Here is a 57,671-nt window from a genome sequence, read left to right as displayed (position 1 = left end):
AGGATGTCGTTCGCGAGATCGGGGTCGAAATCGAATTCTTGGTACGCAAGTAATCGCATGTCCAATGTCGAACTGTCCGTGATGCTAACCGACATGTCGACAAGAGCGACGTCCAGGCCATCAGCGGATGTGCCGGTCATGATGCCAGCGATGATCATGATCGTGCAGCCTTTCTGGCCATGGGAATCGCCAGTTCGGTGTGGATTTTGTACCGGTCGCCTCGATACACGGAACGGACGAATTCCACAGGATTGCCGTCGGATCCCCACGACACTCGTTCGAACAGAAGGGCCGGTAACTGCGGAGCTACTTCAAGTTTTGAAGCCTCGTTCTCCTGGAGAACAGTGGGTTCGATGGTCTGGGTGCTTCGAGTCATCGAGATGCCGCACCGGTCACTCAACAGCGCGTAGAACGAGTGGTTCTCGAGGTCTTGGGTCGTCAACTCGGGGATCAGGGTCCGAGGCACTGTGAGTTCTTCAAGCGCAATGGGTTCATCATCAGCCAGACGAAGCCTGGTGATGTGGAAAACTTCGGCCGATGCTGCGATGCCCAATCGCCGGGAAATCCTTGTCCCTGCTGGGACGATTTCGAAATCGACGGTGCGTGAACCTGGACGAAGTCCTCGAGCATTCATGTCTTCGGTGAATGAATTCGCGACGAGTGATTGATCGAGCTTCGGACTGAGCGCGAAAACTCCGGAACCATGGCGACGACGCACAACCCCTTGGGCCACCAGCTCGTCGATGGCGCGCCTGAGAGTCATTCGTGACACGCTCATTTCCCCAGCGAGTTCGCGCTCGGGCGGAAATGGTTCACCGGGGGACATGGACTCGAGTCGGTCCAAAAGGTGATCGCGTACCGCGTGGAATTTGGTCACATCTCCATTGAGACACAGAGCACATTCATAAACAAGACCAATGGTCTAGTTTTTGACAGCGCTTGGGGCATTCCGTTCACCACCCCGAGCAGTGGCACACTAGTCCCCATGCTGACTTTCGGTGATGACACAGTCTGGACCGCGGCCGAGGACCGCTACGACACCATGCCGTATCGGCGGGTGGGGAATTCGGGGCTGAAGTTGCCCGCGCTGTCCCTGGGGCTGTGGCACAACTTTGGCGATGACACCGCGCTGGCCAACATGCGCGCCACCCTGCGTAAGGCGTTCGACCTGGGCATCACGCACTTCGATCTGGCCAATAATTACGGTCCACCCGCGGGTTCAGCCGAGTTGAATTTCGGGCGCATCCTCCGCGAGGACTTCGCCCGGTACCGCCAGGAACTCATCATCTCCACCAAGGCCGGCTGGCAGATGTGGCCGGGCCCGTACGGGGGAGTGGGCGGCTCGCGGAAGTACCTGCTGGACTCCATCGACCAGTCCCTGGAACGCATGGGTCTGGACCGGGTGGACATCTTCTACCACCACCGCCCGGACGCCGACACTCCGCTCGAAGAGACCATGGGCGCCTTGGACCACATCGTGCGTTCTGGTCGGGCCACCTACGTGGGCATCTCGTCCTACAGCGCGGACCTCACGCTGGCGGCGCAGAAGATCATGAAGGAGCTGGGCACCCCGCTGCTCATCCACCAGCCCTCGTACTCCATGCTCAACCGCTGGATCGAACAGCCCAACGAGCACGCGGATGGCAAGAACCTGCTCGCCGCCCTCACCGAGGCAGGCATGGGGTCCATCAGCTTCTCCCCGTTGGCCCAGGGCATGCTCACCAATAAATATCTGGGCGGTGTCCCGGAAGAATCTCGCGCGGCTGCGGGCAAGTCCCTCAACCCGGAATGGTTGACCGACAACACCCTGGTGCAGGTCAAGGAACTGAACTCGATGGCCGAGGACCGCGGTCAGACGCTGGCTCAGATGGCCATTGCATGGGTTCTGCGCCCGCAGGCCGAAGGTCAGGTCACCACGGCGCTCGTGGGGGCGTCGTCCCCGGAACAGATCACTGATTCCGCGGCGGCCATTCAGAACCTGGACTTCTCTGACGCTGAACTCGAACGCATCGACTCTCTGGTCACGGATGCCGACATCAACATCTGGGGCGCGGCAACGGACTCCAAGCACGCATGAGCACCACACAGTACCTGGCCCTGCTCGGCCTGTGGATCGCGGGCATCGTCTCGCCCGGCCCGGACATTCTGGTCATCCTCCGCAACGCGTTCCTGTCATCGCGCGGCAAGGCCATGCTCACGGCACTAGGCGTGATGATCGGCAACATCATCTGGATCACCCTCTCGCTCACCGGCGTCACGGTGGTGATCAACCAGAACGAGGTCCTCAAGCTGACCATCCAGATCGCGGGTGCACTGTTCCTCGCGTGGATGGGCTACGGCTCCATTCGCTCGGCGCTCGCGGCCAAGGCGAATTCACGACGTCGTTCGGAGACTACCCACGCGAGCCCGACGGGCGGTGCCGTACCCGGCTCGAGTGAGGCGGCGCCGTCGCCGGCCACCGTGGAGGCCGCCGAGCAAATTCCCGAACCCGCGCCCAGCGCGCACGGCGGGGGGATCCTGGGTACCAAGAACCTGACCGGGTTCAGAGCGGTGGTGCAGGGCATCATCACGAATCTCTCCAATGCCAAGGCCATCGTGTTCTTCATCGCGTTGTTCGCCTCGGTGGTTCCGGCGAATGCGCTGTGGTGGGAATCAATGCTCGTGGCCGTGCTGTTGTTCGTGGTGGGGCTGGCGTGGTTCTGCGCCGTTGCGTGGTTCGGATCCGTGCCGGCACTGGCCGCAAGGTTCCAAGCCCACTCCGTGGGCGTGGAACTGATCGCCGGGGTGGTCTTCCTGGCCGTCTCCGTGCTGCTGCTCGTGGAGGCTGCGCTGTCCTGGTAAGCCCCAGGCATGACTGTCCGCAACGGTACGTTAACCGCTCCGTTGCTTGACTAGACTGTGGAGTTGGTTCTGTGCGGCGCGGCACTGCGGTGGTCAGCCATCCGTGTGTCGGCGCGGGTCTGCACAATGACCACTGACTACTTGATTCCCCGAGGAGAACCGTGTCCGAACACCCCATTCGCGTGGCCATTGCAGGTGTGGGCAACTGTGCCACATCGCTCATTCAGGGCGTGCACTTCTACCGCGACGCCGACCCCTCCGAGGCCGTCCCCGGCCTGATGCACGTGCAGTTCGGTGCTTACCACGTGCGTGATGTCGAATTCGTGGCGGCCTTCGACGTGGACGCGGCCAAGGTGGGCCGGGACCTCTCCGACGCGATCCTGGCATCCGAGAACAACACCATGAAGATCGCGGACGTCCCCAACCTGGGCGTGACCGTGCAGCGCGGCCCCACCCTGGATGGCCTGGGCGAGTACTACCGCGAAATGATCACCGAGTCGGATGCAGAACCGGTGGACGTCGCTCAGGCGCTGCGTGACGCCAAGGTGGACGTGCTCGTCTCCTACTTGCCCGTGGGCTCCGAGGACGCTGACCGGTACTACGCGCAGGCCGCCATCGACGCCGGCGTAGCCTTCGTCAACGCACTGCCCGTGTTCATTGCGGGCACCGAGGAGTGGGCACAGAAGTTCCGCGACGCCGGTGTTCCCATCGTGGGCGACGACATCAAGTCTCAGGTGGGCGCCACCATCACCCACCGCGTGCTGGCCAAATTGCTCGAGGACCGCGGCTACGTGCTGGACCGCACCTACCAGCTCAACGTGGGCGGCAACATGGACTTCAAGAACATGTTGGAGCGCTCCCGTTTGGAGTCCAAGAAGATCTCCAAGACCCAGGCCGTGACCTCCAACGTGCCGCACGAGATGCGCGCGAAAGACGTTCACATCGGCCCCTCGGACTACGTGGGCTGGCTGGACGACCGCAAGTTCGCGTTCGTGCGCCTCGAAGGTCACGGCTTCGGCAATGCACCCATCTCCTTGGAGTACAAGCTCGAGGTGTGGGACTCCCCGAACTCCGCCGGCGTGATCATCGACGCCATCCGCGCGGCCAAGATCGGCCTGGACCGCGGCATCGGCGGCCCGCTGACCTCGGCGTCCTCGTACTTCATGAAGTCCCCGCCCGAGCAGTTCGATGACGACACCGCTCGCGAGAACGTCGAGAAGTTCATCCGCGGCGAGATCGAGCGCTAAACACGTCTTTCAACCGACGGCGGCGCCCGGTACCGAAGCATTTCGGTACCGGGCGCCGCCGATTCAGTGGGTACCTGAGATCCGAAGCATCCCCGCGCCACTCTTACCCCAGCAGAATGCTCAGAATCTCAGGTTGCAGATCTATCGCCGGTCCTGCCCCGCCAAACCGGCGCGGGAAATGATGTAGTCGACCAGCGGATTGTAGAGGTGCGGGGCCACGTTGTCGTCCAGGGGAACGGTGACCTCCACGTCACCCTGGGCCTCGGCCACGAAGATACCGGGGTCGTTGCAGTCGCCCATGGCGATGGTGCGTAGTTTGGCCCGCGAACCCGCGTAACCGGCCATGCCGTGGTCGGAAACGACAAGGTCCGGCTGCTCGCGACCCTCTGCGGCCAACTGCTCCAGAACCAGTTTCATAGGCTCGGGGGAGTGTGTGTGTCGCAGACCGCCGTACTGCTCGACCATCACGACATCCTCTACCTGCCGCACGTCACCGTCCTCGAACGGGATGGCACCGTCCACCCGCAGCACACGGGCACCGGACTTGCGGGCAACTCGGGCGAGCCGGGCGTAGACGGGTGCGAGCCCGGCGGGGTGTGCCGTGGCGAACAACAAGCGTTTGCGGCCCTTGACGGCCTCACTGAAAACATCCGCGTACTTGTCGAGCGCGGCAATGCACAGGTTGGCGGAAATGGAGTCCTGGCCCTCCGTGTACTTGGGGTCCTCATTGATGCCTACGCGATCACGCATGAGCTTGAACACGGACTTGTAGGTCCAGTCCTTGGTCTGTTTGACGCCCATGTGCTGGTGCTGGTCGCCATCCAGGAAACCCTGGATGTTACGGAGGTTGGCTTCACGGGGGGTCGCTACGGCGCCGGTGATCCGGGATCGATCCAGATACCTGGCCAACGATTCACGGCTGAGATACGCGGTGGTCACACTCTCGAGTCTAGGTGTTAACGGGCTCGGCCGCGCAGCGTGTGTAAGCCACCTCATGTTGGGCGGCCACATGGTCCCATGTGAGTTCGCGCGCCCGCTCCGCCGCAGCCTGGGACATGGCCCGCCAGTGCTCAGGGTTCGACGCCGCTCGGTACAGCGCCTCCGCCCACGGTTCCGGGGTGCGCCCGGGCACCAACCATCCGGTGCGATGGTCCTCCACTGCGTAGCGCAGCCCGTCCACGTCGGTGGCCAGAACCGGCGTTCCGCATGCCTGGGCCTCCAGAGCCACCAGACCGAAGGTCTCGGACGAGGACGGCATGGCCACCGCATCCACGGAACGCATCAACTCGGCCAGTTCGGATGACGGCATGGAGCCTTGGAACTCGATGACGTCCGCCACGTCGTATTCGGCGACCAACCGATGCAACGCCGCCAGAAAATCTGGGGAGCCCACCCCCGCAAGGATCAGCCTGATCGCGCAGTCGGGGTGCTCGTGGCGCAACAGTCCCATGGCGGCCACCAGAATCTGCGGACCCTTGAGTGGCTGCATGCGACCCGCGCACAACACGGTGAACGGCCGCCCCGCCGCACGGGCAGAAGAAGACGGAGCAATCGAGGCGATCGACGTGACGGAAGGCTCACCGGAATCATCAGCGGAGGCGGTCTGCGCTCTTGGGTAGAAGATTTCCGGATCCACCCCCGGAGGAATCACACGAATCCGGTCCCGGGAGGCCCCGTAGAGCTCCACCATGTGATCGGCCTCGGCGGGTGTGTTGACCACCAGGGTGCAGGAGCTGGCCACGAGCTCCCGTTCGGCAAGCTCGCGGGACGCGGGTTCCGGATTCTCGCCCGGCCCGGCGCGCAGGTTCTTCACCTCCGCAGAGGTGTGCAGCGTGAGCATCTGGGGGATCTTGAGAGCCTCACAGATTTCACGGGCCGCCACCCCGGACAGCCAATAATGGGCGTGGACGAGGAGGGGAGCGTCGTCGTCGTCGTAAAAAGTGGCGAGCGCGCGGCCGAACTCGACCGCGAACTCGGGGAGCTGTTCCTTGGGTGCACTGGCCGCCCCGGGAAGCGCCACCGAGAGCAAGCGGAGACCATTGGACAGAGGAGCCACCGTGATGCCCGCGGGATGCAAAGGATCCCGGTCGAGAGTGGCCATGTCCACGTCCCAACCGCGCTGGGACAGCGAACGGGCCAGGTGCAGAACGTACACGTTCATGCCGCCGGCGTCGCCGGAGCCGGGCTGGTCCACGGGCGAGGTATGCATGCTCACGAGCAGCACGCGCGGCGGGGTCTGTTGGGGCACCAGACCAGCCTAGCGGGAAGCGCCGCGGCACAGTGCAGTAATGGTGGTCAGGCGCGCGGCGGCGCGCGGAACAGGCACAATGGAGGGCGTGAGCGTAACAACGTCGTGGCAGTCCGAAGAACCCAGCGAGCGCAGCGCGGTCATCGACCTCTCGGCCGTGTGGCACAACGTGGTCCGATTAACGCAGTTGGCGCGCGGACGAAAATTGATCGCCGTGGTCAAGGCGGACGCCTACGGCCATGGTGCCCCGGAGGTGGCCCGCACCGCGCTCTCAGCGGGAGCGGATCTGTTGGGCACCGCGCACGTGAGTGAGGCACTCGCGTTGCGCTACGCAGGGATCACCGCACCCGTGCTCTCGTGGCTGCACACCACGAGCACCGACTTTTTTGAGGCACTGGAACACAACGTGTCCCTGGGGATCAGCGGTTGGGAGCTCGACGCCGTGCTCACCGCCGCCCGTGAGACCGGCAAGACGGCCACACTGCACCTCAAGATCGACACCGGTCTGGGCCGCAATGGCTCCACCGCCGGGCAATGGCCGGGCCTGGTGGAACGCGTGATGGCCGCGCAAAATCAGGGCCTGGTTCACGTGGAAGGCATTTTCACGCACCTTTCGGTCGCCGATGAACCAGCCCGCGGCGACGAGACCATGGAGCAGCTCAACGCGTTGACGGACGCGGTGCGGATCGCGCGCAAGGCCGGCCTGAAACCCGCCATGATCCACGCCGCCAACACGCCCGCACTGTTGTCCGCGGATCAGCTCGAGGACCCCGACTACATCCTGCGTGACGCCGTGCGCATCGGCTTGGGCATCTACGGACTGAGTCCATTCGAAGACCGCCCGCCCAAGGATTTCGGTTTGATTCCCGCCATGACCCTGCGCACGCGCGTGGCCAACGTCAAGGCTGTTCCGGCCGGACACGGTGTGTCGTACGGACTCACCTACCGCACCGAGGGCCCCACGCACCTCGCGCTCATCCCGCTGGGCTATGCCGACGGCGTTCCGCGCGTTGCGACCGGAGCTCCCGTCTACATCGGGGGCCGGGTCTACCCCGTGGTCGGTCGCATTGCCATGGACCAGTGCGTGATCGACCTGGCGCAGGGCCAGACCGTGACACCCGAGGGCCTCCCCGCCGGAACCCCCGTGGTGGACGAAGCCGTGGATCCCATGGTGCACATCGGGGACGAGGCCGTGCTCTTCGGCGCCGGTGACTACCCGTCAGCGACCGAGTGGGCGGACGCTTCTGGAAGCATCAACTACGAGATCGTCACGCGGGTGTCCCCGCGCGTGCCCCGTGAGTACACGAGCCACAGCCATCTGACTCTGGGGGACGTGACGGTGTCTCGCAGTGCCAGCGCCTTGGCTGCCCACAGCCTGCCGCAGGACCCGCGGCCCACGCGTGATTCCTCCGGGGAGTCCTACACCCAGCCGAACTGGACACTGACCCGCTATCCGTCCTCCGCGGAAGAAACCCAGCTGATCGCGCAGAAACTAGCCACGCACCTGACGGCCGGGGACCTGCTCATGCTCAACGGCGAACTGGGCGCAGGCAAGACGACGTTCACACAGGGGCTCGGAGCGGGAATGGGTGTGCGCGAGGGCATCATTTCGCCCACGTTCGTGCTGTCCCGCAAGCACCCGAATCTGCCGGAGGGTCCCAACCCCGGTGGACCGGATCTCGTGCACGTGGATGCCTACCGTTTGGACACCTCAGCGGACATCGACAACATCGACCTCGAAGACACGGTGGAGTCCAGCGTGACCGTGGTCGAGTGGGGTACCGGCAAGGTGGAGCACCTGAACGAATCGCGCCTGGTCATCGACATCGTGCGACCCCGGGGAGCGGTGGGAGCGCCGTCGGCGGCCTTTTCCCTGAACTACGAGATCAACCAGAGCGCGGGCGAGACGGAACAGTCCGGCGCTGGTGCCCAGGGACCGGGCGAGAGCTCCGCGGCGGCCGAGGAGTCCCAGTCCCTCGCGAGCGCTCTCGATGCCCTCAACGAGGAATGGGATGAGGACGAGGAAGACACGGATGAGCCGCGCACCATCATCATGCGCGGCTACGGTCCCCGCTGGTTCGAGCGTCTGGACCTCTGATCGCCGGGCTTAGACTGTTCAGGTGCTTGTGCTGAGTCTGGATTCGTCGTCCATTGCGTCCGCGGCGCTGACCCGTAACGGGGAGGTGCTCGCGGAGTTCGCCACCCAGGACACACGTTCCCATGCCGAGGCCCTGGCCCCGGCCATCTACAACCTGCTGGGTCAGGCGGATGTAGAACCGTCACAGCTGAAGGCCATTCTGGTGGGGACCGGACCCGGCCCCTTCACGGGTCTGCGCGCGGGATTGGTGAGCGGCCGCACGTTTGGTTTCGCGTGGAATCTTCCCGTGTACGGCCTGTGCTCCCTGGACGCACTGGCCCATCGGGCGGCACAGGGCACCACGGAGCGAACCGAGTTCCTGGTCGCCACCGATGCCCGCCGCAAGGAGCTGTACTGGGGCCGTTACGAGGTCCACGAGGACGGCCACGGCCGTTTCGCGGTGTCCGTGGACGGTCCACAGGTCACCGCCCCCGAGGGTCTCCCGAAGCTGCCGGTCTACGGCTCCGGTGCCGGGCTGTATGCCGACCAACTTCCGCAGACCGTGGCGGACTCCACCGACTGGCAACCAACCGCCGCCGATCTCTCCCGCGCTGCCTGGGCGCTGCAGGAGCGGGGCACGGGCCTGAGCACGGACACGTCCCCGCTCTACCTGCGCGAGTCGGACGCCAAGGTGCCCGTGCAACGCAAGAAGGCACTGCGGTGACGGCACACGAAGCGGCCGGTGCGGCGGCGTCGTCGTTGCCGGAAGGCTACGCCCTGCGACCCATGCAACCCGCGGACCTGGACGAGGTCTACGCGCTGGAGACCGCGCTGTTCCCCGAGGACGCGTGGCCGCGCCACATGTTCGACGAGGAACTGGCCCACCCCACTCGACAGTATTGGGCGCTCACGCGAGAGCAGGAGATCGTCGGTTACGCGGGCATGATGTGCATCCCGCCGGTCGCGGACGTGCAGACCATCGCGGTGGCCACGGGGCACGAAGGCAAGGGCCTGGGCAGCGCGCTGTTGCGTGCGCTGCACGAGGCCGCACGCCACGCCCGCGGCACGGAGATTCTGCTGGAGGTGCGCTCGGACAACCACCGGGCGCAGCAGCTGTACCGGCGCTTCGGCTACGAACACATTCACACCCGCCCCGGCTACTACGGGGACGGTCATGACGCGCTGATCATGCGCTGCGAGCTGGTCCCGGCCGGGCCGCCGCAGCGCAGCGCGGACGGAAGGACCATTCATGGCAACCGCTGAACCGCTCGTGCTGGGCATCGAATCCTCGTGCGACGAAACGGGCGTGGGCCTCGTGCGCGGCACCGAACTGCTGACCAACACGGTGTCCTCGTCGATGGATGAACACGTGCGTTTCGGCGGCGTGATCCCCGAGATTGCCTCGCGCGCGCACCTGGAAGCCTTCGTGCCCACGTTGCAGGCCGCCCTCGACGACGCCGGCGTGACGCTCGATGAGATCGACGCCATTGCCGTGACCTCCGGACCCGGCCTGGCCGGCGCGCTCATGGTGGGCGTGGCCGCGGCCAAGGCGCTCGCGGTCGCCACGGGAAAACCGCTCTATGCCATCAATCACCTGGTCGCCCACGTGAGCGTGGGTTTGCTCGACGACAACGACGAGCTGCCCTCGAACCTGGGCGCGCTGCTCGTCTCCGGTGGCCACACCGAAATTCTTTCCGTCCCGGATATCACCGGCGACGTCCGCTTGCTGGGCGCGACAATCGACGACGCCGCCGGCGAAGCCTACGACAAGGTCGCCCGGTTGCTCGGGCTGGGTTATCCCGGGGGACCGGCCATCGACAAGGCCGCCCAGGACGGGGACCCCAACGCGTTCCGCTTCCCGCGCGGACTGACCGCTGGAAAGTACATGGGATCGGCCGAGAAGCCCGGATCGCACCGCTACGACATGTCCTTCTCGGGACTCAAGACCGCGGTGGCTCGAGTGGTGGAGACCTACGAAGCTTCCGGGCAGCCGGTTCCGGTCGCGGACGTTGCCGCGTCCTTCCAGGAATCCGTGGTGGACGTGATTTCCCGCAAGACCGTTCTGGCGTGCACCGAGAACTCGATCGACACGCTGCTCATGGGGGGCGGCGTGGCCGCGAACTCGCGGTTGCGGGCGTTGGTGACCGAGCGCTGCAATGCCCGGGGGATCGAGGTGATCGTTCCGTCGCTGAGCCTGTGCACGGACAACGGGGCCATGGTGGCCGCCCTCGGGGCGCGGTTGGCGGCGGAGGGTCGCGCCGCGACCGGGATCGTGTTCACCGCGGATCCGGGGCTTCCGGTGTCCACGGTGTCGATGGGGGCGGCGTAGCGCTTACCCGGCACCGGGCTGAACGGCGCGTTGGGCAGTGTGTCCCGAGCGCGACTGACGGTGCGGCCCGTGCGTTACGGACGGGTGCGGTTCAGCCCACCGAGTTGCGGTTGCGCTCCACGATGTCCAGGACCACGGCGCGCAGGTCGCCGTTGTGCTCCTTGGCCACGCGTTGCTGCCGCTGGTACCCGGCACCATTGCGGATGATGTCCTCCACGCGCGCGAGCTCGTCGCCACAGCTGAGGTCTGAGGCAATGGGCTCCAGCTTGTTGAGGAGCTCGGTGAGATCCTCGGTGATCAGGCGCTCGTCACTCTGTGCGTTCTGAATGATGATGGCGTCCAGACCGTAACGGGCCGCGCGCCACTTGTTCTCCTGGTGGTGCCACGGCGGCATGGTGTGAATGGTTCCGCCGTCGTTGAGGGTGCGGGAGAAGGACTCCACGAGGCACTGGGTCAGGGCGGTCAGCGCGCTCACGTCGTGCAGGGTGGAGGGCCCGTCGCACACGCGCATTTCCACGGTGCCGAAGCGAGGAACGGGTCGGATGTCCCAGCGGTTTTCGGAATCGTCCTCGATCACGCCGGTGGTCAGCAAGTCCTGAACGTAGGACTCGTATTCGTCCCAGCTCTTGAACTGGAACGGCAGTCCCGCGGTGGGCAGCTGCTGGAACACCTGGGAACGGTGTGACGCGTAGCCGGTGTCGTGGCCGCACCAGTACGGCGAGTTGGCGGAGAGCGCGAGCAAGTGCGGGTAGTAGTTCAGCAACCCTTCGAGAACCGGCAGGGCCTTGTTCTTGTGATCCACGCCCACGTGTACGTGCAGGCCGTAAATCACCATTTGGCGGCCCCAGTACTGCGCGCGGTCCACCACTTTGTAGTAGCGCTCCTTGTCCACGGCGGCCTGGTCCTGCCACTCCGAGAACGGATGGGTTCCGGCGGCGAAGATCTCCAACCCCTCGGGATCGGCGACCTTGCGGATCTCGTCCGACGTAAATTTCAACTGCGCGGTGGCCTCGGCTACGTCGTGGCACACTCCCGTGACCATTTCCACGGTGTTCTGCAGGAACTCACCGGTGACGCGAGGGTGGTCGCCGTCCTCGCCCATTTCGGGATTGGACGCGATGACCGCTTCGAGGACTTCCTGGCCGCGCGGTTCGAGCTCCCCGGTTTCACGATCAACCAGGGCGATCTCCCACTCGACGCCCAACGATGAGCGTTCGGAAGAGACGAAATCAATGTGCACGGCAGTGGTCCTCTCATGGGTGCACCGGGGATGTCCCGCAGTGCATGAGCGAGGCCGGGAATTCTTCACCGAATCTCGCACTGCTTAGCGGGTACTTCAGTGTACGGGGTCAACCACCAGCGCCGCGCGACGTTCTTTCCCGATTTCTTGCAAACGTGTCATCACCAGAGTGGCTTTTTCGGTGCCGCGAGGGGCCAGCTGTTTCCTGAGCTGTTCCGGAGTCACGTCCGTGCCGCGCTTCTTGATGGTCAGCGTGCCCACGTTGTGATCCCGCACCCACTTTTTGAGGGTCTTCACGTTGTGAGGCAGCACGTCGCGCACGCGGTACGCCGTGGCCAGCGGGGAGTCATGCAGCTCGTCCCCGGACAGATACGCGATGGTCGGGTGGATCAGGTGCGCGTCCAATTGCTGCGCCAGATCAGTGACCAATCCGGCGCGGATCACGGCGCCGTCGGGCTCGTAGAGGAACTCGCCCACTTCGCCCAGCAGGCCCCCTTCGGGCGCGGGGGAATCCCAAGTCTCGGAGGTCAGTTCCGCGGCGGTCGCGGAACCGTCCGCGCGCGAGCCCAGCACGAGCGCGGCACGGGCCACGTCCGGGCGGCGCACCGCGTTGAACCACAGCACCACCTCGACCACGTCGCCGTGATCGGAAACCCACTGTGCCTCTGCGTCGGCCGGCACCTGATCGTGAGGAATTCCGGGTCCCAGCTTGGCACCCACGGCCAAACCCTGATCGGCCAGCCCCGACACGAAGGAGAGGGGAGGCGAAAACGCCTCGGGGTCGAAAACGCGCTGGGTGCGCCCCGAACCGGTGACCCGACGCGCGGGATCCAGCCAGACGCCGTCGGGCGCGCCATTCTCGAGGTCCGAAAAATCAAGGGTTTCGACGTCGCCGCACACCACGTTCGCGTTGGGCCACCCGGTGAGGTTGACCGTGGCCACGGCGGCGGTCAGCTCGTCCTTCTCGACGGCGGTCACGGTGCGTTCGAGGGCGGCCAGGGCCAGGGAATCCGCACCGATTCCGCACCCGAGATCGGCCACGTGGGTGAGGTCCGCCTGGGCGTATCGGCGGGCGTGCAGCGCAGCCACGGACCAGCGCGTGGCCTGTTCCAGACCGTTGCGGGTGAAGACCATGTGCTGAGCAAACTCGCCGAATTTGGCCTTGGCCTGGGTGCGCAGCTTGGCCTGCGTGAGAGCCGCGGAAACCAACTCGGGGGAGTAGCCTTCCGCGCGCAGCGACTCGGACAACTTGAGCGAGCGCTCGGGATCGTAGGTTCCGATCGAATCCACCAGGTGCAGGCCCTGGGGCGTGAGGAGCTGGGCGAGGGCGTGCATCTCGGCATCGGCGGGGGAATTCACGGTTCCATCACATCACGAGCGCGCTCGCGGGTCACATGTAGTACATGCCCACGTGGTGGCCGTTGATGACCTCCACGCGGATATCCATGTCGTAGATGTCGCGCAGGATGTCCGGCTGCATGATCTCTTCGGGGGTGCCCTGACAGACGAGCGCGCCCTCCTTCATGGCCAGGATGCGATCCGAATAACACGAGGCGAAGTTGATGTCGTGAATCACCAGGATCACGGTCTTGCCGAGCTCGTGGGTCATGCGCCGCAGGAGCTTCATCATTTCCACGGAGTGCTTCATGTCCAGGTTGTTGAGCGGCTCGTCCAGGAGCACGTAGTCCGTGTCCTGGGCAATCACCATGGCAATGAACACGCGCTGCCGCTGACCGCCGGAGAGTTCGTCCACGTAGCGGTCTTCGAATTCGGTGAGGTTCAGGTAGTCCAGGGCGCGGTCGATGTGCTCGGTGTCCTCGGGCCGGAGTCGACCCTTCGAATGCGGGAATCTGCCGAAGCCCACCAGGTCGCGCACCGTGAGGCGAACCGTCAGGGTGTTCTCCTGGCGCAGAATGGACAGCTTCTTGGCCAACTGGTCCGAGGGGGTATTGAGCACGTCGTGGTCGTCCACGAACACGGAGCCGTCGTCCATAGTGACCAGGCGAGCAACCATGGACAGCGCGGTGGATTTGCCTGCCCCGTTGGCACCGATGATCGAAACCACCCCACCGGGTTCGATCTGTGCCGAGACATGATCCACCACGGTGGTCTCGCCATACTTCTTGGTGAGACCGGACAGCTCAATCACTTGATGGACCCTCTCAACAACAGGAACAAGAACAACAACCCACCGCAGAACTCAATCACAATGGACAGCGCCGTATCGAATGCGAAGACGCGCTCCAGGATCAATTGTCCGCCCACGAGCGCCACGATGCCGAGAAGCACGGAAATCGGCAGGATCCAGGCGTGGCGGAAGGTGCGGCACAGGGCATAGGCCAGGTTGGCCACGATCAGTCCGAAGAACGTAATGGGACCCACCAGCGCGGTGCAGACGCCCACGAAGATCGAGCAGACGATCAACACGGTGGTCACAGTGCGGGTGTGGTTGATCCCCAAGCTGATCGCGGTGTCACGGCCCAGGGACAGAACGTCGAAGCGGCGCCGCATCACGATCAGCGGAATGGTGGCGGCGGCAATGATGGCCACGGAGATTCGCAGCAGACCCAGGTCCACACCGGTGAACGAGGCGAACATGGAATCCTGCAGCACCATGAACTCGCTGGGGTCCAACAGGCGCTGCAGCAGCGAAGAAATACCGCGGAACAGCGTGCCGAACACGATGCCGATCAGCAGCACCAGGTGCAGTGAGAGCCCGGATCCCGTGAACAGCCAGCGGTACATGATGGCCGCGAAGAGCACCATGAGTCCGAGCTCCAGCATGAACAGGGGATAGGTCCCCAGCTGGGTGCGGCCCACGGTGCCGATCACGAAGATCAGCACGGTCTGGATCAGCATGAACAGGGAGTCGAAGCCCATGATGGAGGGCGTCAGGATCCTATTGGAGGTGACCGTCTGGAACAGCACGGTGGAGACACCCACGCAGAAGGCGACCAGGACCATGGTGAACACACGGTTGGCGCGGCGGGGGAGCACATAAGCGGCGTTGGCATCCAGGCCCAGGAACAAGTACAGGCCGATGCACACCAGGGCCAGCGCGCCGATGAGGGCGGTGACCATGGCCGGCGACACGGAGCGCACGACAAAGCGTTTGCGCTTCTGCTGGATCGCGTTGGGGACCGGCAGAGCGGCGGATTTGGGGGTCATCAGGAACGAGCTCGCTTCCGCAACAGCATGGCCAAGAAGATTGCAGCGCCCACCACGGCCACCACGGTTCCCACGGGAATCTCGAACGGGTAGCGGATCACACGACCCACGATGTCGCACACGAGCACGAAGCCCGCGCCGAAGACACCCACCCACGGAACCGACCGGCGCATGTTGTCACCGATCATGAGAGACACGATGTTGGGAACCACCAGGCCCAGGAACGGGATGGAGCCGATGGTCACGACCACCACGGCGGAAATGAGAGCCACGATGGTCATCCCCAGCGCCATAATGCGCTTGTAGTTCACGCCCAGGGTCGTGGAGACGTCCTGGCCCATACCGGCCACGGTGAAACGATCAGCGGCGATGTAACCAATCAGGGTGAGTGCTGCTACGAGCCACAGCAACTCGTAGCGGCCCTTGATGACGCCGGAGAAGTCACCGATCATCCACGTGTTGAGCGTCTGCAGCAGATTGAAGCGGTAGGCGAAGAACGTGGTGATCGCTGCGATCACGTTGCCCAGCATGATGCCGACCAAGGGAACGAGCAGCGCGTTGCGCAGCGGGATCTTCTGCAGCACGGCCAGGAACAGAGCGGTGCCGCCCACGGCGAAGACCGCCGCAACGCCCATCTTGCCGAGCAGTGGTGCGCTCGGAACCAGCACGGTGACGGCCAGCAGGCCCAATGAGGCAGATTCCACGGTGCCGACCGTGGAGGGTTCCACGAATTTGTTGCGCGCCATCTGCTGCATGATCAGACCGGCCACGGCCATGGCCATACCGGCAAGGATCACGGAGATGGTGCGCGGAAAACGGGAGACGGCCAGGAGATGAAAGGACTCTTGGAGTCCGGCGGTGTCCCCGCCGGCCACCTGACGCATCAGGGTGGCCGGCGTGACATCCGCGACGCCCACGAACGTTGAGATCACTGCCAGGACGAGCACCGCGAGAGCGGCGATCACCAGGGCACCGTTGGAGCGCAGCAGTCGCCTGAAGGGTCCGGGCCTTCCGGCCTGGTCCGAGCGATTACTTGCTCCGGGTTTTACAGCGGGTTGAGGTTCGGGAGCCGAACCGCCGCCGGTGTTCTCAGGTGCGTGAGCGATGGTGCTCACTTCAAGCTGTCCTGAACTTCAGTGATCATCTTGGGGAAGTTGTTCAGGCCGGGACCCACGATGTACCACGCGGAGGGATCCAGGTAGGTGATCTGGTCTTCCTTCGCGGCGGTGGTCTGGTTGACCAGGTCGTTGTCCAGAACCTGCTGAGCTGCCTGGCCGGATTCGCCCTGACCCACGGCCACGTCGCGGTCGATCACGAACAGGCGGTCCGGGTTGGCTTCGGAGATTGCCTCGAAGGACAGGGACTCACCGTGGGTGCCTTCTGACTGCACATCACCGGCGGGCTTCACGCCCAGGGTGTCGAAGATGATGTTGCCGAAGCGCGAGCCGGGGCCGTAGGCATTGATCTCACCGGCATTGGTCATCAGGAACATGGCGGAACCGGCATCAGTGGCGGCTTCCTTGGTGTCGGCGATCTGCTGGTCCACGCCCGAGAGTTTCTCCTCCACCTCGGATTCCTTGCCCAGGATCTGACCGATGGTCTCCGACTGCTTCTTGAAGGAGGCGACCGGGTCCTTCTGATCCATGGTCAAGTCCACGGTGGGGGCGATTTCCGAGAACTGGTCGTAGAAGTCCGCGGTACGGCCGGAAATGATGATCAGGTCCGGGTTGGCGGCCGAGATGGCCTCCATGTCCGGTTCCTTCATGCCGCCGGCGTTGACGTACTTCTCGTCCTGGTACTTCTCGAATTCGTCCGGCAAGGATGCGGGCTTGGGCAGGCCGTCGACCTCTTCGCCCAGGGCCTCGAAGCTGTCGATGACCCCCAGGTCCATGGAGATCACGGTCTCAGGGTTCTTGGGGACCTCGGTGGTGCCCTGGACGTGCTCCACGGTCACGGTTTCGTTCGAGGCGCTTTCCTCGGAGGAGGACTCGCCAGCGGCTTCGGTGGAGCAACCGGTGAGAGCGAGAAGGCCACCTGCGGTGAGCAGTGCCATGGCCTTGGGGCTGATGCGGTTCATGTCGTTCCTCAAGTGTTCAGGGAAGGTGCGGGATCGTGCGGCCGCGCAAACCCGGCGGCAATGCCAGGTAGGTACGACGGCGCCGTCGAACCCTGACCTGTGAATGCATCGTCTTAGGTTTGCCTTACCTGACAAACTAGCGGGAGGAATTGGGTGTGCGCAAGCTAATAGCGAACGTGTTACTTACCTAATTGTTTTCATCGGCGAGTGAACGTCTGGCACTCGCCTTGACCGACTGCCAGGCCAACCCTAGAGTGACTATTGGCACTCTCCGGGTGAGGGTGCTAAGGGCCAGGCGCTCAATCGGCACCGCGACGACGGTTGGCACGCCAACTGGCTCGTAGCGCATCCGCGGTCACGGGACCCCGTGAACCACCGTGGGCGCTCACCGTCTCATACGCCTAAAGAAAGGGAGAGATCGTGTCGGTCTCCATCAAGCCCCTCGAGGACCGCATTGTGGTCCAGCCGCTGGCCGCCGAGCAGACCACTGCTTCCGGTCTGGTCATCCCCGATACCGCCAAGGAGAAGCCCCAGGAGGGCACCGTCCTGGCTGTGGGTCCGGGCCGCGTCGACGACAAGGGCAACCGCATCCCCGTGGACGTCAAGGAAGGTGACCTGGTCATCTTCTCCAAGTACGGCGGAACCGAGGTCAAGTACAACGGCGAAGAGTACCTCGTGCTCCCGGCACGTGACGTGCTGGCAGTCATCGAGAAGTAAGTCTTCAGAATCCTTTCTGCGCGGTGCCCGCTGCGCCTACTCGTGAGTGGGTGGCGCACGGGTACCGCGTTTTTCACCCTTAGTTTTCTCGCCCGATAAGGAGCACACATGCCCAAGCAGTTGGCGTTCAACGACGCCGCTCGCAAAGCCCTTGAGGCCGGTGTCAACCGGCTTGCCGACACCGTCAAGGTGACCCTCGGCCCGCGCGGGCGCAATGTCGTTCTCGACAAGAAGTGGGGCGCCCCCACAATCACCAACGACGGCGTCACCATTGCTCGCGAAGTAGAGCTGGACGGCCCGTACGAGAACCTCGGCGCTCAGCTCGCCAAGGAAGTTGCCACCAAGACCAACGATGTTGCCGGTGACGGCACCACCACCGCGACCGTGCTGGCGCAGGCCCTGGTCAAGGAGGGTCTGCGCAACGTGGCCGCCGGTGCGGCCCCCAGCGAGATCAAGCGCGGAATCGAAACAGCCGTGGAGGCCGTGTCCCAGCGTCTGCTGGACAACGCCCGCCCGGTCGAAGGTCAGGACGTGGCCCACGTGGCCGCGATCTCCGCTCAGTCCCCGGAAATCGGTGAGCTGATCGCTCGCGCTTTCGAGACCGTGGGGACCGACGGCGTCATCACCATCGAAGACGGCTCCTCGACCGAGGTCGAGCTGGACGTCACCGAAGGTATGCAGTTCGACAAGGGCTACCTCTCGCCGTCGTTCATCACCGACCAGGAGCGCCAGGAAGCCGTCCTCGAAGACAGCCTGATCCTGCTCTACCAGGGCAAGATCTCTTCCGTGCAGGACCTGATGCCGGTTCTGGAAAAGGTACTGCAGGCCAAGAAGCCGCTGACCATCATCGCGGAGGACGTCGAGGGCGAGGCCCTGTCCACCCTTGTGGTCAACAAGCTGCGTGGCACCCTGGACGTCGTCGCGCTGAAGGCTCCCGGTTTCGGTGACCGCCGCAAGGCGATCATGCAGGACCTGGCCGTGCTGACCAACGGCACCGTGATCACCCCCGAGTTGGGCATCTCGCTGGACAGCGTGGACATGTCCCAGCTCGGTACCGCGCGCCGCGTGACCGTGACCAAGGGCCAGACCACCGTGGTTGACGGCGGCGGCTCGGCCGAGCAGGTCGCGGACCGCGTGGCCGAGATCAAGGCCGAGGTGGAACGCACCGATTCCGAGTGGGATCGCGAAAAGCTCCAGGAACGCCTCGCTCGCCTGGCCGGCGGCATTTCCGTGATCAAGGTGGGCGCCGCCACCGAGGTCGAGCAGAAGGAACGCAAGCACCGCATCGAGGATGCCGTTTCCTCCACCCGCGCCGCTCTCGAAGAGGGCATCGTGGCCGGTGGCGGTTCCGCTCTGGTGCACGCGTCCAAGGCCCTCGACGGCGCCGAGCTCGGTCTCGAGGGCGACGCCGCCACGGCCGTCGGTATCGTGCGCCGCGCCCTGGTTCAGCCCCTGCGCTGGATCGCCGAGAACGCCGGGCAGGACGGCTACGTCGTGGCCTCCCGCGTGGCGGACCTGGAACCGGGCCACGGCTATAACGCCGCGACCGACGAGTACGAGAACTTGGTCTCGGCCGGCATCATCGATCCGGTCAAGGTCACGCGTTCCGCTCTGCAGAACGCAGCATCCATTGCCGCTCTGGTACTCACCACCGAAACTCTGGTGGCCGAGAAGAAGAACGACGATGAGGATCACCATCACCAGCACTGATCTGCTGTGATGAAATCCACGCTGACCGGCGGCTTTCCCCACATCACGGGGCGGGCCGCCGGTTTTTCTGTGCGGGCACTCCGTACCTGTCACCACATGCGATGACGATCCATCTCACACCGATTCCGCGCTGGAACGTGCGGGGGTTAAGGTGACAACCATGCCCGAAACCATTGCTCCGCGGCCGACCGCGACCGACGTTCGACCGGATGTCGTCTCGCGTTATTCCGGTTTCCGAAAAGAAGTCCAGGGTCTGCGCGCCGTCGCCGTGCTGCTCGTGGTGATCTACCACGTGTTCCTGGGCCGGGTTTCGGGTGGCGTGGACATCTTCCTGTTGATCTCCGCGTTCTTCATGACGCTCTCGTTCGTGCGCAAAATCGAAAGCGGCCGCCCCTTGGCGATCGGCCGGTACTGGCTGCACACGTTCAAGCGGCTGCTTCCCCTGGCCACCGTGGTGATCCTGGTGACCGTCGGGCTGCTCACGGAATTCCCCGAATCCTCGGTCGCCCAATTCCGCTGGGAAGCGCTGGCCTCCGTTTTCTACGTGGAGAACTGGGCGCTCGCGGCGTCGTCGGTGGATTATTACGCGGCGGATCATTCCACGGCCTCGCCGTTCCAGCACTTCTGGTCACTGTCCGTCCAGGGCCAGGTCTTCTTGCTGTGGCCGTTGATCTTCGGTTTCGCGTGGCTAGTACGACGCCGCACACGCATCAGCTCGGTGCCCATTCTGGCGGTGTGTTTCGGCCTGATTTTCGCCGCGTCCATGATGTACTCCGTCATCACGACCGAAACTCAGCAGGCCTTCGCCTACTTCGACACGCGTGCCCGGTTGTGGGAGTTCGCGCTGGGTTCACTGATTGCCCTGGCCATTCCTTACCTCAACCCGCCGCGGGTACTGCGCATCATCCTGGGGTGGGTGGGCATTGTGAGCATGGTGTCCGTGGGCATCCTGGTGGACGTTCAAGGTGCTTTTCCGGGCTGGATCGCTCTGTGGCCGCTGCTGTCCGCGGCCGCAATCATCGTGGCCGGTAACACCGAGTCCCGGGTGGGGTTCGACCGGTTTTTGTCCTGGCGGCCCGTGGTGAAGTTGGGCGACGCCGCCTACGCGTTGTACCTGGTGCATTGGCCTCTGCTGGTCACGTACCTGGTCATCATGGATCGTCCCTGGGCCGGACCGCGTTCGGGTGTTGCGCTGGTGCTGGTGTCGATTGTTCTGGCGCTGATGCTCACGGCGTTGATTGAAAACCCGCTCAAGGCGTGGACGTGGCCCGAGCAGTCCAAGCGCCGACTGGCACTCGTGATCATCGCGTGTTTAGCGGTGGTTTCCACTGCGGTACTGTCCTGGACCGCCGTGGACGCCCACCGCAGCGCGCAGTTGGAAGCGGAAGCCGCGCGCAACAACCCCGGGGCGGCGGCACTTGCGGTCGAGGATCCCAGCGGCACCGAGACGGATGCGCCGCTGGTGCCGATCATTCAAGGGGATTACCCGAAACCGTCCCTGGGAGAGCCCTGCCCGGAAGAAATGGGTTTGAGTGCCGCAAATCAGACATGGTGTGGAATCACCATCGATGATCCGCAGGCAAGCCAAACGATTCTCGTGGTGGGCAACAGCCACACGATCCAATGGCTTCCGGCCATTGAGGATCTGGCGCGCAGCCAAGGGTGGAACATGGTGAGTTACATTCGGGGAAACTGCATCCTGGGCAGCGCCGATGACCAAGTGAGGGATCAGGCGGAGTGCGCAGAATGGCTCAGTGAGATCGACAAGGTCATCGATGACGCAGATCCGGACTTGGTCGTCACGACAGGCACCCGCTCCTTGGAAGACGGGGGTGAAGACCTGAGCCCGGGAATGGTGGAGAAGTTGCAGGAGTTGTCGCAAAAGACCGGGCATCTCCTGGCTATCAGGGACAACCCTCGTTTCGTTGACGCCCCGGGTCTTTGCGTCCAGGACGACCGGCGAAGCGCGCAGGATTGCACCCCTCCCGCCACCGACATCACGACCTCTCCGAACCCCCTCGAATCCATCGCCGGCCAGAACGAGGGGATCTCCACGGTGGACATGGGGGATCTCATTTGTCCTGACGGAATGTGCGCACCCGTCATCGGCAACGTGATCGTGTACTGGGACAATAATCATCTCACGCAGAACTACGTTCGTTCCTTGTCCCCGTTCTTCGTGGAACGTGCGGAGAAGGCCCTCACCGAGAACGGTTTGCTCTAGGGCGGCAACCGAGCCGCAGCCGCATGACCGTAGAATGAAACGGAAACTACTTGGTGAAAGGGAGCTTTCGTGACCGATGCCGTGCCCACCGCACTCATGGACGACCCGTTCGGCTTGACCGGACTGACCTACGACGACGTTTTGTTGCTTCCCGGCAACACGGACGTGATTCCTTCCGAGGCATCGACCAAGACCCGGCTTTCGCGCCGGATCGACGTTGAGGCCCCCGTTCTCTCCGCGGCCATGGACACCGTGACCGAATCCGCCATGGCCATCTCGATGGCCCGACTGGGCGGCATGGGTGTGATCCACCGCAACCTGTCCATCCAGGATCAGGCCGATCACGTGGACCGCGTCAAGCGCAGCGAGTCCGGCATGATCACCAACCCGGTGACCGTGGGACCGGACGCCACCCTGGCCGAGCTGGACCACCTGTGCGGCTATTACAAGGTCTCCGGTCTGCCCGTGGTGGACGAGAACCAGAGGCTGCTGGGCATCATCACCAACCGCGACACCCGTTACCTGCCGGAGTCCGATTTCCAGACCCGTAAGGTGCGCGAGGTCATGACCCCCATGCCGCTGGTGACCGGCAACGTGGGGATGAGCAAGGACGAGGCCCACAAGCTGTTGGCCACGCACAAGATCGAGAAGCTACCCCTCGTAGATGAGCAGGACCGGCTCACCGGCCTGATTACCGTCAAAGACTTCACCAAGGCGGAGCAGTATCCGCTGGCCACCAAGGACGACGAAGGTCGTTTGCGCGTGGGCGCCGCCGTCGGTTTCTTCGGTGACGGTTTCGAACGCGCCATGACCCTGATCGATGCCGGTGTGGACGCACTGTTCATCGACACCGCTAACGGCCACTCGCAGGGTGTGCTGGACATGATCTCGCGCCTCAAGCACGAGTCAGCCGCGTCCCACGTGGACATCATCGGCGGTCAGGCGGCAACCCGCGCGGGCGCGCAGGCCATCGTGGACGCCGGTGCGGATGCCGTGAAGGTGGGCGTGGGGCCGGGCTCCATCTGCACCACCCGCGTCATCGCCGGCGTGGGCGTTCCCCAGATCACCGCGATCAACGAGGCCGCCAAGGCCACCATCCCGGCCGGGATCCCGATGATCGCGGACGGCGGCCTCCAGTTCTCCGGTGACATCGGCAAGGCCCTGGTGGCCGGTGCCGATTCCGTGATGCTCGGTTCACTGCTCGCCGGTTGTGACGAGTCCCCGGGAGAACTCGTGTTCGTGGCCGGTAAGCAGTACAAGGCCTATCGTGGCATGGGTTCGTTGGGTGCCATGCAGTCCCGCGGTAAGAACACCTCCTACTCCAAGGACCGCTACTTCCAGGCGGACGTCTCCGACGATGAGAAGCTGATCCCCGAGGGCATCGAAGGTCAGGTGCCCTACCGCGGCCCCTTGGCTTCCGTGTTGCACCAGCTGGACGGCGGTCTGCGCCAGACCATGTTCTACGTGGGCGCTCACAACGTGGAAGAGCTCAAGATGAAGGGCCGGTTCGTGCGCATCACCCCCGCGGGGCTCAAGGAATCGCACCCGCACGACATCACCATGACCGTGGAATCGCCCAACTACAAGCGCTGATTCACCCCTCCCGCTACTCGCGCACGGTTGCGCGGGGAAAGGATTACCCGTGAGCTACGACATTGAGCTGGGCCGCTCCAAGCGGGTCCGCCGCACGTTCAACCTGGACGAGATCGCCCTGGTCCCGTCGCGGCGTACCCGCGATCCGCAGGACGTGAGCACGCACTGGCAGATCGACGCCTACAAGTTCGACATCCCCGTGGTGGGCGCGCCCATGGACTCGGTCATGTCTCCGGCAACAGCCATTGCCCTGGGTCAGGCCGGTGGCCTGGGCGTGCTGGACCTGGAGGGTCTGTGGACTCGGTACGAGGATCCGCAGCCGGTGTTGGACGAGATCGCGGACTTGTCCACGGACAACGTGCCCGAGGCCACGCGCCGGATGCAGGAGCTCTACAGCGCTCCCATCCAGCCCGAGCTGATCAAGGCCCGCCTCGCCGAGATCCGCGAGGCCGGCGTGATCGTGTCCGGTTCGTTGTCGCCGCAGCGCGTGGTCGAGCACTACAAGACCGTGCTCGAGGCGGGCGTGGACCTGTTCGTCATCCGCGGCACCACGGTGTCCGCCGAGCACGTCTCGCAGAACCAGGAGCCCCTGGACCTCAAGAAGTTCATCTACGACCTGGACGTCCCGGTCATCGTGGGTGGCGCGGCCGGTTACACACCGGCGCTGCACCTCATGCGCACCGGTGCCGCGGGCGTGCTGGTGGGCTTCGGCGGCGGCGCTTCGCTGCGCACCGAGTCGATCCTGGGCATCCACGCGGCGATGGCCACGGCCATTTCCGACGTAGCCGCGGCACGTCGCGACTACCTGGATGAGTCCGGTGGCCGGTACGTTCACGTGATCGCCGACGGCGGTCTGGGCACCTCGGGTGACATCGTCAAGGCGATCGCCATGGGCGCGGATGCCGTCATGCTCGGTACCGTGCTCGCGCGCGCCGAGGAGGCGCCCGGGCAGGGTTGGCTGTGGGGCGCGGAGTCCCACCACCAGCATTCACCGCGCGGGGAACGCACCAGCGTAGGCACCGTGGGTTCCTTGGAAGAGGTGTTGAACGGTCCCGCACGTCACGTGGACGGATCCTCGAACATCATCGGTGCGCTGCGTCGAGCCATGGCCACGACCGGGTACTCGGACCTCAAGGAGTTCCAGCGGGCCGAGGTCGTGATCCGCGGCTGACCACCGTCGGTCGAGTCAGAGTGGGCCGTCCTGCGTGTCGACCGATCCCCGCGGGGGATTTGGGAAACGCACAGGGCGGCCCACTACTCTTGTGTGGTGCTCAAGATCGCTCTCAGCCCCCGGTCGCTCGCCTTTCTGACGGTGAGCTTGATCATTGCGGCACTCTTCGTGATCTTGAGCATGTGGCAGCTGAGCAGTTCCGATCAGGCCGCCACCGTTGCCGATCCGGACAAGGATCGTGTGAAGCCCCTGTCTGAAGTGATTCAACCCGGCGAGGTGGCCACCGCAACCACTGCCGATCACACCGTGGAGATCACCGGTAGGTACGTTCCCGATTCAACCGTGGTGATCCCCGGCCGCCTCTACGACGGCGCGGAGGGCTACTGGGTGGTCTCGGAACTCGTGATTCGTGACTCCGAAGAGTCGTGGGATGCCGCCAACGGTCCCATGTCCATGGCCGTGGCGCGCGGCTGGGTGGAATCCGCGGATCAGGTGCCCGCGGCGCCGTCGGACGCCGTGACCGTTGCGGGCCGTTTCCTGCCGCCCGAGGCGCCCCTGGGCGACCGCGAGCTTCCCGAGAAGGAACTGGCCTCACTGTCTCCCGCGCAGCTGACCAACGTGTGGAACGCCCCGTTGTACTCCGGGTACGTGGCGGCCGCCGCCGAGGTACCCGCGGGCGAGGAGCTGCCCGTGACCGAGCAGGGTGCCCTGGCAGAAAACGCGAGCGTGATGAGCGCTGAGCTGCGTGATCTGGACATCGATCAGCAGCCCACCGATACGTCCCTGAACATGCTGAATCTGTTCTACGCCCTGGAATGGATCGTGTTCGCGGGCTTCGCGGTGTTCCTGTGGTGGCGCTTCGTCCGCGACGAGTACCTGCGCCGTCAGGATCCTCAGAAGTACTTCTACCTGGAGGGGGACTACTTCTGGGATGAGGACGCCCAGTCCTTCTATTACTGGGACGAGCGCGATCAGTGCTACTACTACTTTGACGACCAACCGGCGGCGACCTCCTCATCCAATGGAGCCTCGACGCGCGAGAACCGCACCCACCCCGAGCACGGAGCCACGCATGAGTGAACCCACCCCTGATCCCCAGCACAACCCCAAGCCGGTTCGTCGCACGGACGGCGTGCGCGTGAACACTCCCGCGGACGCCACTCCGGAGCGCGCCACCGTGCCCGAGAACGTCAAGGCGCGTGCGGCGGCACTGCAGCCGCGACGTCGATTCGGCGGCACCGAGGCTCAGATCCGTGGTGCCCTGACGTTCTACAAGATCTGCGCCTGGGTTTCCGGTACGTTCCTGCTTTTACTCGTGGCCGAGATGATCACCCGCTACGGCCTGGGCTACGACCTGATCGCAGGCGGCACCGACAAGATCACCGGTGAGACCGTGGCGCTGGGCTGGCAGAACCTGGAACTGGAGAACCTGGCCGGGGGAGTGAACATCTCCACGTGGATTCTGATCATCCACGGCTGGTTCTACGTGGTGTACTTGGCGGCGTGTTTCCGCATCTGGTCGCTCATGCGTTGGCCGTTCCCGCAGCTGATTGTGATGGCTCTGGGCGGTGTAGTGCCGTTCCTGTCCTTCATCGTGGAGCGCAAGATCCACCGTTCCACCGAGGTGGAGCTGGCCTCGAACCCCAAGGCCGCCAAGCGATACTGAGCGTGGGATAAAGCGCGCGCTGGTGTTCTAGACTTGAGCCCGTGACTGAAACCCCTGACAACCTCACCGAACTCGAGGACCGCCCGGTTCTTGTGGTCGATTACGGCGCGCAGTACGCGCAGCTGATCGCCCGCAGGGTCCGCGAAGCGAACGTCTACTCGGAAATCGTTCCGCACACCTGGTCCACCGAAAAAATTCTGCAGCGCAATCCGGCGGCCATCATCCTGTCGGGTGGCCCGTCCTCCGTGTACGCACCCGGCGCACCGCAGCGTGACTCCGAGCTGTTCGAGGCCGGCGTGCCCGTGCTGGGCATTTGCTACGGCTTCCAGGTCATGGCCAGCGCACTGGGTGGCTCGGTGGAACGCACCGGAGCCCGCGAATACGGTGCCACCGTGGCCACCGCGTCCCAGGAGGTCACGGGAACCCTGTTGGAGGGCTCTCCGGACGTGCAGACCGTGTGGATGAGCCACGGTGATTCCGTGACCGCTGCGCCGGAAGGTTTCACCACCCTGGCTTCCAGTGACGGCGCCCCCGTGGCGGCCTTCGAGAATCCCGAACGCAAGCTCTACGGCGTGCAGTGGCACCCGGAGGTCAAGCACTCGGCCTACGGCCAGCAGGTGCTCGAGAACTTCCTGTTCAACGGTGCCCAGATCAGTCCGTCATGGTCCACCGGCAACATCATTGACGAGCAGGTCGCCCTGATCCGCGCCCAGGTGGGCGACGGCAAGGCCCTGTGCGGCCTGTCCGGCGGCGTGGACTCGGCTGTGGCCGCGGCTCTCGTGCAGCGCGCCATCGGCGACCGCCTGACCTGTGTGCTGGTCGATCACGGCCTGATGCGCCAGGACGAGGTGGAACAAGTCGAGAAGGATTACGTGGCCGCCACCGGTGTGAAGCTCCACGTGGCCCGCGAATCGGATCGCTTCCTCTCCGCACTGGCCGGCGTGAGCGATCCCGAGACCAAGCGCAAGACCATCGGCCGCGAGTTCATTCGTGCGTTCGAGGCCGCGGAGGAACAGGTGCTGCGCGCCGAGGCCGCTGACGGTAAGCCCGTCCAGTTCCTGGTCCAGGGCACCCTGTACCCGGACGTCGTGGAATCCGGCGGCGGTGAAGGTGCAGCCAACATCAAGAGCCACCACAACGTGGGCGGGCTGCCGGAAGACCTACAGTTCGAGTTGGTCGAGCCGCTGCGCCAGCTGTTCAAGGACGAGGTCCGCGCGGTGGGTCGCGAACTGGGGCTGCCGGAGAACATCGTGGGCCGCCAGCCCTTCCCCGGCCCCGGCCTGGGTATCCGCATCATCGGTGAGGTCACCGAGGAGCGACTGGACATCCTGCGCCGCGCGGATGCCATTGCCCGCGAGGAGCTGACCCGCGCCGGCCTGGACGACGACGTGTGGCAGATGCCCGTGGTCCTGCTCGCGGACGTCCGCTCGGTGGGCGTGCAGGGAGACGGCCGCACCTACGGTCACCCCATTGTGCTGCGCCCCGTCAGCAGCGAGGATGCCATGACCGCGGACTGGTCACGATTGCCCTCGGAGTTGCTGGCCAAGATTTCCAACCGCATCACCAACGAGGTCGAGGAAATCAACCGCGTGGTCCTGGACGTCACGTCCAAGCCGCCCGGAACCATCGAGTGGGAGTAATCCCACACTCGTTGTGATCGAACATCAGTGCCGGTGCGTCGGCCGCGTCACCCGGGAGCGGGTGGCGCGGTCGGCGCACTCGTGAGTAGGAGACTCATGTCTGCAGACGCGCCCCAAGAACGCCCCGAGAACACCACCGAGACCGGGACCGATTCCAGGGTGTCCTTGCGTGCCTGGACCCAGCAAATGGATGCCTATACCGGTCCGGACACACTGCTGGAATTCAACCGCGTGGATAACGTGTGCATCGACCTGGCGGAAGCCAATTCCTCGGGACAGGCGCAGTTGTTGATGGGCCGTCCCACCAGACTGTCCACGATGATTCATCATCAGGACCCCGCCTACGAACGTGCTGCCCGCTCCGCACGTGCGCTGCGTACCAAGATCCATGAACTCTCGGTCATGCACGGACTGGACGCCGCGTATTTAGCGGCTGGAACGGCGTCGTGGTTGACCAACCCGGCCGTGGACGGGCAGCGGCGATTCATCGCACCGGTGCTGCTGGCGCCGGTGACCGTGAAGCTACGACCGGACGGTAAGGATTTCGAACTGCAGATTGTGGCTCCGGCGCGGTTGAACCCGGCCCTGGTGCGCCGGTTGCGCGAGGATTACGACGTGGAGCTGGCCACGGGGGAGATGTCTCGCCTGGCGTACGGCACCCGCCGTCTGGATCCCGCGCCCGTGCTCGAGACCCTGCGGCAGCTGGCCGTGGACGTCCCGGGCATGCACGTGGATCACCAGCTGCTCGTGTCGACCTTCGCGGACCTGCACGAACGTCCCGCGGACGAGAACGTCGAGGCGCGCACCGCGTTCGTGCGTGACTTGGCGCGGCTGAAGAACCACGAAGTGGGCAAACTCCCGGTCGTCTCTCCCGTCGAGAACCGCGCCGAGCCTCTCGACCACCGCGATCCCGCGCAGGAACTGTCCCTGACCGATCTGGACCGCAGCCAGCAGGAGGTCGTGGACCTGGCCGAACAAGGCGAGAGCTTTGTGGTCAGCACACCGGTGGGCACTCCTGCCATCGACACCGTGGTGGCCACCGTGGGCTCACTCGTGTACCGCAACAAGAGTGTCCTGGTGCTGGGCGAGTCCCGCACCACGCTCTCCGCCTTCACCCGCGCCTGGAGCCGTTTGGGTCTGGAGTCGCTCGTGCTGCCGCTGGGCTCGCACCTCAACGACGATGACATCGCCGAGCGACTCGTGAACGCCATCGCCCGCAACGAGCGCACTGAAGAACCGGATCTCGAGCAGCTCCACAACACACTGCGAGTTACGCGGGGTCAGCTGCGTGTTCACGAAGAATCGCTGCATGCCGTGCGCCCGCGCTGGCAGGCCTCGCCCTATCAGGCGATGCAGGCCCTAGCGGAGCTGACGGCCCGCGAACCCGGCCCGCAGACGGCCGTGCGGTTCCGCCGATCGGTGCTCGACGCCGTGTCCCACCGTGCCGAGGTCGAGAAGCAACTGGAACGCGCCGCCCGATTGGGGGCCTTCGACGCCGAGACCCTCGCCGGGCCGTGGAACGGTGCTCGCTTGGTCAATGACGACGAGGCCCGCGAAGCCCACCAACTGGCCAAGTCCCTGCTGCTCGAACTGACCACCCTGAAGACCGGGATCCGCAGTGTCCTGGCAGTGTCCGGGCTGCGCCCCGGAAGCACCATCCAGGAGTGGGCGCAACAGCTGTCGCTGGTCATCGAGGTCGGCGACTCCCTCAAGCACTTCACCCCGGACATCTACGACCGACCGGTCACCGACCTGATTGCCGCGACCGCGTCATCGGGCTGGCGCCGGGATCACGGAATCGAGATGACCGGGCTGCAACGCTCACGATTGCGCAAGGCCGCCAAGGAGTACATGCGCCCGGGTGCACACATCTCGGACCTGCACGCGGCGTTGGTCAAGGTGCAGTCCGAGCGGGACCGCTGGCGCACATGGGCCACGTCCCTCGAGCAACCGGCCGTGTCCGATCGCGCTCGCGAGGTCCGGGACATCCAGCGTCGATTCAGTGAGGACCTCGAGGGACTCGCGATTGCCCTGGAAGGTTCACCCACCGCCGCCACACTGGAATCAGCGGACGTCGAGCAGCTGGAAACCACTCTCGACGATCTGATCAACGACGAGGCCCACCTGGCCACGCTGCCCGAACGCACCATGCTCTTGGACGACCTGCGTTCGCGCGGGTTGGGGGAGTTCCTGCAGGACATGCAGGACCGTCGCGTGCCCGCCCACGAGGTCCGGGGTGAGCTGGAACTGGCCTGGTGGCAATCCGTGCTCGAGGCCATGATCAGCGGCGACGACTTCGTGGCTATGCCCCACGGCAACGAACTGCGACGCACCGAATCCATTTTCCGTCGCGCCGATTCCGCACACGTGGCCTCGGCTCCCGGCCGTTTGATGCACGAACTCGCCATGCGCTGGAGGCACAGCATCCGACGCAGTCCCGTGGCCGCTCGGAACTTGCGGGACATGCTGCGCTCGGGGCGGGTGCGCCCGGACCAGTTGAGCGCGGAGGAAGGGCTCATCAAGCAGTTGGTGCCGGTGTGGACCGCGAGCCCGCTCGTGCTCTCGGCAACGCTGGCCGAGGACCAGCACATCGACACCGTGGTCATCCTGGACGCCGAATCCACGCCTCTCGCCGCGACCCTGCCGGCTCTGGTGCGTGCGGACCAGGTCATCGCCTTCGGCGATGCCCACGCCGGTAATCCCCACCCCTTCACGGTGGCACCGCAACAGAATTCCGGGGACGTCCCACAGCCGGTGGCCGAGCTCGAATCGGCCTTCGACGCGCTCAGCCGCGTGGTCGACCAGCGCGGTCTCACCTCGGTGCGTCGGGCCATGGACCCGCGCCTGTTCAACTACCTCAACTCCGCGTTCTACGACGGCGCTCTCGCTCGCCTCCCGCACGCATCCGAGCTGGTCAGCCCCACCTCGGGGATGTCCGCGGAGTACGTCGAGGACGGCGTGGGTGTCCTGACCGCCGGTACGGAAGGTGTGCAGGCGCCGTCGGCGGAGGTGCAGCGCACGGTGGATCTCGTGTTCGCCCACGCGATGCGTCACCCCGAGCGCTCGCTCGCCGTCGTGACCGCAAGTGCGATGCACGCGACCCGCGTCGCGCAGGCCGTGCAGCGCAGGCTGCGCGAAAACGGTGAGGCCGCAGATTTCTTCGCGCCGGGCCGTGAGTCCTTCCGCGTGGTTGAACTTCACCGCGCCGCCGGGATCGAACGCGACACCGTGATCTTCTCCCTGGGCTTCGGGCGCACCACGTCCGGCAGGTCGACACCCAACCTGGGCGCGCTGTCCGAGAAGGACGGGCGGCAGGCCTTCGTGCGCGGCATGACCCGCGCACGTCGCCACACGCACATCGTCACCTCCATCCACCCCAAGGACACCGAGGAACGTCGCCTGCAGTACGGCGCGCGGGACATGTACCGCATGCTCGAGTTGCTCTTCGGCGAATCTACGACATCCGAGAAGGCCCAGGCGCCGGCTTCGATCGCCGACGACGCCGCGGACGCCCTGGTCGCGGACCTCGCCGACCGCTTGGGTCGCGCGGGCGCCACGGTGCACACGGACTATGCGGACATCATTGACGTGGTGGCGTACGCGGATACCGAGTCCCTGTCTGCGGGTGCCGTGGTGCAGCCGACCGAGAACGGCGAAGCCCCGCGGATTCCCGTAGCCATCGAGTCCGACGGTTCCGATCGCAGCCGCGCCCTCAGTGTGCGTGAGCGCTCCCGCCTGATTCCGCAGCAACTCGAACGGGCGGGCTGGAACTACGTGAGCCTGTGGTCCGTTGAGGTCTTCACGGATCCGCAGACGGTGGCATCGCTGGTGCAGCGGTATCTGGGGCTGAACGCCAAGGCAAAGTCCTCGGCGACCGAGCCCCGTGAGCAGGAAGCTGCTGAGTGGCCGGAGCGATCCGAGGACTCGTCGGCTGACGCGGAGAACGGCTGAGCGGGCCCATGAACGAGGAAAACTCGGCCCCGAAGGCCGGATCCGACGAGCCCGTGGATTTCGTTCATGGTTCTGACTCCGGTCACGAAACCGGGTCACGTCAGGTGGCGGATTCGGATAGCAGCACTGCTTCCGGAAATGCTACCGAGCTTTCCAAACGCCGGCGCCGGGGGCATCGGCGGGTCACCGGTGGTCGTGCGCCGGATCCTAACTTGGCCGTGAACGATCCCGCCCTCTCCGCGCGGCCGAGTGACCCAGATCGTGCCGCGTCCGGGGCCTCGGATGCTATGTCCGACTGGGAACACGAGCTGTGGTTAAAGGAACAGCGTCCCCCGCACTGGGGCTGAAAAACTCTGCCCCCACACGGCACGTCCGAGTTATCCACCTAATCCGCCACCAGGATCAACGATGTTCGTCCGGAGCCGTCCAAGGAGGCCAGACCAGTCGCGGTATCACGCGGCGCGGCCAGTACGACCAGACCCAGGTCGGAATCGGTTCCCGAAGCCGACAACAGCGACGCATCTTGACCAGCATCCTCGGATGCGCTCCACAGCACGGTCACCGATTCCGCCATGGTTTTCCGTTGGTCGTGCCCGGCGCTGTCCGGTTGGTGGACCACATCCACACTGTCACCGGGACGGATGTGTCGCAGGACTGCGGGATCGCTGACACGAATACTGGCCGCAGTGGTGCCGTCTGGCTGGCCTTTGAGGAGTCCCGGACCAAGCACTGAGGATTCCGTCAGGAATTGCCCGGGGACCAGGGCAACCGTGGCAGGCTGTCCCGTTACGAGTGCGGGGTCCGTGAGTGCGTCCTGGGGAACCCAATCGATAGGGACGTCCTGGACGTTCATATCCGAACTGGTCAATGCCTGCCCCGCGGGTATTGGATTGACCACGGTCACCACGGGGGAGGACTGCGCGCTCGGGGGAGCGAACCGCAGGATCAGTAGTGTGAGCGCCACGGCACACAGGGCAGCGGCGACCAACCGGTGGCGGCGGTTCACCGCCGTTCGGAAACGCAGACTCAGCGGATATCGGGGGCGGGCTCGTGGGCTCATGCCCGAACGTTATGAGCATTCACGGGTCCGCGGCGGAGTCGCCAACTCGGTTGGGGATGCGCGCGCGACTTCACAGGCCGCGGTCGCACTGTGGAGTGCCTATGCCGCGGTCATCTCACGACGCGCCGCAGGGGACTGCCGTTCAGGACGAGGAAGCCCCAGATGTACCAGCGCTCGAGGCGGCCTTGTTGGAAGAGGACTTCTCGGAGGAGCCGGACGAAGACGACGTCGAATTCGACGACGATGAAGATGAGCTGGACGCCGAGGAATCCGAGCCGTTCGAAGCGGAGGACTTGGCATCCGAACGAGAATCGTTGCGGTAGAAACCGGAGCCCTTGAACACCACGCCCACGGTGTTGAACTTCTTACGCAGCTGGCCACCGCACTCGGGGCATTCGGTCAGGGCATCGTCCGTGAAGGACTGACGGATGTCGAAGGCATGGCCGCAGTCTTTGCAGCCGTAGGCGTAAACGGGCACGGATTTCCTCGCAAGTAGTTGGCACTGGTGTGGACCGAGTGCCAATCTTACTCCGCCCCGGACGGCTGCGAAGTGTGATTCTTACTGCTCCCCAAGCCGACCACACCGCGTTCGGTCAGTGCCTTGGTCATCACGGCGTCGTGTGGTTCTCGCGGGATACTCCCGGCGACCAGGATCTCGTCGTGGAACACACACGCAAGCATCTCGGGCAGGGGATGCGCGGCCGCGAGTTTTTCCAGGAAGCGGTCGTAGTAGCCGCCCCCGAAACCCAGCCGAACGCCGTCGGCGCCCACGGCAACGGCCGGGATGACCATCAGAGCGATGGTTCGGAAGACCTCGATGTCGTGCCGGGGACCGATCGGTTCGCGCAGACCCGGCAACGAGCCGGGGGCAAGCGCGATTCCCGGCCGCCATTGGCACCACCGCATCGCACGGTCGGTCTCCACCACGGGCACCCAGACCCGGTGACCGGCTTGGTCCGCTGCCTCGAGAGCAGCCAGCAGCGGAGGCTCCGTGTCCAGGGGCAGGAACGCGGCCAGATCCCCGGTCGAGGTCCTGGCCAACTCCCGCATTAGGTGCTCGGTCAACGCGTGCGCTGCTGCCTGGCGCACCTGGGGTGAACGACGACGCCGCTCGGTCAGTATGCGCCGCCTCAGGTCGGCTTTCGTGGTCCCGTTCGAGGAAATGGAGGTCATCACAGTTCCGTCCTTGGTGGATTCGAGCGGCGGTCATCGAGGAGAAACGTGCGAAAGCGGGGTGTCCCCTCATGAAGGGACGATGACAAACTCTGCATATTTTGCCTCAATCAGCCACACGGAAGGATCGTCCATTAACCTGAGTTTATGAGCCCTAATCAAACCAAGCGCGCGCACAAGGCGGTCATCCCCGCGGCAGGTCTGGGAACTCGTTTCCTGCCGGCCACCAAGGCCATGCCCAAGGAAATGTTGCCGGTCGTTGACCGTCCCGCCATTCAATATGTCGTTCAGGAAGCCGTGGACGCGGGCCTGGACGATGTCCTGATGATCACGGGGCGTTCCAAGCGCGCCCTGGAGGATCACTTCGACCGTGTGCCCGCACTCGAGGCATCCCTCAAGGAATCCGGCAAGGACAAGCTGCTCACTGAAGTTGAGCACGCCTCCGACCTGGGTGAGATTCACTACCTGCGTCAGCAGGATCCCAAGGGCCTGGGCCACGCAGTGTTGCGTGCCAAGACCCACGTGGGCAATGACCCCTTCGCCGTGCTGCTCGGTGACGACCTCATTGACGAGAGCGAAGACCTGCTCGAACGCATGATCGAGGTTCAGCAAGCCACCGGTGGTTCGGTCGTGGCTCTCATGGAGGTTCCGCAGGAGCAGATCAGTGCCTACGGCTGCGCGGACATCACCGCGGTCGATGGCCAAGAGTACGTCCAGGTCAACGGATTGGTGGAGAAGCCCGCTCCGGAAGATGCGCCGTCCAACCTGGCCATCATCGGCCGGTACGTGCTGCACCCCGAGATCTTCGAGATCCTCGAGAACACCCCTCCGGGCCGCGGTGGCGAAATCCAGCTGACGGACGCCATGCAGACCATTTCCGACAAGGGTGATCAGGCGCACGGTATGTACGGCGTGGTCTTCAAGGGCCGCCGCTTCGACACCGGTGACAAACTGTCCTACCTCAAGGCCAACATCGTGCTCGCGTGCGAACGTGGCGACCTGGGTCCGGACCTGCGCGAGTGGGTCAAGGATTTCGCAAAGGACCTGCAGGACTGATAGTCAGTGTTCCGTGAACACTGAAGTCGTGTGGCCGGTAAGTGTGCAATGGGCGCAGCTGACGCTGCGCCCATTGTCCATGCGTGACCGTGCTGAATGGGACAGCGTCCGGTACCGGAATCGTGAGTGGTTGGAGCCGTGGGAGGCCAGCAACCCGCTGCCCGGGGGAGAGCCGCCCACGTACCGCCAGTTCGTGAAGCTGATGCGCGATCAAGCCAAACAGGGCACCTCGTTACCGTGGCTGATCACGGAAGTGAATCCGGAGACCGGCCGAGACGAATTGGTGGGCCAGCTGAGTGTTTCCAGCATCACGGGTGGCTCGTTCAGATCGGCCACTCTGGGGTACTGGGTGGATGCCGCTCAAGCGGGCCGAGGGATTGCGCCCATGGCGGTCGCAATGGCCACCGATTACTGTTTCCAGCATTTGAATCTGCACCGGATGGAAATCAACATTCGCCCGGAGAACGTCAAATCTTTGCGAGTGGTGCAGAAACTTGGATTCCGTGACGAAGGTTTACGGAAAGACTTTTTGCACATTTCCGGGCACTGGCGGGATCACCGGAGCTTTGCCCTCACGTCACCGGAGGTTCCCCGCGGGTTGGTGCATCGCTTCACGGGATCCGATGAACTCGTGACCGTGCACCGGGGACGTTTCTGATGACCCCGGCAAGGGTATTCTGAGGAAAGCACCGTGTAGCACGCAACGAATTACACCGTTGTAAGCAACACGGTCCTGTGTGGCGCAGATTTCGTCCCCCGCTCCTTTAGGGTAGGGGTCGTGGGATTGACGTGGGTAAGCAGCTCGGCCGTTTTGGCCATCGTGTGCGTGTTGTGCGCGGTATGGCTGGCACCCCGAATTCTGCGACGTGAAGACACCCCCGTGCTGGCACAGGTGGATGCGCGCGACCTCCGGTTCGATGCACCCCGCAATGGCCCACAGCACACTACAGTGAGTCTTGCGCCCAAGACATCAACCTACGAACGGGAGAGCACCATGGAGACGCCGGCAACGGAACCGTCCACCGCGGCATCTGCGCGCCGCCCCATGGCCGGCCTGCACATTCGGTGGGACCGCACCCTGATCTTCTTGGCCGGTGCCATGCTGTTGTTCACCGCTCTGATCACGGGTGTCATGGCTCCTTTCACCGCGGTCACCTGGGCTGTGCCGACCGTCCTGACTCTGCTGGGCATCGGTTGTGTTGCCGGATTGCGTTACCTGGCCGTCGAGGAACAAAACGTTCGTCGTGCCCGCGGTTCCGTGAGCGCTCCGGTGGAGCAGCCGGAGCAGAAGCTCTTCGACAACGAGGACGAGAACCGCCAGGAAGAACAGGTCCGCGAACGCCGTGCCATGGCCGCGCTGGATCTGCCCGTGCAGGTGGAACAGCCTGAGCAGCAGGTTGCCGCGAAGACTCATGAACCCGCCTACACCGTGGATGAACTGCGCGCGGAAGCCCTCAAGGTCGCTCGCTCCACTGCCCCCAAGTTCGAGGGCAAGGCCACCTGGAAGCCGGTTCCGGTTCCCAAGCCGCTGTACACCCAGGCTCCGGTCGTTCCCCCGCGTGAACCCGAGCCCCTGCAGGTTCCGCAGCGCCCCGCAGCCAAGTCCACCACGCTGAAGGACGCCGCCGAGGCGGGTGCACGGGAATCCGCGGCCCTCAATCTGGACGACGTCCTCAAGCGCCGCCGGGCATAGCGCGTAGAACCACAACGATTTAGAGAAATATTTTGATTCCGCGCCGCGGCCGTACCCAGCAGGGATGGTCGCGGCGCGTTTCTTATCTAGGGAGTGTCATGGCTGAGCACCAATGGGAGATTGAGCGCAAGTACGATGTCTCGCCCAAACAGGCGGCCAAGATCAAGCTGCACAAGGTCAAAGGATTCACGGTGGGCGAGCCCGCAATCTACGACTTGACGGCCGCGTACTTCGACACCGACGATTACGCGCTGAGCGGTGCCAACGTGGCCGTGCGGCGTCGTGCGGGCGGCGGCGACGACGGTTGGCACGTGAAGTACAAGGCAGGCAAGGTGCGTGGGGAGCTGCATTACGAGCCGCTCAAGACCTCGACGCGCATGCCCGCAGCGTTGCGTAAAACGCTGGTCGGGATCACCCTGGACCAGCCGCTCACGCCCGTAGCGACCATCAATACCAAGCGCGCCGAGTACCCGATCACCGCCGAAGACGGTCAGCAGCACGCCGTGCTGTGCGTGGATTTCGTCTGCGCGCGTGATGAGCGAGCCGGGGTCGATCGTGAGTGGAGCGAGTGCGAAATCGAGCTGAGCTCCAATGAACTGTCCAAGAAGCAGTCCAAGGCGGTCTTCTCGGCAGTCGAGGACATTTTGTTCGAGGCGGGGGCAGTGGCTTCCACGTCGCCGGCCAAGATTGCTCGCGCGCTGGGCCAGGACGAAGGGCCGGCCAAGGAACTGGCCGCGGACGGCAAGGACAAGGATTCTTCCAAGGACTCTGCGAAAAAGGACAAGAAATCCAAGAAGTCCACGAAGGAAGCTGAGAAGAAGCAAGCATCCGAACCCGTCCAGGACGCACCGACCAGCGGCCAGGACGTTCTGGCGGCCATGTGTGAAACTCTCACACGCCAGCTGCAGCACTGGGATTTCGCGGTGCGGATCGACGCGGATGATTCCGTGCATCAGATGCGGGTGCGCAGCCGTGCCTTGCGTAGCGTGCTGCACGCCTCGCGCGATTTCATCCCCGAGCAGATCGGGGCTGATCTCGAGGAACGCCTCAAGACTCTGGCGCGGGCACTCAGCGATGCTCGTGACGAGGAAGTCGCGGCCGAGCAACTGCACGCTCGGTTGGACGACGAGTTCCAGGGCCAGATCACGACCGCGGCCCGGCAGGACTTGTTTGCCGCCTCGGAGGCAGCGTCTGCCGACGCCGCTCGGGCCGTTCGCCGCATGCTGGACAGTCCCGAGCACATCCAGTTGTTGACTGACCTGCGGGCACTGTTCCAGGACTCCACGTTCGGTGAGCAGGCCGCGGGGCTGTCCGCAAAGAAATTCGCCAAGGCCGTCATGACGACCGCTTTGACGGACGTGATCCAGAAGGCCACGGCCAAGCCGACCGTGGATTCTGAGACCGGTGAAACCGAAGTCAGCGAGCTCGGTGCCGAGCTGAGCGAACGGCTGGCGCAGGCTGACGAGGATCCCGTGGCGCTGGCCGTTTACTTCGATCACCTGCACGACGCCCGCAAGGCCATCAAGTCCGTCCGGTACGTCAGCGATGCCCTGGACCGCGCGAATGTCGAGCCGGGCAAGAAACGCTCCAAAGCGGCGTCGTACGCCAAGGAATACCAGGACGAACTCGGTTCCCTCACGGACTGCGCCGTCATGGAACACTGGCTGGCCCGTGTGGCCCGCAGCTTCCAGCGCACCGGCAAGGACCGCTACGCAGTGGGTCTGCTGCACGGCATCGAGATGGCGTCCCTGCGAGCCCGCCTGGATGATGCCCCGGAGCTGATCGGGGACCTGGTGGAGGACATCCAGCGGGAACTTCCGAGCGAGGACTAACCGCCCGGCTGTCTGAAGCCGTCTGACCGACGGTAGAACCCCGCCAGAGTGGATCTCCGTAAAACGATCGACGGTACGACCTGGAACTTTCGTTTTCTGGGTCGTACCGTCGATCGTTTTACCGCTGCGCGGGTCGCGCGCTAGTTCTCGCTGATGAGCTGAATCAGGTTTCCGCAGGTGTCATCCAGGACCACGATGCTCACCGGACCAGCGTTCGTGGGTTCCATGGTGAACTCCACACCCTTCTCGCGCAGCTCGTCGAACGCCTCCTGCACGTCGTCCACCTGGAACTGCGTGTAGGGAACCCCCGCGGACTTCAGCGTGGATTTGAACTCGGGAGCACCGAAATTGGCGTCCGGCTCGAGGGGGAGCTCCACGCCGTCGGGATCGCCGGGGGAGGTGAGGGTGAGCCAACGGGCCTCACCGGCGGGAACGTCGTGCTTGAGCTCGAAGCCGAGCTTGTCGGTGTAGAACGCCAGAGCCTTGGCCTGATCGTCCACCAGGACACTGGTGATGTTGATGCGAATGCGCACGGGATGCTCCTGCTCAGGGACGGGTCGAGACGGACCGTTGGTCCGATTCCGGCTTAACGGTAGCGGAGGAGGGATCGGAAACAGCCGGATCCGCACCGTGCAGCTTGGCGTCGGAGGCGGCGTCGGCGGCCGGTTCATCGTCTTTCGGGGCGTAAACCTCGCGGTCGATCTGCGTTGCCAGAGGCTTCTCCTCCACAAAGAAGAGCAGCACCAGGGCAATGATCGTCAACGGCACCATGAACAGGAAGATGGGCAAGAGCGCGTCGTTGTAGGAATCGATTACCGGGATGCGCAGGGCATCCGGCAAACCCTGGACTGCGCCGGGCGTCAGGGAGTTGGCGCTGACCGGGGCGTTCGCGGCGGCCGGTGGCATCCGCTCCGCCAGGAGGTCGTGCAAACGGGTCACGAACACCGAACCGACCACGGCTGAACCGACCGTGGCACCCACCTGACGAAAGAAGTTGCTCGACGCCGTGGCCGTGCCGACCACGCGGTTGGGGAAGGAATTCTGGACGATGAGCACCAGGATCTGCATGCTCAGGCCGATTCCCGCGCCGAAGATGGCGATGAACAGGCACAGCTTCCAGATGGGATCGGCCGCGGTCATGGTGGACGTGAGCCACAGTCCCAGTCCGGTGATGACCATGCCGACGAGTGGGAAGAACTTGTACCGACCCGTCTTGGAGACGATCTGACCCGAAATTACGGAGGTGACCAGGAGGCTGCCCATCATGGGCGTCATCAGCAGTCCGGCCGTGGTCGCATCCACGCCCTTGGCCATCTGGATGTAGGTCGGCATGTATCCGAGGGCACCGAACATCACGATGCCGACCATTAGGCCGGCCACAGTGGTCAGGGTGAAGTTCCGGTCTGCGAACAGCGACAGCGGGATCACCGGATCCTTGACCTTGGACTCGGTCACGACAAAGGCACCGGCGGCGAGAACGGTGAACAGTGCCAGGCCCAGGATTTGTGGGGAGAGCCAGTCGTACTGCTGGCCGCCCCACGTGCAAACCAGGATGAGCGTGGTGGTGGCCGACGCCAGAAGCACCATGCCCAGGTAATCAAGGTTCAAGGATTTGGCGCGTTCGGGCCGGGGGATCCGCAGGAACACGGCCACGGCGGTGAAGGCCAGAATTCCCAGGGGGATGTTGATGATAAACGCCCAGCGCCAACCGGGTCCTTCGGTCAACCAGCCACCGAGCAGCGGGCCGGCCACGGAGGCCACCGCGAAGACGGCACCCATGACGCCCATGTACTTGCCGCGCTCGCGGGCGGGCACCACATCCGCAATGGCGGCCTGGGAGAGGATCATCAGGCCACCGCCGCCCAGACCCTGTACCACGCGTGCCGCGATGAGCAGGCTCATGGACTGGGCCGCTGCACCGATCACGGATCCTGCAATGAACAGCACCACGGCGGCGAGCAGGATGGGCTTGCGTCCCAAGAGGTCGGAGATCCGCCCGTACACGGGCATCATGACGGTTGAAGCGAGGATGTATGCGGTGATGACCCAACTCATGTGATCTACTCCGCCGAGTTCTCCCACCATGGTGGGCAGCGCGGTGGACAGAATGGTTTGGGACAGCGCCGCGAGCAACATGACCATCATCAGTGCGCCGAACAGCAGGACCAGGCGTGGCGGGGGTGCTGACTCTTCCGTGCTCGAGGTCCGGCCCGAGGCCGGCGCCGTGGTGTGACTCATGAAATCTCCTTGAATGCGGATCGGAAGACGGACAGGGCCTGCTCCACGGCACGGTCGACGACGTCCGGGTCAGAATTGCTGGTCAGGTCTTCGTTGTTTCGGTAAACGTATTTGAGGACCGAGCCGGCCATCAGAACGTAGGCCTGCGACCTCTCGGATGCCCGCGTACTGGTCGATGCGGTGGAATGCCCGGCAACGGTCGAGGCCACCAAGGACTCCGCTGCCGTGATGTGGAGCCCGATCTTTCGCGAGAGGTCCGGGTTGGCCGCGAGCAACTCCTTGCGTTCTGTGCCGGTAGCGCTGAATCCGGCGGAGTGCCGGAGGACGGCCATGAAGAGACGCACGGTTCGGGAGAACTCATCACCGGTGGTGGGGTCCTCGTAGTTCTCCAGGGCTGCCTGCGGAATGTGAACCGGCTTCAGCCCCAGAACGGCATCTTCCTTGCACGCGAAGTAGTTGAAGAAGGTTCGACGGGAGACCCCCGCACGTTCGGCAATGGCCTCCACAGTGGTAGCACCGTACCCGTTTCGGCGGGACAGCTCCCATACGGCCTCGTGGATTTCGCGTGAGGTCTGGGCTCGATGACGCTCACGTAATGACACATTCACTTCTGACACCGGTACATATTATGCACTGGTGCAAACTTGCACAAGTGCAAGGACTGCTGATGTGGGCCCACACCCAAGGTTGTGTTCAGGTAACAATCAGGAGGTTCGGTGTGGGCACGCATACCTGGTTGTTACGGTAATAATGTTCTGGCCACGCATGATCCCGAGTGGCTGGACATCCGTAGAGACCGAGGACCCGCGCAGATCGTCAACAGGTTCCGGCGTCGGAGGTCGGTGTGTGAGTACCGGTCCCGTTCGCAGAAAGTGCAACCTGATATCCAGATTTCTATGATTGGCGATAGTCAAGAAGTGGGGGCCTAGCGTGAAGAACAAGAGCGCTCGAAAACTCTTGAAATTCGCCGTCTCACAGTTCACGTACCCGCGTGATCCGAAAGACTTCCTTCAGGTGTTCAACAACCTGACCAGTGCCCGGTACACCCGGGGAATCGTGTCACATGTGACCCGTGAAACACCGGACACCTCCACCATCTTCTTCAAGGCCGGGGACGGGTGGATTCCCCACGTGGCCGGTCAGTGGGCACGCATTGGAGTCTCACTCAACGGCAAGCGGGTGTGGCGCCCCTTTTCCATCAGCGCCGCAGAGGGCCACGATCCCTCCATCACGGTGAAAGCCAACGGTGAGGTGTCCACGTTCTTGGTGCACGACGCCGAACCCGGCACTCTCCTGTACCTGGAGGAACCCTCCGGCCAGTTCGTGTTGGAGGAAACTCCCGCGAGCATCCTGTTCATCGTGGCGGGTTCCGGCATCACCCCGGTGATGTCCATGCTCCGCACGCTCATGCCGAGGCGCCCCGACCACGATGTGGTGCTGCTGTACTCATCCAGATCCCGTGAGGACTGCATCTTCCACGACGAGATCCTTGAACTGGCGGACCAGTTCCCGGGATTGAAACCCATTTTCCGGTTCAGCCGCGAAGACGGTCGCATCGACTTCTCCGACACAGGGGACATCCCGCGATTGTGCCCCGACTACCAGGATCGCGAGATCTACTCGTCCGGCCCCGATTCCTTCGTGAGCCAGGTACAGGACATGGCCATCCTCTTCGGCGGCGAATCCCGGGTGGAGCGCTTCGACCTCACCCGGCGCACCAGCGCGAGTGGCAACGGTGAAGTGTATTTCTCCAAGTCCGGGGAAACGCTCGAGGTCACCGGGGCGGATTCCATCCTGGAAGCGGCCGAGAATTCGGGTCGGCAATTACCGCACGGCTGCCGCATCGGTATTTGCCGCAGTTGCCTGGTCCCCATGACGGACGGCCAAGTGTCCGACATCCGAACCGGCGAGGTGACACACGATCCGGGGCTGGTACAAACGTGCATCACCCGACCAGCACCCTGGGTGGAATTGGACGTCTAGCGGCCCTGCCGCATTCCCGCCCACCCCATAGATTCAGCCGACAGGCATTCACACCCCTCTGAAGGAGCAACGCATGACAGCAACATTGGAAGAGCAGACACCCACCTTTGAATTAGAGCGCTCGCGTCCAACGCCCAACCCCTTGAATCTCACTGAGGAACAACTCATTGAGCTCGAGGTCAAGTTCGACGCCATTCGCGATGACATCACGGCCAAGCGCGGCGATTCCGACGCGCGGTACATCAATCGGGTCATCAAGCTCCAGCGCAGCTTGGAAATGGTGGGACGCGCTTCCATGTTGTTCTCCAAGCACAAGCCTTTCTGGTTCTTGGGGGTGGGCTGCCTGGCGGGCGGCAAGATCCTGGAGAACATGGAGATAGGTCATAACGTTCTGCACGGTCAGTGGGACTGGATGAACGACATGGAAATCCACTCCACCACTTGGGAATGGGACTTCGTAGCGCCGGCATCGGGCTGGCAGCGAACCCACAATGAAACCCACCACACCTGGACCAACGTGGTCGGTAAGGACCGCGATGTGGGCTACAACGTGCTGCGCATGGATCCTTCGCAGCCGTGGCGCCCGGCCAACCTGCTCAACCCGGTGATCAACGCCGGCCTGGCACCCATGTTCGAGTGGGGCATCGCGATTTACGATGTCGAGTTCGACCAGTACTTGGAGGGCACCAAGCCCAAGGAGGCCATGCTCAAGGACCTCAAACGGGTCCTGAAGAAGTTCGGTCGGCAGAGCGCCAAGGATTTCGTCCTGTCGCCGCTGTTGGCCTCGCTGACCGGCTCGGCCAAGTCCTCGATCAAGGGTTACGTGGCCGCCAACGTGATCCGTAACCTGTGGGCCCACGCCGTGATCTTCTGCGGTCACTTCCCGGACGGTGCCGAAACCTTCACGGAAGAGGACATCGAGAACGAGTCCCGCGGTCACTGGTATTTGCGCCAGGCCATGGGCTCGGCGAACATCGACGGTTCCAAGTTCATGCACTTTATGACCGGCAACCTGTCGTTCCAGATCGAGCACCATTTGTTCCCGGATCTGCCGTCCAACCGCATGGCCGAGATCGCTCCGCGGGTCAAGGCGATCTGCGAGGAGTACGGCATTCCCTACACCTCTGGTCCGTTGCCCAAGCAGGTTTTCGAGGCGTGGCGTAAGGTCTTCCGGCTCGCTCTCCCGTGAGTCGCGGGGCAGGATCGACGGGGGTGGATGATGGGCGGTCCGGTAGAGTTTCACGGGTGAAAATAACCACCCTGGCTCTCGTCGGACCGTCACAACACGGGGTCAGAATGCACGCGAGTGCCCTGGCCCATCACACTCCGCACGCCGAGCGCATCGAGGGTGAGATCACCGAGATCCTGCCGCGCCTGCTGGCCAGCGAAGGGCCGGTGCACTTTCATTTCACGGACCGGATCTTCGGCCACAACGCGCACGACGCCTCTGGGACCGTCGAGCGGATCGCGGCTCACCGTCCCGTATCGGTCACCCTTCACGACATCCCGCAACCCTCCGACGGCCACGCCTTCACGGCCCGTTGTGCCGGTTACGCTCGCGTGGTCGAAGCAGCGTCCACGGTGATCGTGAGTAGCGAGTACGAACGTGACCTTCTGATCAGGCATTCGGGTCTGCCCACGGATACCCCCGTGCACGTCGACCCGTTGCCCATCGACCGTGCCCCCGCCCTCGAGGTAGTCAGCGATCCCCTCGGGTTCGTGAACACCCCCACCGTGGGACTTCTCGGGTTCATCTACCCGGGCAAGGGCCATGCGCGGGTGTTGTCCGCCTTGGCATCCAGTGATCACTCCGCCGACGTCGCCGCGCTGGGTCGGCCGTCGGACGGTCACCAGGACCTCGTGGCCGAGTTCGAGGAACGTGCGGGCGCGCAGGGTCGACGCTTCCATGTCACCGGCTTTCTGGCCGAGGAGCAGCTCACCGCGGCGGCACGCTCGGTCACGGTCCCAGTGGTCGCGCCGGAGCACGTCTCCGCATCGGGATCGGTGGGGCGCTGGATCGCCAGCGGCCGCCGGCCGATCGTCACCCGGCACCCGTTCTTCGAAGAGCTCCGTGATCGTGCACCCTGGGCGTTGACCCTCACCGATGACCTCCCTTCGGCCTTGAACGCCGCACTCGAGAATCCCGCTTCCACGTGGATCGACGCACGGGACTGGAACGATTCCGACGTCCCCTCCACCGCTCACGCCGCCCGTACCCAGTGGTCCCGACTGTCAGCTGCTGACCCGAACCTCCAGCCCCATGGACCGTCCAACGCGCGATCAACGACCTCCGCGGAAGTTCCACCGGCGAAGCCTGGGGCGCCCTCGGAATCGCCGGTGACACCGTGATCCCGGGTGCCCGCACCATCGACGCCTCGCACCAGGAGAACGCCCCGCGCGTCAGCGTGATCGTGCCCTACTACGAGAACCAACTCGGACTGGACCGGCTGCTTCGTGCGCTGGAACGACAAGATCTTCCGCCGCACGAGTTCGAGGTGATCGTCAGCGATGACGGGTCGGCCGAGGCACCCGCGACCCGAGCGACGTCGTACTCGATCACCGTCACCCGGCAGGAAAACCTGGGATTCCGTGCGGCCGCGGCGCGCAACAAGGGCGCGGCGCTCGCGCGGGCACCCCGGCTCGTATTCCTCGACGGGGACATGATGCCCGAACCCGGATTCCTCACCGCAATGCTCGCGGGTCTCGAACGCCACGATGACGGTCACGGCGTCCTGGCCGTGGGTGCCCGCCAGCACGTGGACGTCTCCGCATGCACGCCGGCCCAGATCGACCAGTGGCTGGCTCTCGGACATGCCGACGGCGCTCGTCGACTCACGGACCCTGCCTGGCTTTCGGACGGCTACGCCCGCACGAACGACCTGGCAGAGGCCGGAGTCGAGGATTTCCGACTCATCATCAGCGCGCTCATGGGCGTGGACCGTGAGCTCTTCGAACGAGTGGGCGGATTCGACGAAACACTGACCGGCTACGGGGGAGAGGACTGGGACCTCGCCTACCGGTGCTGGCAAGCGGGCGCGCGCTTCGCTCACGTTGCGGGGGCAGTCGCGTGGCACGATGGCCCTGACTTGGGTGAGCGGCCTGACACCCGGGATATCAAGGACGCCGAGACCATGGCACTGGCTCAGCGCATCCCGCTTGCGTCCACCCGCGGGCGGGGTCTGGTCGTCGGGCAATCGGCCGTGGTGGTTCGGGTGCGCGGTCACGAGAATGACGGTGAGGCGTTCCTGACGGCGATCCAGTTGCTCCGGGACACGGACGCCGGCGTCTGGTTCGTGGACCGCGACTCGGTACCGGTTGTCCTTGCACAGGATCCCAGGATCAGGGTGGGTGAGCCGAGATCGAAGATCGTTGATCGATCCCGCTACGTGGTGGATGTCCTGGCCCCGCTCACCCTGGACGAAGCGCTGGGTGCGTTGTGTGAACGCGGTGAACAAAGCGCCCCCGGGCTACTGGAGCTGCGGGAGACACGTAGGGTGAACCGTGGGGAATCGGACGCATCAGACGCGTGCCACGCGGCTCGTCCGGCAGACACGCACCAACGCATCGAAGGACGGGTGGCACATGGCTGAGGCATTGGGATTCGATCCGCACGACCCCGGTCGCCGAGCGCACTACGGTGAGTTTTACGGGCTCACCGAACTACCGGATGCCCCGATCTTCATGGTGCACGGCAATTGCCAGGCCGAGTCACTGCGCGTGCTCCTGCACGGGGCGGGGGAGGGTCGCTGGCACGGTGTGCGGGTTCCACCGGTTCACGAGTTGCTGGCCGAAGACCTACCGCATCTCACGCGATTACTGAACCGTTGCAGCTTTGTGGCGACCCAACCCGTCGCTTCCGGGTATCGCGGATTGCCCCTGGGATCGGATGAAATTCTCGCTCTGACCCCTGCGGATGCTAGCGCCGTGAAGTACCCCGTGATGCGGTGGACTGCGCTCATGCCCACGCTGGCGATCGTGCGGGCAGCCGGCGTCACGGACCCGCCCATCGCGCCCTACCACGACCTCCGAGTGCTGGTCGCAGCCGCTCAAGGACAGAAATCCGTGCGCCTGGAGCCTGTGTCCCCGGAGGCTGTTCGCGCTTCCCGGGACGAATCACTGCGCCAGTTGCGAACCCGGCAGGAGGCACACGGGACGGTGGACGCGGCGTCGTTGTTCGAAGCCGCTGGCCCCAACGCCGCGTACGTGATCAACCACCCGAGCAATCAGGTGCTGATGGGTGTGGCCCGGGCGATTCTCGACGACCTGGGCCGAGCGGGCGAGGTCAAGGACCCGGGGCGCGTATTGCTCGGCGGCATCCGCGCACCGATTTACGAGTCCACACTGGATGCGCTGGGGTATCGCCCCGAGGAGCTCGAGGGCGGTTCGCGCGAGCACTGGATCATCGGCGGCGAAAAGGTTTCAGAGGCCGACGTCGCCGCGGAGCACCTCGGCTGGTACGCGCGCTTCCCGCAGGTGGTTGCCGCTGGCATGAAACGCCACGAGCGGCTCATCCGCACCATGCAGCTGGTCGACTAGCGCGGAGGACATCCCCACATGATGAGCGAGAGCGGTACTGAACCGGGCGCAGCAATACCCAGAAGTCCCGAAACTGCCGAGACCACCGAGACGCCGGATCTCCGAGACCGGGCCGCCGCATCCATCCGTGATCTGCTGCGCCAACGCAACGGCAAAACGATCTGCCCTTCCGAGACCGCACGTGCGATTGGCGGGGACGACTGGCGGGACCTGATGCCGTTGGTGCGCGACGTTGCCGCGGGGCTCGTGGACCAGGGGCAGGTGATCGTGCAGCAAAAGGGCAAAACGGTAGACATCGCTGCTGCTCGCGGCCCCATTCGCTTGGCGCCGGGTCCCACGCTGAACGGGACCACGTCGAACGACTGACCACAATGTGACACAAACGCCACGCATAGCCTGCGTTCTCGTGGGAATGTTGTAGCCGTCTGAGTAATGACTGAAGCCCCGAGCGATCGAATCGCTCGGGGCTTCAGTCATTGTCGCCGGTTCATGGTCTACCGGTGGAAGCGGCTATCGCATCAGTGCCGGGGACCGACCTGACCGTTGGGCACCAGCTTGCGACCCGCGGCGCGGGAGGCCTTGGTGACGAACCGTTCCAGGGGGCCTGAACCCAACGCGTGCTGCCATGCCGTGGCCACCAGCGCGGCCACCGCGATCTGGACGATCAACCAGAACATCGGGGTTTCGCTGATGGGTACGAAGGCCAGAAACACCAGGTGCGCACTGTAGATGGTCAGGGTCATGGATCCCATGGCACCCAGGGGAGCCAAGAAACGACCGATCCACCGGCAGATCAACAGGAAGATTCCCAAGGCCACCATGGCCAATCCCGCGCTCACCGCGATGGCGAAGGGCGTGTTGGTGTGCGGACCGGAGATCAGCAACCAGCTCATCGTAGTGGTCGGAAGCTCGGGGTCTGGACCGTAATTCTGAATGGTCATGACCTCCTTGTTGGTCAGCCACGGGGTGGCCGCGACCAATGCTTCGCGTACATCGAAGCGAAGCAGCATCAACATGGACAGGCCCTTCGCCACGGCCGCGATCACCGCTCCGAAGATCACCATCAGAATCTGGGTCCGATCACGGGTCAGGGGCAACCGCCCCAGCGCCATGCCCAGGCAGATGAATGCCATCCACGGCAATGCGGGATAAGTTCCGGTGAGGAATAGCTCGGCCAGGACCGTCCCGGGCTCCGACACCAAGTCCACGAGGTTGGCGTTGTCGTGCACGTGTCCGGGCAGGACCGTCAGGGAGAACTGCATGAGCATCGGGGCGAAGATCATGAAGAGCGCGGCGCTCGTCAGTAGCCAGCGCACGGACATGATGGTGAAGGGAATGGCCAGCAGGAACATCAGGCCGTAGTAGATCAGGATGTTGTACGCCGGAAAGTCCAAGGTGTTGAGGAGTAACCCGAGGGCGAACAACATCAGTGCGCGCACAGCGATGCCCACGCGAGCGCGACGCGCGTCGATGCCCTTACGTGGGTTCCTGCCACCCGTGAGGAATGCCAGGCTCACGCCCGCCAAGACGGCGAACAAGGCGGCGGAATGGCCGCCGAACAGCACCCACGTCAACGAAGGCTGATCGGTGGTGCCCACGGAGGCGGGCAAGGTGTGGACCGCGATCATGCCGAGAAGCGCAAAGCCTCGAGCGACGTCGACCCCCATGATGCGTCGCTTGGTGCGTCGCCCGTCCGCGCTGGCCACGTTGCGTGTCGCCGCGGCTTGCCGAGGCGAGGGTGCGGTGGCGCGCGGCGGGGCAGTGACCACCGGAGCATTTTCGCGCCAGTGCTGGGCCTCGGTCGTGGACGTGCGGCCGTTGTCGGAGCCACCGGTCCACACCTCCCGCTGCGGGCGCTGTCCGGGGCGGGGCCGCTCGCCGGGAGCCAGGTACCCTTCGGGTATTTCCTCCACTGCTTGTTCGTTCATCGGGTGGCCTCCTCGGGGGCAGCCGCCGAGACGGCCTGTGGTGTCGTGATGGGTGCAGTGGACAGGATGGGAAGATCATGTCCCGCAACCGGCGGTCCGGGAACAACCTGGGCACTGATGGCCTGGTCCCCGGGTTCGAGATGTCGGATGGGGTTTCCGCCCCAGTTGCCGTCGGCGGGTACGGTTTCCTGGCGCATGACCAGCGAACCGGGACCAACCGTGGAGCGTTCCTCGATCGTGGCACCCGGCAGCACAAAGCTGTTGGGGCCCAACGTGGAACCGCGGCGCATTGAGACCGGCTCCAAGCGCATGATGCGGTCGTGGAACAAGTGGGTCTGCAACACGGTGCCGCGGTTGACGGACACACCCTCTTCCAGGGTGACCAGGTCGAACTCGGGCAGCCACCAGGTCTCGCACCAGACGCCGCGTTCCACACGAGCACCCATGAGGCGGGTCCAGGCATTGAACAACGGGGAGCCCACGCTGAGGCGGATCAGGGACGGCACGGCCAGGGACTCGGAGAACACGTCCGCCAACTCGTTACGCCACACGAACGAGCTGAACAGCGGGCGCTCGCCGGTGCGGAAGCGACCCATGAGGGCCCACTTGACGATCACGGGGACCAAGCACGCCAACGTGCTGGCGGCCAACAGGACCGCGCCGGACCACAGTGCGGTGTAGAGCAGACCCTGCATGCCCATGCCGTGGGCCATGTAGATGCTGGTCAGCGCGTACACGATCATCAGGTCGATCCACGCGGACACCATGGCCGGGACCATGCGGAACGCCTCCACGAATCCACGTGCCGCCTGAAGACGGCGGGGCGGACGGAAGGTTGCCGACTCGTCGGCTTCCGTGTGGGCGCGGGCAATGGGTTGAGCACGGCGGCCAAGCCACGACGAACCCACGGGGGCCTTGTGGGGAGCGGAACTCAACACAGCCACCAAGGCGTCTGCGGGAAGGTCACGGTCCGGTCCCACGATCGCTGAGTTACCCACGAACGTGCGTTCCCCGATCACGGAAGTACCCAGGTGCACCCAGCCGAATCCTGCCCGGTGCGAGGCAACGAGCGAGTGGTCGGCCAGGAAGGAACCGTCCTTGAGGGACGTGAGGTGCGGAATGGTCTCTGCTGTGGAGATTTCGACCGAGCGCCCCACGCGTGCGCCCAGCAAGCGCAGGAACAAGGGGGTGATGCAGGACGCGTAAATCGGGTAGGTCGAGATCAGCGTGCGCTGCATGAGGGTTTCGGTGAGCCAGGTGGCCCAGCCCACGGGACCGTTCTGTGGGAAGTAACCGGGGGTGATCATGCCCGCGACCAGGCGCACGCAACCCACCACGAGCAACAGCCACACTGCAGCGGTGATAATGACGAAGACCGGCACCCACAGCGCGAGGACCGGGAAAACCAGTTCATAGAACTCGATTCCGATCACCTGCGGCAGGATCAGGAGTGTGCCCGGGATGATTGCCAAGAACGGCAACAGGCCAATGATGGCCGCGCCCCCGGAGTAGGCCAGGTGAGACTTGACCCTGCCCCAGGTGGGAAGGCCAGATACGGCCTCCGGAGCGATGTCGGGCCAGGTCTGCGAGGCGGCACCGCGATGGTACATGGGGGAGCCGCCCCACAGCTCGTCGTTCGGAACCGTGCCGGTCACGTGCGAGCCCGGCAGTACCTCTGCCCCTTCGCCCACACGGGACCCGGGGTCCACGAGCGTGCGGGTACCCACTCGTGAATTCGCGCCGATCTCAATGGCGCCGACATGCAAGGTGTCGCCGTCGAGCCAATAGCCGGCCAGGTCCGCCTCGAATTCCACGGTGGCGTTGTCTCCGATGGAGACAAGACCGGTGACGGGCGGCATGTGGTGCAGGTGTGCACCGCGGCCCACCTTGTTGCCGAAGAGACGGTGGAGAGTCCGGGCCATGGGCGTGCCCAGAAGAACCTCGTACTTGTTGAACACCACGAGACGCTCGGCGGCCCAGACCCGCAAATGAGTCCACTTGCCACGCGGATAATGACCGGGTTTGAGCCCTGCAGTCAGCAGTCTCACGGCGGCGGAGCCCAGCAGCACGCGACCTGGCAGGGAGAACATCACGAGCCAGCCAATGACCAGCGGCAGCAACGGAGGAGTGGGTACCCAACCGGCGCCGACAACCACCGCGAGGATCCACACGACGATGAGTGAGCCCACCACGTAGCGCAAACCATTGACGATGTTCAGACCCACGAGGAAACCGCCCTGGACCCAGCCCGTCCATGCGGGCAAGGGCGCGGGTTCACGCTTGGAATCCTGGGACGCCTCGAGCGTCTCCAAGTAGTTGGCCATACCCCGCAGGGTGGGGTCCGCGTAAATGCGGGCGATTTCGGTGTCAGGGTGGGATTGGCGCAGTGCCGAAACGAGTCGGGCCACGCCCACCGAGCTACCGCCCATGGCGAAGAAGTCACTGTCCTCGGTGAAAGGCAGGGGACCGAGCTGGTCGGCCCACAGCTCCGCGAGCCATTCGAGGTCGCGGTCCAGTGAGGGCGTCTGATCGAGGTCATCGGTGGGCATTGGCCAGGGCAGTGCCTTGCGGTCCACCTTCCCCGAAGTCTTGAGCGGGAGTTCGTCCATGGTGCACAGCGCGGGCACCATTTGGCCCGGGAGTCGCTCCGAGAGCCAGGCGCGCACGGCGACCAGATCAACCGAGCCTTCGAACTCAGGGACCAGGTAACCGGCGATGATGTTGTCGCCGCCAGGGGTGGGATGCACGGCGCAGGCACCGACGCGAACGCCGGGGACCGAGCTCATGTAATCGTCGATCTCGCCGAGTTCCATGCGGCGTCCGGAGACCTTGACCTGGTCATCCACGCGGCCCGCGAAGACGAGACCTTCTTTGTCCGCCTTGACCATGTCGCCGGTGCGGTAGGCGCGTTCCCAGCCCAGAGAAGGCAGCGAGGCGTACTTTTCGGCATCCTTGGCGGGGTCCAGGTAGCGGCCCAGGCCGACGCCGCCGATGATCAGTTCGCCGGTCTCGCCCCAGGCCACGGGCTGGCCTTCGGTATCAACCACGGCCAACTGCCAGCCGGGCACGGGCAGCCCGATGCGAATTGGTGCGTCACCGGTCAGGATGGCACCCGAACCGATCACGGTGGCCTCGGTCGGGCCGTAGGTGTTCCAGACTTCACGTCCCGGGCGGACCAAGCGCTGAGTGAGTTCCAGCGGACATGCTTCACCGCCGAAGATCAACAGACGTACGGTGTCCAGGGCCTCACTCGGCCACAGCGATGCCAGGGTGGGCACCGTGGAGACCGCGGTGATGCGGTGGTTGATGATCCAGCGGCCAAGATCGGGACCGGACCGAACGACGTCGCGCGGGGCCGGTACCAGCGTGGCGCCGTAACGCCAGGCGAGCCACATTTCTTCGCAGGATGCGTCGAAGGCCACGGACAGGCCCGCCATGACACGGTCGCCCGGGCCCATGGGTCGCTTCTGCAGGTACATTTTCGCTTCAGCGTCCACAAGGGCTGCGGCGGAGCGGTGGGTGATCGCTACGCCCTTGGGCTTGCCGGTGGAACCGGAGGTGAAGATGATCCAGGCGTCGTCCTGGGTGCGAGGCTGCTCGGTATCACCCGTGGTTTCGATGCTCTCCATGCGGGTGAGTTCCAGGTTGCGACCGAAGATCGCGGCCACGCCGGCTTCTTCCCAAACGGTGTTGGCGCGCTCGTCCGGGTCGTCCCAATCGACCGGGACGTAAGCGGCCCCCGCGAACAGCGTGGCAAGGATGGCGACATAGAGGTCTGCGCCACCGGAAGGGACACGAATACCCACGCGGTCGCCGCGTCCCACGCCGATATCCCACAGGCGCTGGACGTGCGTTTCGATGCGGGCTTCCAGCTCGCCGTAGGGCACGCGCTCGTGCTCGTCTTCGAGAGCAATGGCATCCGGGTATTGGGCAACGGTGTCCAGCACGATGTCCACGAGTGTGCGTGGTTCCGGCGGTGTCTCGACAGGGTAAACAGCCCGGTCAGACGCTATTTCTACTATTTTTTCAGGTGTTTGTGACGAATCTTTTTTTAGAAGACGGTCCATCGAAAAGCTCCCCCATTTGCGAACCATGTAACGCAGGGGGCGCAGAACTGCGCACTGGAAAAGGCGGCAGTCTGGTGTCATGAAATTGCCCGATCAGGTCCCCCGACCGTACGGGCAGCGCGTCATGCTGTCGCGCAAATAGTGGATCTCCAGCGTCCCCCTGCTGGTTCATTTGTGTCTTAAACGTAACGGCCCTAATCGATGATTTGCAATCGGAATACCTAACGATTTGATTAAGGCCGGAGTGACAGTTGGGGAGTATTTCTGTCTCCGCTAGTCAGGCGGGAAATTACTAACGAGTAGACATGCCGATGAGCGAGTATGAGCCTGCTCACTACGTAACGGACCCGGCCCGGACGGTTACGCGGTGGTCACGAAGTGCCCCGAATGTCTGGCCATCAGGGACCGCGTTGTCCCCAACGTTGTGTGAAGTTCATCTGGGCGTTGCACTCGATTCCTAGACTGCAGCAGATTGTCTACGCGTGGATGAGTGAGGGATTGCTGCATGGGCTCAAGGAGTCATCGACCATCCGAGGATGCCGCCATGTCCTTGAAGGAAGGGCGAGCGCTAGGTGAGGACGGGGAATCGGGCGAGCTTGCTGGCGGCGTCGAAAATCCTGGCTCAGGAGACGGCGTCGAAGCGCATGACTTGTCGACGAGTGAAGTACTTCGTGCCGACGAGGAAGACCCCTCGGAACTGCAACCACCCGATGCAACACCAGCGCCCGTCAACGCACCCGTCAATTCAGTGCACGTGCCACGGTTCCTGGCCATCACGGTGGGGATTGCCGGGCTGCTGATCTTGTTGGCCGGGCTGCAGGGTGCGCAGGACATCGTTGCACCGATCTTCCTGGGGCTGAATCTCCTGATAGTGGTGTACCCGCTGCAGCGATGGCTCTCGGCGAGGATGCCGCGCATCGCGGCGGCCGCGATAGCCCTCATGGTGGTGCTCGGGGTGCTCACCTTATTCACCGCGATGGGTGCGTGGTCCGTGGCCGAGCTGGTCAACGAGCTGCCGCATTATCAGGACGAATTTGCCCGATTGATCGATGAGTCCATCGGTGCTTTGGCCTCCCTGGGCATTTCTACGGAGATGGTGGAATCCAGCCTTCAGGGTGTGACCGCCGGGAACATCATGAGCCTGATAACCCCGATCCTCAGTAACGTCTCCGCCATCATGGGGCTGCTGGCCACGCTGGTCATGGGCGTGTTCTTCTTGAGCATGGATTCCGCGACCACGGGGCGCCGGCTCACCCGGTTGGCCGAGGATCGACCGCACGTTGCCGGTGCCATGGTCGACTTCGCTCAAGGGGTTCGTCGTTACTGGGTGGTGACAACTGTGTTCGGCCTGATCGTGGCGCTCCTGGACGTGCTGGCGCTTCAGATCATTGGTGTGCAGCTCATCTGGGTCTGGGGGATCCTGGCCTTCATCACCAATTACATTCCGAACATCGGCCTGGTTCTGGGGATGATTCCGCCGGCCATCCTGGCCCTGCTCGACGACGGCTGGGTCGCGATGCTCGCCGTGGTCACCGCCTACAGCGTGCTGAATTTCACCGTGCAGTCGGTGATTCAACCCAAGTTCACTGGTGAGTCAGTGGGTGTCACGCCCACCATGTCCTTCTTGTCGCTGATGTTCTGGTACATGATTCTCGGCTGGCTCGGCGCCCTTGTGGCCCTGCCGGCCACGCTGTTCCTCAAGGCACTGCTCGTGGATGCGGATCCGAACGCACGGTGGATCAACGCGTTGATCTCATCCCGGAAGAAGGACTACCTGCCGCAGAAACCCGATCCTTCGGGGTCGACCCCCACAGACGATGCCGAGCCTGCCGCGGGCGGCGACCATGTCAGACAGCAGGCCTGAGGAGTTCTGCCACCGCTTTGACGCAGGCGGCCACCGCGTTCGTCAGCTGATCGATCGTCAGATTCGTCGAGGACGACGCCGCGTTCGGGTCCGTTTCACGGCCCACCGTGGCGGATCCTTGCGTTCGGACGGCCGGAACGTGGATGAACGTTCCGGGCAGGTTGGTCTCGTGTAGCAACGCCCGATATACCGCATTGCACAGGAAGGCCCCAGCATCGTCAGAAACCTCGGCGGGCACGCTCACGGATCTGATCGCTGCCACTAGTAATGCGGGGTCAATGCGGGTGTTGAGGAATTCGGGGCCCTGGTCCAGGGGCGCGGCAGGCCGCGGGGCGCCGTCGTTATCGGGAATGCGACCGTGACCAACGTTCCTGGCGCGACGCTCGGGTGTTACTGCGGCGCGGCCGCCGGCCTCACCAAGGGCGAGAACGGCGTTGGGGCGGTGCGTTTCGATAGCCCGCAGAAGGGCGGGGGCCGAACCGGACCAGGTGACCGGGAGGATGCTGGTGACGACCTCGAGCCCCGGGTCCCACTCGAAGCCACGCAGCCTCTCTACCACCGCGCCGCTGGCGTTCTCGGTGTCTTGGCCGAAGGGCTCGAACCCGGTCACGAGGATTTTCATGGGTCCACGGTAACGGCAGGCGCGTGGGCCTCTAGTGATGACGACACACCAGCGAGCCTGCACCAATGTGTTAGGCACCTCACAGGTGTTTAGACTATGGGGGATTGCGTAAGCCGCTCGATCCTGCGGCCCGGCACATCTTCCCCATCAAACACACGACAGCCGGGACAGCGCCGTTCGTGCGAATCAGGTCCCTGCAGAAGGGCTTGCTGAGATGAACTCCATAGTTCTGACACTGATCGGCTTAGCCATCATCCTTGCCGGGTACCTTTTGTACTCCAAGTTCATTGGCGGGAAGCTCTACCGCCTCAACGACGCCAATGTCACTCCCGCCCATGAGTTCCAGGACGGAGTGGACTTTGTCCCAACCAATAAGTACGTGTTGTGGGGTCACCACTTCACCTCCGTGGCCGGTGCGGCACCCATTGTCGGTCCGGCCGTGGCCGTGATCTGGGGCTGGGCTCCGGCCTTCCTCTGGGTCACGCTCGGCACCGTGTTTTTCGCGGGTATGCATGACCTGGGTGCCCTGTGGGCCTCCATCCGGAACAAGGGGCAGTCGATCGGCACGCTGTCCGGTCGCTACATCGGTAACCGTGGTCGCAACCTGTTCCTGGTCGTGATCTTCCTGCTCCTGCTGATGGTCAACGCGGCCTTCGCCACGGTGATCTCCAATCTGCTGGTAAGCCAGCCGACCTCCGTGATCCCGGTGTGGGGCGCCATTGTGGTGGCGCTGCTCATCGGTCAGGCGATCTACAAGTTCAAGTGGAACCTGGTGGTCGTTTCGATCGTGGGAGTCGTAGCGCTGTACGCACTGATCCTGGTGGGCGATCGTTTCCCCATCTCGCTGCCGGACACCATCATGGGCATGTCCGCCGGGGCGTTCTGGGTCCTGATTCTCTTCGTGTACGCGGGCATTGCGTCCCTGCTGCCGGTGTGGATGCTGCTGCAGCCGCGTGACTACATCAACGGTCTGCAGCTGTTCATCGGTCTGGGACTGCTCTACGGAGCGATCTTGCTGTCCAACCCCACCATCGTGGCGCCGGCTTACAACAACAACCTTCCGCCGGACACCCCGAGCATCGTTCCCCTGCTGTTCGTGACCATTGCCTGTGGTGCGATCTCCGGCTTCCACGGCATGGTCGCCTCGGGCACTTCCTCCAAGCAGTTGGACAAGGAAACCGACGCTCGATTCGTCGGCTACTTCGGTGCTGTGGGCGAAGGCTTGCTGGCACTCGGTACGATCATCGCCGTGACCGCCGGCTTCGAATCGCTCGCGAGCTGGGAGGAGACCTACTCCGCGTTCAACCAGGGCGGCGTCGTCGCCTTCGTGCAAGCCGGTGGTTCGATTCTAAACAGCGGAATCGGCCTGCCCGAGTCCCTCTCGGCAACCGTGCTCGCAACCATGGCCGTGCTGTTCGCCGCAACCACCATGGACACCGGCGTGCGTCTGCAGCGATACGTGGTCGAGGAAATCGGCGGCCTCATGAAGTTCAAGGTCAACACCGTGGTCGCCACGATCATCGTGCTGGTGTGCGGCATGGGCCTGGCGTTCGGCGCTGACATCACCGGTTCCGGTGCGGGCGGCATGGTGATCTGGCCGCTGTTCGGTACCACCAACCAGCTGATGGCCGCGCTCACCCTGGCCATCATCACCGTGATGCTTGTGCGCCTGCGCCGCACGATCCTCCCGGTGGTGATCCCGCTGGTCTTCGTGCTGGTC

General features: G+C 64.3%; 47 protein-coding genes (2 of these 47 cut by a window edge). 28 read left to right on the top strand and 19 right to left on the bottom strand.

The window, feature by feature from the left end; all coding sequences use genetic code 11:
• Positions 1 to 158: the 5' portion of an anhydro-N-acetylmuramic acid kinase gene (locus RF638_RS05580; RefSeq protein WP_095798812.1), read on the bottom strand. The gene continues 1,057 nt to the left of window position 1, outside the view; 158 of the gene's 1,215 nt are visible here — the first part of the coding sequence; it begins with the start codon at positions 156 to 158; its stop codon lies off the left edge, out of view.
• Positions 155 to 877 (bottom strand): GntR family transcriptional regulator, encoded by a 723-nt coding sequence (locus tag RF638_RS05575; RefSeq protein ID WP_259917287.1) that lies wholly within the window; start codon positions 875 to 877, stop codon positions 155 to 157. Before RF638_RS05575 ends, RF638_RS05580 begins: the two co-directional genes overlap by 4 nt.
• A gap of 108 nt (positions 878 to 985) precedes the next feature.
• On the opposite strand from RF638_RS05575, the gene mgrA reads away from it, so the two are divergent.
• From mgrA to RF638_RS05560, 3 genes are all read left to right on the top strand, one after another.
• Complete coding sequence (gene mgrA / locus RF638_RS05570) at positions 986 to 2,077, top strand: L-glyceraldehyde 3-phosphate reductase (RefSeq protein WP_368841572.1); 1,092 nt, start codon at positions 986 to 988, stop codon at positions 2,075 to 2,077.
• Positions 2,074 to 2,841 (top strand): LysE family translocator, encoded by a 768-nt coding sequence (locus RF638_RS05565; protein WP_129702130.1) that lies wholly within the window; start codon positions 2,074 to 2,076, stop codon positions 2,839 to 2,841. The genes mgrA and RF638_RS05565 overlap by 4 nt, the downstream gene beginning before the upstream one ends.
• Positions 2,842 to 3,002: 161 nt before the next feature.
• Entirely contained in the window at positions 3,003 to 4,088 is a 1,086-nt protein-coding gene (locus RF638_RS05560) for an inositol-3-phosphate synthase (RefSeq protein ID WP_129702132.1), read from the top strand.
• A 141-nt stretch (positions 4,089 to 4,229) separates the two neighbouring features.
• On the opposite strand, the gene RF638_RS05555 is transcribed toward RF638_RS05560, so the two are convergent.
• Together RF638_RS05555 and RF638_RS05550 are read right to left on the bottom strand one after the other, a co-directional pair.
• The gene (locus RF638_RS05555) at positions 4,230 to 5,027 is read right to left on the bottom strand and encodes a phosphatase (protein ID WP_368841571.1); all 798 of its coding nucleotides are present in this window, start codon (positions 5,025 to 5,027) and stop codon (positions 4,230 to 4,232) included.
• A gap of 10 nt (positions 5,028 to 5,037) precedes the next feature.
• The gene (locus RF638_RS05550; protein WP_368841570.1) at positions 5,038 to 6,336 is read right to left on the bottom strand and encodes a glycosyltransferase; all 1,299 of its coding nucleotides are present in this window, start codon (positions 6,334 to 6,336) and stop codon (positions 5,038 to 5,040) included.
• A gap of 88 nt (positions 6,337 to 6,424) precedes the next feature.
• Here RF638_RS05550 and alr point away from each other — a divergent pair, with 88 nt between their 5' ends.
• From alr to tsaD, 4 genes are all read left to right on the top strand, one after another.
• Complete coding sequence (gene alr, locus RF638_RS05545; protein ID WP_368841569.1) at positions 6,425 to 8,434, top strand: alanine racemase; 2,010 nt, start codon at positions 6,425 to 6,427, stop codon at positions 8,432 to 8,434.
• Positions 8,435 to 8,456: 22 nt separating this feature from the next.
• Positions 8,457 to 9,137, top strand: a complete 681-nt coding sequence (gene tsaB / locus RF638_RS05540) for a tRNA (adenosine(37)-N6)-threonylcarbamoyltransferase complex dimerization subunit type 1 TsaB (RefSeq protein ID WP_368841568.1) — start codon at positions 8,457 to 8,459, stop codon at positions 9,135 to 9,137.
• Positions 9,138 to 9,199: 62 nt separating this feature from the next.
• Entirely contained in the window at positions 9,200 to 9,676 is a 477-nt protein-coding gene (rimI, locus tag RF638_RS05535; protein WP_129702150.1) for a ribosomal protein S18-alanine N-acetyltransferase, read from the top strand.
• The gene (tsaD, locus tag RF638_RS05530) at positions 9,663 to 10,742 is read left to right on the top strand and encodes a tRNA (adenosine(37)-N6)-threonylcarbamoyltransferase complex transferase subunit TsaD (RefSeq protein ID WP_129702138.1); all 1,080 of its coding nucleotides are present in this window, start codon (positions 9,663 to 9,665) and stop codon (positions 10,740 to 10,742) included. Before rimI ends, tsaD begins: the two co-directional genes overlap by 14 nt.
• Before the next feature lie 91 nt (positions 10,743 to 10,833).
• Here the strand turns inward: tsaD and RF638_RS05525 are convergent, their stop codons facing one another.
• From RF638_RS05525 to RF638_RS05500, 6 genes are all read right to left on the bottom strand, one after another.
• Positions 10,834 to 11,982: a glutamate--cysteine ligase gene (locus RF638_RS05525; protein ID WP_368841567.1), complete on the bottom strand. Its 1,149-nt coding sequence runs from the start codon at positions 11,980 to 11,982 to the stop codon at positions 10,834 to 10,836.
• Positions 11,983 to 12,078: 96 nt separating this feature from the next.
• Positions 12,079 to 13,341: a class I SAM-dependent methyltransferase gene (locus tag RF638_RS05520; RefSeq protein WP_368629403.1), complete on the bottom strand. Its 1,263-nt coding sequence runs from the start codon at positions 13,339 to 13,341 to the stop codon at positions 12,079 to 12,081.
• Between the two features lie 31 nt (positions 13,342 to 13,372).
• Positions 13,373 to 14,131, bottom strand: a complete 759-nt coding sequence (locus RF638_RS05515; RefSeq protein ID WP_095798822.1) for an ABC transporter ATP-binding protein — start codon at positions 14,129 to 14,131, stop codon at positions 13,373 to 13,375.
• Positions 14,128 to 15,150 (bottom strand): iron chelate uptake ABC transporter family permease subunit, encoded by a 1,023-nt coding sequence (locus RF638_RS05510; RefSeq protein ID WP_095798823.1) that lies wholly within the window; start codon positions 15,148 to 15,150, stop codon positions 14,128 to 14,130. Before RF638_RS05510 ends, RF638_RS05515 begins: the two co-directional genes overlap by 4 nt.
• The gene (locus RF638_RS05505; protein WP_368630854.1) at positions 15,150 to 16,265 is read right to left on the bottom strand and encodes an ABC transporter permease; all 1,116 of its coding nucleotides are present in this window, start codon (positions 16,263 to 16,265) and stop codon (positions 15,150 to 15,152) included. Before RF638_RS05505 ends, RF638_RS05510 begins: the two co-directional genes overlap by 1 nt.
• Entirely contained in the window at positions 16,262 to 17,227 is a 966-nt protein-coding gene (locus RF638_RS05500) for a siderophore ABC transporter substrate-binding protein (RefSeq protein ID WP_095798824.1), read from the bottom strand. The genes RF638_RS05505 and RF638_RS05500 overlap by 4 nt, the downstream gene beginning before the upstream one ends.
• A gap of 420 nt (positions 17,228 to 17,647) precedes the next feature.
• Here RF638_RS05500 and groES point away from each other — a divergent pair, with 420 nt between their 5' ends.
• From groES to RF638_RS05455, 9 genes are all read left to right on the top strand, one after another.
• Positions 17,648 to 17,944, top strand: a complete 297-nt coding sequence (gene groES / locus RF638_RS05495) for a co-chaperone GroES (protein WP_095798825.1) — start codon at positions 17,648 to 17,650, stop codon at positions 17,942 to 17,944.
• Between the two features lie 108 nt (positions 17,945 to 18,052).
• Positions 18,053 to 19,654, top strand: coding sequence for a chaperonin GroEL (groL, locus tag RF638_RS05490; protein WP_315278196.1), 1,602 nt, complete (start codon positions 18,053 to 18,055; stop codon positions 19,652 to 19,654).
• A 160-nt stretch (positions 19,655 to 19,814) separates the two neighbouring features.
• Positions 19,815 to 21,878, top strand: a complete 2,064-nt coding sequence (locus tag RF638_RS05485; protein WP_315278193.1) for an acyltransferase family protein — start codon at positions 19,815 to 19,817, stop codon at positions 21,876 to 21,878.
• A 96-nt stretch (positions 21,879 to 21,974) separates the two neighbouring features.
• Positions 21,975 to 23,471 (top strand): IMP dehydrogenase, encoded by a 1,497-nt coding sequence (gene guaB / locus RF638_RS05480; protein WP_129702361.1) that lies wholly within the window; start codon positions 21,975 to 21,977, stop codon positions 23,469 to 23,471.
• 49 nt (positions 23,472 to 23,520) lie between these two features.
• On the top strand, positions 23,521 to 24,642 hold the full coding sequence (locus RF638_RS05475; protein ID WP_129702337.1) for a GuaB3 family IMP dehydrogenase-related protein: 1,122 nt from the start codon (positions 23,521 to 23,523) through the stop codon (positions 24,640 to 24,642).
• A 96-nt stretch (positions 24,643 to 24,738) separates the two neighbouring features.
• The gene (locus RF638_RS05470) at positions 24,739 to 25,722 is read left to right on the top strand and encodes an SURF1 family protein (RefSeq protein ID WP_129702338.1); all 984 of its coding nucleotides are present in this window, start codon (positions 24,739 to 24,741) and stop codon (positions 25,720 to 25,722) included.
• Positions 25,715 to 26,308: a DUF3817 domain-containing protein gene (locus RF638_RS05465; protein WP_095798829.1), complete on the top strand. Its 594-nt coding sequence runs from the start codon at positions 25,715 to 25,717 to the stop codon at positions 26,306 to 26,308. The genes RF638_RS05470 and RF638_RS05465 overlap by 8 nt, the downstream gene beginning before the upstream one ends.
• Before the next feature lie 41 nt (positions 26,309 to 26,349).
• On the top strand, positions 26,350 to 27,948 hold the full coding sequence (guaA, locus tag RF638_RS05460; RefSeq protein WP_095798830.1) for a glutamine-hydrolyzing GMP synthase: 1,599 nt from the start codon (positions 26,350 to 26,352) through the stop codon (positions 27,946 to 27,948).
• 96 nt (positions 27,949 to 28,044) lie between these two features.
• On the top strand, positions 28,045 to 31,899 hold the full coding sequence (locus RF638_RS05455) for a DUF4011 domain-containing protein (RefSeq protein ID WP_254049452.1): 3,855 nt from the start codon (positions 28,045 to 28,047) through the stop codon (positions 31,897 to 31,899).
• Between the two features lie 385 nt (positions 31,900 to 32,284).
• Here RF638_RS05455 and RF638_RS05450 read toward each other — a convergent pair whose 3' ends face one another.
• From RF638_RS05450 to RF638_RS05440, 3 genes are all read right to left on the bottom strand, one after another.
• Complete coding sequence (locus RF638_RS05450; protein WP_173674346.1) at positions 32,285 to 32,959, bottom strand: RcpC/CpaB family pilus assembly protein; 675 nt, start codon at positions 32,957 to 32,959, stop codon at positions 32,285 to 32,287.
• Between the two features lie 142 nt (positions 32,960 to 33,101).
• Positions 33,102 to 33,437: an FmdB family zinc ribbon protein gene (locus RF638_RS05445; protein WP_095798832.1), complete on the bottom strand. Its 336-nt coding sequence runs from the start codon at positions 33,435 to 33,437 to the stop codon at positions 33,102 to 33,104.
• A 47-nt stretch (positions 33,438 to 33,484) separates the two neighbouring features.
• Positions 33,485 to 34,132, bottom strand: coding sequence for a 5-formyltetrahydrofolate cyclo-ligase (locus RF638_RS05440; RefSeq protein ID WP_129702341.1), 648 nt, complete (start codon positions 34,130 to 34,132; stop codon positions 33,485 to 33,487).
• 147 nt (positions 34,133 to 34,279) lie between these two features.
• Between RF638_RS05440 and galU the strand changes: the two genes are divergently transcribed.
• From galU to RF638_RS05420, 4 genes are all read left to right on the top strand, one after another.
• Positions 34,280 to 35,188 carry a UTP--glucose-1-phosphate uridylyltransferase GalU gene (gene galU, locus RF638_RS05435; RefSeq protein ID WP_095798834.1) on the top strand — a complete coding sequence of 303 codons (909 nt, stop codon included), beginning with the start codon at positions 34,280 to 34,282 and terminating at the stop codon, positions 35,186 to 35,188.
• Between the two features lie 13 nt (positions 35,189 to 35,201).
• Positions 35,202 to 35,846 carry a GNAT family N-acetyltransferase gene (locus tag RF638_RS05430; protein ID WP_368841566.1) on the top strand — a complete coding sequence of 215 codons (645 nt, stop codon included), beginning with the start codon at positions 35,202 to 35,204 and terminating at the stop codon, positions 35,844 to 35,846.
• Positions 35,847 to 36,182: 336 nt separating this feature from the next.
• Positions 36,183 to 36,881, top strand: coding sequence for a hypothetical protein (locus RF638_RS05425; protein WP_095798836.1), 699 nt, complete (start codon positions 36,183 to 36,185; stop codon positions 36,879 to 36,881).
• A gap of 98 nt (positions 36,882 to 36,979) precedes the next feature.
• On the top strand, positions 36,980 to 38,713 hold the full coding sequence (locus tag RF638_RS05420; protein ID WP_129702342.1) for a CYTH and CHAD domain-containing protein: 1,734 nt from the start codon (positions 36,980 to 36,982) through the stop codon (positions 38,711 to 38,713).
• Between the two features lie 140 nt (positions 38,714 to 38,853).
• Here the strand turns inward: RF638_RS05420 and RF638_RS05415 are convergent, their stop codons facing one another.
• The 3 genes from RF638_RS05415 to RF638_RS05405 are packed head-to-tail and all read right to left on the bottom strand — an operon-like array spanning position 38,854 to position 41,568.
• Positions 38,854 to 39,246 carry a VOC family protein gene (locus RF638_RS05415; RefSeq protein WP_129702343.1) on the bottom strand — a complete coding sequence of 131 codons (393 nt, stop codon included), beginning with the start codon at positions 39,244 to 39,246 and terminating at the stop codon, positions 38,854 to 38,856.
• A gap of 13 nt (positions 39,247 to 39,259) precedes the next feature.
• Complete coding sequence (locus RF638_RS05410; protein ID WP_095798839.1) at positions 39,260 to 40,951, bottom strand: MDR family MFS transporter; 1,692 nt, start codon at positions 40,949 to 40,951, stop codon at positions 39,260 to 39,262.
• Positions 40,948 to 41,568 (bottom strand): TetR/AcrR family transcriptional regulator, encoded by a 621-nt coding sequence (locus RF638_RS05405; protein WP_259915337.1) that lies wholly within the window; start codon positions 41,566 to 41,568, stop codon positions 40,948 to 40,950. The genes RF638_RS05410 and RF638_RS05405 overlap by 4 nt, the downstream gene beginning before the upstream one ends.
• Positions 41,569 to 41,881: 313 nt before the next feature.
• On the opposite strand from RF638_RS05405, the gene RF638_RS05400 reads away from it, so the two are divergent.
• From RF638_RS05400 to RF638_RS05375, 6 genes are all read left to right on the top strand, one after another.
• On the top strand, positions 41,882 to 42,934 hold the full coding sequence (locus RF638_RS05400; protein WP_259915336.1) for a flavin reductase family protein: 1,053 nt from the start codon (positions 41,882 to 41,884) through the stop codon (positions 42,932 to 42,934).
• Between the two features lie 73 nt (positions 42,935 to 43,007).
• Complete coding sequence (locus RF638_RS05395; protein WP_259915335.1) at positions 43,008 to 44,123, top strand: acyl-CoA desaturase; 1,116 nt, start codon at positions 43,008 to 43,010, stop codon at positions 44,121 to 44,123.
• Positions 44,124 to 44,230: 107 nt separating this feature from the next.
• Complete coding sequence (locus tag RF638_RS05390; RefSeq protein ID WP_259915334.1) at positions 44,231 to 45,283, top strand: hypothetical protein; 1,053 nt, start codon at positions 44,231 to 44,233, stop codon at positions 45,281 to 45,283.
• Positions 45,280 to 46,524 carry a glycosyltransferase family 2 protein gene (locus tag RF638_RS05385; protein WP_259915333.1) on the top strand — a complete coding sequence of 415 codons (1,245 nt, stop codon included), beginning with the start codon at positions 45,280 to 45,282 and terminating at the stop codon, positions 46,522 to 46,524. Before RF638_RS05390 ends, RF638_RS05385 begins: the two co-directional genes overlap by 4 nt.
• Positions 46,517 to 47,470 carry a WcbI family polysaccharide biosynthesis putative acetyltransferase gene (locus RF638_RS05380; protein ID WP_368629423.1) on the top strand — a complete coding sequence of 318 codons (954 nt, stop codon included), beginning with the start codon at positions 46,517 to 46,519 and terminating at the stop codon, positions 47,468 to 47,470. The genes RF638_RS05385 and RF638_RS05380 overlap by 8 nt, the downstream gene beginning before the upstream one ends.
• Positions 47,471 to 47,488: 18 nt before the next feature.
• Entirely contained in the window at positions 47,489 to 47,836 is a 348-nt protein-coding gene (locus tag RF638_RS05375; RefSeq protein WP_259915330.1) for a DUF3253 domain-containing protein, read from the top strand.
• Positions 47,837 to 47,988: 152 nt separating this feature from the next.
• Here the strand turns inward: RF638_RS05375 and RF638_RS05370 are convergent, their stop codons facing one another.
• Both RF638_RS05370 and RF638_RS05365 read right to left on the bottom strand, forming a co-directional pair.
• Positions 47,989 to 49,398, bottom strand: a complete 1,410-nt coding sequence (locus RF638_RS05370; protein WP_259915329.1) for a DUF1624 domain-containing protein — start codon at positions 49,396 to 49,398, stop codon at positions 47,989 to 47,991.
• Positions 49,395 to 53,345, bottom strand: a complete 3,951-nt coding sequence (locus tag RF638_RS05365) for a Pls/PosA family non-ribosomal peptide synthetase (protein ID WP_368841565.1) — start codon at positions 53,343 to 53,345, stop codon at positions 49,395 to 49,397. The genes RF638_RS05370 and RF638_RS05365 overlap by 4 nt, the downstream gene beginning before the upstream one ends.
• A gap of 664 nt (positions 53,346 to 54,009) precedes the next feature.
• Here RF638_RS05365 and RF638_RS05360 point away from each other — a divergent pair.
• Entirely contained in the window at positions 54,010 to 55,329 is a 1,320-nt protein-coding gene (locus RF638_RS05360; RefSeq protein WP_368841564.1) for an AI-2E family transporter, read from the top strand.
• Here RF638_RS05360 and RF638_RS05355 read toward each other — a convergent pair.
• Positions 55,313 to 55,951, bottom strand: coding sequence for a pyroglutamyl-peptidase I (locus RF638_RS05355; protein WP_368841563.1), 639 nt, complete (start codon positions 55,949 to 55,951; stop codon positions 55,313 to 55,315). The genes RF638_RS05360 and RF638_RS05355 overlap by 17 nt on opposite strands.
• Before the next feature lie 214 nt (positions 55,952 to 56,165).
• Here RF638_RS05355 and RF638_RS05350 point away from each other — a divergent pair, with 214 nt between their 5' ends.
• Positions 56,166 to 57,671, top strand: partial view of a carbon starvation protein A gene (locus RF638_RS05350; protein WP_129702355.1) — the 5' portion only. It continues 210 nt past the right edge of the window; only the first 1,506 of its 1,716 coding nucleotides appear in the window; the start codon lies at positions 56,166 to 56,168; its stop codon lies off the right edge, out of view.

Origin of the sequence: Kocuria sp. CPCC 205235 (assembly GCF_040980905.1) — a bacterium.
GTDB lineage: Bacteria > Actinomycetota > Actinomycetes > Actinomycetales > Micrococcaceae > Kocuria > Kocuria carniphila.
This window is presented reverse-complemented; position numbering and strand designations above follow the sequence as displayed.

Excerpts from the sequence above, each read along its gene's own strand:
- mgrA (WP_368841572.1), top strand. The coding sequence starts at position 986 with ATGCTGACTTTCGGTGATGACACAGTCTGGACCGCGGCCGAGGACCGC.
- RF638_RS05565 (WP_129702130.1), top strand. The coding sequence starts at position 2,074 with ATGAGCACCACACAGTACCTGGCCCTGCTCGGCCTGTGGATCGCGGGC.
- rimI (WP_129702150.1), top strand. The coding sequence starts at position 9,200 with ATGCAACCCGCGGACCTGGACGAGGTCTACGCGCTGGAGACCGCGCTG.
- tsaD (WP_129702138.1), top strand. The coding sequence starts at position 9,663 with ATGGCAACCGCTGAACCGCTCGTGCTGGGCATCGAATCCTCGTGCGAC.
- RF638_RS05510 (WP_095798823.1), bottom strand. The coding sequence starts at position 15,150 with ATGACCCCCAAATCCGCCGCTCTGCCGGTCCCCAACGCGATCCAGCAG.
- RF638_RS05500 (WP_095798824.1), bottom strand. The coding sequence starts at position 17,227 with ATGAACCGCATCAGCCCCAAGGCCATGGCACTGCTCACCGCAGGTGGC.
- groL (WP_315278196.1), top strand. The coding sequence starts at position 18,053 with ATGCCCAAGCAGTTGGCGTTCAACGACGCCGCTCGCAAAGCCCTTGAG.
- RF638_RS05485 (WP_315278193.1), top strand. The coding sequence starts at position 19,815 with ATGCCCGAAACCATTGCTCCGCGGCCGACCGCGACCGACGTTCGACCG.
- guaB (WP_129702361.1), top strand. The coding sequence starts at position 21,975 with ATGGACGACCCGTTCGGCTTGACCGGACTGACCTACGACGACGTTTTG.
- RF638_RS05465 (WP_095798829.1), top strand. The coding sequence starts at position 25,715 with ATGAGTGAACCCACCCCTGATCCCCAGCACAACCCCAAGCCGGTTCGT.
- RF638_RS05455 (WP_254049452.1), top strand. The coding sequence starts at position 28,045 with ATGTCTGCAGACGCGCCCCAAGAACGCCCCGAGAACACCACCGAGACC.
- RF638_RS05450 (WP_173674346.1), bottom strand. The coding sequence starts at position 32,959 with ATGAGCCCACGAGCCCGCCCCCGATATCCGCTGAGTCTGCGTTTCCGA.
- RF638_RS05440 (WP_129702341.1), bottom strand. The coding sequence starts at position 34,132 with ATGACCTCCATTTCCTCGAACGGGACCACGAAAGCCGACCTGAGGCGG.
- galU (WP_095798834.1), top strand. The coding sequence starts at position 34,280 with ATGAGCCCTAATCAAACCAAGCGCGCGCACAAGGCGGTCATCCCCGCG.
- RF638_RS05425 (WP_095798836.1), top strand. The coding sequence starts at position 36,183 with ATGGAGACGCCGGCAACGGAACCGTCCACCGCGGCATCTGCGCGCCGC.
- RF638_RS05420 (WP_129702342.1), top strand. The coding sequence starts at position 36,980 with ATGGCTGAGCACCAATGGGAGATTGAGCGCAAGTACGATGTCTCGCCC.
- RF638_RS05410 (WP_095798839.1), bottom strand. The coding sequence starts at position 40,951 with ATGAGTCACACCACGGCGCCGGCCTCGGGCCGGACCTCGAGCACGGAA.
- RF638_RS05395 (WP_259915335.1), top strand. The coding sequence starts at position 43,008 with ATGACAGCAACATTGGAAGAGCAGACACCCACCTTTGAATTAGAGCGC.
- RF638_RS05390 (WP_259915334.1), top strand. The coding sequence starts at position 44,231 with ATGCACGCGAGTGCCCTGGCCCATCACACTCCGCACGCCGAGCGCATC.
- RF638_RS05380 (WP_368629423.1), top strand. The coding sequence starts at position 46,517 with ATGGCTGAGGCATTGGGATTCGATCCGCACGACCCCGGTCGCCGAGCG.
- RF638_RS05375 (WP_259915330.1), top strand. The coding sequence starts at position 47,489 with ATGATGAGCGAGAGCGGTACTGAACCGGGCGCAGCAATACCCAGAAGT.
- RF638_RS05370 (WP_259915329.1), bottom strand. The coding sequence starts at position 49,398 with ATGAACGAACAAGCAGTGGAGGAAATACCCGAAGGGTACCTGGCTCCC.
- RF638_RS05360 (WP_368841564.1), top strand. The coding sequence starts at position 54,010 with ATGTCCTTGAAGGAAGGGCGAGCGCTAGGTGAGGACGGGGAATCGGGC.
- RF638_RS05355 (WP_368841563.1), bottom strand. The coding sequence starts at position 55,951 with ATGAAAATCCTCGTGACCGGGTTCGAGCCCTTCGGCCAAGACACCGAG.